The organism is Oleiphilus sp. HI0132 (genome assembly GCF_001635845.1).
The window spans coordinates 1-51478 of the sequence record NZ_LWGJ01000555.1; the positions used below are offsets into that span (position 1 = coordinate 1).

At 44.1% G+C, this 51478-nt stretch carries 52 protein-coding genes, 3 tRNA genes and 1 pseudogene; 17 read left to right on the plus strand and 39 right to left on the minus strand.

Annotated features, from left to right (window positions below):
• From A3766_RS06620 to A3766_RS06675, 12 genes and pseudogenes are all read right to left on the minus strand, one after another.
• Positions 1 to 427, minus strand: a pseudogene (locus tag A3766_RS06620) (alpha/beta hydrolase); the annotation flags it as partial.
• 114 nt (positions 428 to 541) lie between these two features.
• Positions 542 to 1870, minus strand: a complete 1329-nt coding sequence (locus tag A3766_RS06625; protein ID WP_068507864.1) for a sodium ion-translocating decarboxylase subunit beta — start codon at positions 1868 to 1870, stop codon at positions 542 to 544.
• 13 nt (positions 1871 to 1883) lie between these two features.
• Complete coding sequence (gene oadA, locus A3766_RS06630; RefSeq protein ID WP_068507867.1) at positions 1884 to 3671, minus strand: sodium-extruding oxaloacetate decarboxylase subunit alpha; 1788 nt, start codon at positions 3669 to 3671, stop codon at positions 1884 to 1886.
• A 43-nt stretch (positions 3672 to 3714) separates the two neighbouring features.
• Positions 3715 to 3957 carry an OadG family protein gene (locus A3766_RS06635; RefSeq protein ID WP_068507869.1) on the minus strand — a complete coding sequence of 81 codons (243 nt, stop codon included), beginning with the start codon at positions 3955 to 3957 and terminating at the stop codon, positions 3715 to 3717.
• A gap of 204 nt (positions 3958 to 4161) precedes the next feature.
• Positions 4162 to 4238, minus strand: a tRNA-Arg gene (locus tag A3766_RS06640).
• 29 nt (positions 4239 to 4267) lie between these two features.
• Positions 4268 to 4344: transfer RNA gene (locus A3766_RS06645), tRNA-Arg, on the minus strand.
• 30 nt (positions 4345 to 4374) lie between these two features.
• Positions 4375 to 4464, minus strand: a tRNA-Ser gene (locus tag A3766_RS06650).
• Between the two features lie 98 nt (positions 4465 to 4562).
• Positions 4563 to 4754 carry a carbon storage regulator CsrA gene (csrA, locus tag A3766_RS06655; protein WP_068507871.1) on the minus strand — a complete coding sequence of 64 codons (192 nt, stop codon included), beginning with the start codon at positions 4752 to 4754 and terminating at the stop codon, positions 4563 to 4565.
• Positions 4755 to 4934: 180 nt separating this feature from the next.
• Positions 4935 to 6158: an aspartate kinase gene (locus A3766_RS06660; RefSeq protein WP_068507874.1), complete on the minus strand. Its 1224-nt coding sequence runs from the start codon at positions 6156 to 6158 to the stop codon at positions 4935 to 4937.
• 55 nt (positions 6159 to 6213) lie between these two features.
• Positions 6214 to 8811: an alanine--tRNA ligase gene (gene alaS, locus A3766_RS06665; protein WP_068507877.1), complete on the minus strand. Its 2598-nt coding sequence runs from the start codon at positions 8809 to 8811 to the stop codon at positions 6214 to 6216.
• Positions 8812 to 9072: 261 nt separating this feature from the next.
• Positions 9073 to 9534: a PilZ domain-containing protein gene (locus A3766_RS06670; RefSeq protein ID WP_068507878.1), complete on the minus strand. Its 462-nt coding sequence runs from the start codon at positions 9532 to 9534 to the stop codon at positions 9073 to 9075.
• Between the two features lie 57 nt (positions 9535 to 9591).
• Positions 9592 to 11943, minus strand: a complete 2352-nt coding sequence (locus A3766_RS06675) for a response regulator (protein ID WP_068507880.1) — start codon at positions 11941 to 11943, stop codon at positions 9592 to 9594.
• Positions 11944 to 12118: 175 nt separating this feature from the next.
• Between A3766_RS06675 and A3766_RS06680 the strand changes: the two genes are divergently transcribed.
• The gene (locus A3766_RS06680; RefSeq protein WP_068637670.1) at positions 12119 to 13126 is read left to right on the plus strand and encodes a DUF3187 family protein; all 1008 of its coding nucleotides are present in this window, start codon (positions 12119 to 12121) and stop codon (positions 13124 to 13126) included.
• Between the two features lie 77 nt (positions 13127 to 13203).
• Positions 13204 to 13806 (plus strand): YfaZ family outer membrane protein, encoded by a 603-nt coding sequence (locus A3766_RS06685; protein ID WP_082865048.1) that lies wholly within the window; start codon positions 13204 to 13206, stop codon positions 13804 to 13806.
• A gap of 3 nt (positions 13807 to 13809) precedes the next feature.
• Here A3766_RS06685 and acpS read toward each other — a convergent pair whose 3' ends face one another.
• The 13 genes from acpS to A3766_RS06750 form a co-directional block, all read right to left on the minus strand.
• On the minus strand, positions 13810 to 14187 hold the full coding sequence (acpS, locus tag A3766_RS06690; protein WP_068507884.1) for a holo-ACP synthase: 378 nt from the start codon (positions 14185 to 14187) through the stop codon (positions 13810 to 13812).
• A gap of 9 nt (positions 14188 to 14196) precedes the next feature.
• Positions 14197 to 14937 (minus strand): pyridoxine 5'-phosphate synthase, encoded by a 741-nt coding sequence (gene pdxJ / locus A3766_RS06695; protein WP_068507886.1) that lies wholly within the window; start codon positions 14935 to 14937, stop codon positions 14197 to 14199.
• Positions 14938 to 14942: 5 nt separating this feature from the next.
• Complete coding sequence (gene recO, locus A3766_RS06700; protein WP_082880395.1) at positions 14943 to 15683, minus strand: DNA repair protein RecO; 741 nt, start codon at positions 15681 to 15683, stop codon at positions 14943 to 14945.
• A 29-nt stretch (positions 15684 to 15712) separates the two neighbouring features.
• Positions 15713 to 16636 (minus strand): GTPase Era, encoded by a 924-nt coding sequence (gene era / locus A3766_RS06705; RefSeq protein WP_068507888.1) that lies wholly within the window; start codon positions 16634 to 16636, stop codon positions 15713 to 15715.
• Between the two features lie 15 nt (positions 16637 to 16651).
• The gene (gene rnc / locus A3766_RS06710; RefSeq protein ID WP_068552847.1) at positions 16652 to 17335 is read right to left on the minus strand and encodes a ribonuclease III; all 684 of its coding nucleotides are present in this window, start codon (positions 17333 to 17335) and stop codon (positions 16652 to 16654) included.
• 66 nt (positions 17336 to 17401) lie between these two features.
• The gene (locus A3766_RS06715; RefSeq protein ID WP_068507892.1) at positions 17402 to 17776 is read right to left on the minus strand and encodes a DUF4845 domain-containing protein; all 375 of its coding nucleotides are present in this window, start codon (positions 17774 to 17776) and stop codon (positions 17402 to 17404) included.
• Between the two features lie 115 nt (positions 17777 to 17891).
• Entirely contained in the window at positions 17892 to 18677 is a 786-nt protein-coding gene (lepB, locus tag A3766_RS06720) for a signal peptidase I (protein WP_068507894.1), read from the minus strand.
• A gap of 52 nt (positions 18678 to 18729) precedes the next feature.
• A complete protein-coding gene (gene lepA / locus A3766_RS06725) occupies positions 18730 to 20529 on the minus strand; it encodes a translation elongation factor 4 (RefSeq protein WP_068507897.1) in 1800 nt (599 codons plus the stop codon).
• A 152-nt stretch (positions 20530 to 20681) separates the two neighbouring features.
• Positions 20682 to 22094: an AarF/ABC1/UbiB kinase family protein gene (locus A3766_RS06730; protein ID WP_068506914.1), complete on the minus strand. Its 1413-nt coding sequence runs from the start codon at positions 22092 to 22094 to the stop codon at positions 20682 to 20684.
• A 3-nt stretch (positions 22095 to 22097) separates the two neighbouring features.
• Positions 22098 to 23108 (minus strand): lipoyl synthase, encoded by a 1011-nt coding sequence (lipA, locus tag A3766_RS06735; RefSeq protein ID WP_068507899.1) that lies wholly within the window; start codon positions 23106 to 23108, stop codon positions 22098 to 22100.
• 32 nt (positions 23109 to 23140) lie between these two features.
• Entirely contained in the window at positions 23141 to 23764 is a 624-nt protein-coding gene (gene lipB / locus A3766_RS06740; RefSeq protein ID WP_231872205.1) for a lipoyl(octanoyl) transferase LipB, read from the minus strand.
• An 89-nt stretch (positions 23765 to 23853) separates the two neighbouring features.
• The gene (locus A3766_RS06745) at positions 23854 to 24177 is read right to left on the minus strand and encodes a YbeD family protein (protein WP_082865051.1); all 324 of its coding nucleotides are present in this window, start codon (positions 24175 to 24177) and stop codon (positions 23854 to 23856) included.
• Between the two features lie 31 nt (positions 24178 to 24208).
• Positions 24209 to 25381, minus strand: coding sequence for a D-alanyl-D-alanine carboxypeptidase family protein (locus tag A3766_RS06750; RefSeq protein ID WP_068507904.1), 1173 nt, complete (start codon positions 25379 to 25381; stop codon positions 24209 to 24211).
• Positions 25382 to 25553: 172 nt separating this feature from the next.
• Here A3766_RS06750 and A3766_RS06755 point away from each other — a divergent pair, with 172 nt between their 5' ends.
• A complete protein-coding gene (locus A3766_RS06755) occupies positions 25554 to 25736 on the plus strand; it encodes a hypothetical protein (RefSeq protein ID WP_068507906.1) in 183 nt (60 codons plus the stop codon).
• On the opposite strand, the gene A3766_RS06760 is transcribed toward A3766_RS06755, so the two are convergent.
• The 8 genes from A3766_RS06760 to A3766_RS06795 form a co-directional block, all read right to left on the minus strand.
• Positions 25705 to 26454: a septal ring lytic transglycosylase RlpA family protein gene (locus A3766_RS06760; protein ID WP_082865052.1), complete on the minus strand. Its 750-nt coding sequence runs from the start codon at positions 26452 to 26454 to the stop codon at positions 25705 to 25707. The genes A3766_RS06755 and A3766_RS06760 overlap by 32 nt on opposite strands.
• Before the next feature lie 79 nt (positions 26455 to 26533).
• Positions 26534 to 27529 (minus strand): lytic murein transglycosylase B, encoded by a 996-nt coding sequence (gene mltB, locus A3766_RS06765; protein ID WP_068507908.1) that lies wholly within the window; start codon positions 27527 to 27529, stop codon positions 26534 to 26536.
• 29 nt (positions 27530 to 27558) lie between these two features.
• A complete protein-coding gene (gene rodA / locus A3766_RS06770; RefSeq protein WP_197469920.1) occupies positions 27559 to 28704 on the minus strand; it encodes a rod shape-determining protein RodA in 1146 nt (381 codons plus the stop codon).
• Positions 28705 to 28732: 28 nt separating this feature from the next.
• Complete coding sequence (gene mrdA, locus A3766_RS06775; RefSeq protein ID WP_068641973.1) at positions 28733 to 30625, minus strand: penicillin-binding protein 2; 1893 nt, start codon at positions 30623 to 30625, stop codon at positions 28733 to 28735.
• A gap of 49 nt (positions 30626 to 30674) precedes the next feature.
• Positions 30675 to 31145 carry a 23S rRNA (pseudouridine(1915)-N(3))-methyltransferase RlmH gene (gene rlmH, locus A3766_RS06780; RefSeq protein WP_068507911.1) on the minus strand — a complete coding sequence of 157 codons (471 nt, stop codon included), beginning with the start codon at positions 31143 to 31145 and terminating at the stop codon, positions 30675 to 30677.
• A gap of 83 nt (positions 31146 to 31228) precedes the next feature.
• The gene (gene rsfS, locus A3766_RS06785; protein WP_068507913.1) at positions 31229 to 31582 is read right to left on the minus strand and encodes a ribosome silencing factor; all 354 of its coding nucleotides are present in this window, start codon (positions 31580 to 31582) and stop codon (positions 31229 to 31231) included.
• Between the two features lie 65 nt (positions 31583 to 31647).
• A complete protein-coding gene (nadD, locus tag A3766_RS06790; protein WP_197475473.1) occupies positions 31648 to 32277 on the minus strand; it encodes a nicotinate-nucleotide adenylyltransferase in 630 nt (209 codons plus the stop codon).
• 40 nt (positions 32278 to 32317) lie between these two features.
• Positions 32318 to 33586 carry a glutamate-5-semialdehyde dehydrogenase gene (locus A3766_RS06795; protein ID WP_068507915.1) on the minus strand — a complete coding sequence of 423 codons (1269 nt, stop codon included), beginning with the start codon at positions 33584 to 33586 and terminating at the stop codon, positions 32318 to 32320.
• 369 nt (positions 33587 to 33955) lie between these two features.
• Between A3766_RS06795 and cysD the strand changes: the two genes are divergently transcribed.
• The 6 genes from cysD (at position 33956) to A3766_RS06825 (ending at position 39668) form a co-directional block, all read left to right on the plus strand.
• Positions 33956 to 34864: a sulfate adenylyltransferase subunit CysD gene (cysD, locus tag A3766_RS06800; protein ID WP_068507917.1), complete on the plus strand. Its 909-nt coding sequence runs from the start codon at positions 33956 to 33958 to the stop codon at positions 34862 to 34864.
• A gap of 94 nt (positions 34865 to 34958) precedes the next feature.
• Positions 34959 to 36596: a sulfate adenylyltransferase subunit CysN gene (gene cysN, locus A3766_RS06805; protein ID WP_068507920.1), complete on the plus strand. Its 1638-nt coding sequence runs from the start codon at positions 34959 to 34961 to the stop codon at positions 36594 to 36596.
• A 105-nt stretch (positions 36597 to 36701) separates the two neighbouring features.
• Complete coding sequence (locus A3766_RS06810) at positions 36702 to 37724, plus strand: nucleoid-associated protein (protein WP_068507922.1); 1023 nt, start codon at positions 36702 to 36704, stop codon at positions 37722 to 37724.
• 59 nt (positions 37725 to 37783) lie between these two features.
• Positions 37784 to 38788 (plus strand): rhodanese-related sulfurtransferase, encoded by a 1005-nt coding sequence (locus A3766_RS06815; RefSeq protein ID WP_068507924.1) that lies wholly within the window; start codon positions 37784 to 37786, stop codon positions 38786 to 38788.
• Between the two features lie 158 nt (positions 38789 to 38946).
• Positions 38947 to 39261 carry a Bor family protein gene (locus tag A3766_RS06820; RefSeq protein WP_068507927.1) on the plus strand — a complete coding sequence of 105 codons (315 nt, stop codon included), beginning with the start codon at positions 38947 to 38949 and terminating at the stop codon, positions 39259 to 39261.
• The gene (locus A3766_RS06825) at positions 39258 to 39668 is read left to right on the plus strand and encodes a hypothetical protein (RefSeq protein WP_068507930.1); all 411 of its coding nucleotides are present in this window, start codon (positions 39258 to 39260) and stop codon (positions 39666 to 39668) included. Before A3766_RS06820 ends, A3766_RS06825 begins: the two co-directional genes overlap by 4 nt.
• 15 nt (positions 39669 to 39683) lie before the next feature.
• On the opposite strand, the gene A3766_RS06830 is transcribed toward A3766_RS06825, so the two are convergent.
• From A3766_RS06830 to A3766_RS06850, 5 genes are all read right to left on the minus strand, one after another.
• On the minus strand, positions 39684 to 41030 hold the full coding sequence (locus A3766_RS06830) for an MATE family efflux transporter (RefSeq protein WP_068507932.1): 1347 nt from the start codon (positions 41028 to 41030) through the stop codon (positions 39684 to 39686).
• A 41-nt stretch (positions 41031 to 41071) separates the two neighbouring features.
• A complete protein-coding gene (gene trmH, locus A3766_RS06835; protein ID WP_068507934.1) occupies positions 41072 to 41773 on the minus strand; it encodes a tRNA (guanosine(18)-2'-O)-methyltransferase TrmH in 702 nt (233 codons plus the stop codon).
• Positions 41774 to 41776: 3 nt separating this feature from the next.
• The gene (locus A3766_RS06840) at positions 41777 to 42169 is read right to left on the minus strand and encodes an MAPEG family protein (protein ID WP_068507986.1); all 393 of its coding nucleotides are present in this window, start codon (positions 42167 to 42169) and stop codon (positions 41777 to 41779) included.
• A gap of 52 nt (positions 42170 to 42221) precedes the next feature.
• Positions 42222 to 42542: a DUF1820 family protein gene (locus A3766_RS06845; RefSeq protein WP_068507936.1), complete on the minus strand. Its 321-nt coding sequence runs from the start codon at positions 42540 to 42542 to the stop codon at positions 42222 to 42224.
• Between the two features lie 162 nt (positions 42543 to 42704).
• Positions 42705 to 42977 (minus strand): late competence development ComFB family protein, encoded by a 273-nt coding sequence (locus A3766_RS06850; RefSeq protein WP_068507938.1) that lies wholly within the window; start codon positions 42975 to 42977, stop codon positions 42705 to 42707.
• 298 nt (positions 42978 to 43275) lie between these two features.
• Here A3766_RS06850 and A3766_RS06855 point away from each other — a divergent pair, with 298 nt between their 5' ends.
• The 5 genes from A3766_RS06855 (at position 43276) to A3766_RS06875 (ending at position 48776) form a co-directional block, all read left to right on the plus strand.
• Positions 43276 to 45387 carry a carboxy terminal-processing peptidase gene (locus A3766_RS06855; RefSeq protein ID WP_068507940.1) on the plus strand — a complete coding sequence of 704 codons (2112 nt, stop codon included), beginning with the start codon at positions 43276 to 43278 and terminating at the stop codon, positions 45385 to 45387.
• A gap of 52 nt (positions 45388 to 45439) precedes the next feature.
• Positions 45440 to 46261, plus strand: coding sequence for a RodZ family helix-turn-helix domain-containing protein (locus A3766_RS06860; RefSeq protein WP_068507942.1), 822 nt, complete (start codon positions 45440 to 45442; stop codon positions 46259 to 46261).
• A 109-nt stretch (positions 46262 to 46370) separates the two neighbouring features.
• Positions 46371 to 47747 carry an MATE family efflux transporter gene (locus A3766_RS06865; RefSeq protein WP_082870300.1) on the plus strand — a complete coding sequence of 459 codons (1377 nt, stop codon included), beginning with the start codon at positions 46371 to 46373 and terminating at the stop codon, positions 47745 to 47747.
• Complete coding sequence (locus A3766_RS06870) at positions 47740 to 48090, plus strand: translation initiation factor Sui1 (protein WP_068507944.1); 351 nt, start codon at positions 47740 to 47742, stop codon at positions 48088 to 48090. The genes A3766_RS06865 and A3766_RS06870 overlap by 8 nt, the downstream gene beginning before the upstream one ends.
• Before the next feature lie 23 nt (positions 48091 to 48113).
• On the plus strand, positions 48114 to 48776 hold the full coding sequence (locus tag A3766_RS06875; protein WP_068507945.1) for a glutathione S-transferase family protein: 663 nt from the start codon (positions 48114 to 48116) through the stop codon (positions 48774 to 48776).
• Here A3766_RS06875 and A3766_RS06880 read toward each other — a convergent pair.
• Positions 48773 to 49438, minus strand: coding sequence for a DsbA family protein (locus A3766_RS06880; protein WP_068507947.1), 666 nt, complete (start codon positions 49436 to 49438; stop codon positions 48773 to 48775). The genes A3766_RS06875 and A3766_RS06880 overlap by 4 nt on opposite strands.
• 156 nt (positions 49439 to 49594) lie before the next feature.
• Here A3766_RS06880 and A3766_RS06885 point away from each other — a divergent pair, with 156 nt between their 5' ends.
• From A3766_RS06885 to A3766_RS06895, 3 genes are all read left to right on the plus strand, one after another.
• The gene (locus A3766_RS06885) at positions 49595 to 50437 is read left to right on the plus strand and encodes a S1 RNA-binding domain-containing protein (RefSeq protein ID WP_068507950.1); all 843 of its coding nucleotides are present in this window, start codon (positions 49595 to 49597) and stop codon (positions 50435 to 50437) included.
• Between the two features lie 18 nt (positions 50438 to 50455).
• Complete coding sequence (locus tag A3766_RS06890; RefSeq protein ID WP_082865102.1) at positions 50456 to 50689, plus strand: VF530 family DNA-binding protein; 234 nt, start codon at positions 50456 to 50458, stop codon at positions 50687 to 50689.
• A 130-nt stretch (positions 50690 to 50819) separates the two neighbouring features.
• A partial coding sequence (locus A3766_RS06895) for a GTP-binding protein (protein ID WP_156508743.1) occupies positions 50820 to 51478 on the plus strand: 659 nt, incomplete at its 3' end.

Consider the following 51478-nt stretch of genomic DNA (forward strand, 5'->3'; position numbering starts at 1 on the left):
TAATGACAGCATCCATGATCATTGGCATCCACTCTAGCACATAGCTTTCCAGCGACAGGTTTTTATGATCTGCGGTTACATCTCCCCAATCAACCAAGTAAACATCATAACCATTCGCTAAAAAATAACGAACAACACTTCTATGCGGCATCAAATCAAATATCATTGATGTTGCGGCTAAAGGCGGCACCAAGATAACGGGCGTTTTGTGTCGCTTTTTCTCTACCTTGATTTTCTCACCCGCGATCTCAATCTCATCATCCTCTAATGGGTGATAATGACGAACTGACATGATGCCATCTTGAAAGATTTCATCGAATGAACTCAAGTTTGAGATATTAAAGTTCTCCGAAAAAGCAAACTGCTCCACACCATTAAGAACAGATAAAAAAACTTTATCTAGCAATCTTAGCTTTTTCTCAACCATCTATAGCTACAACCCTGTTAACAATAAAAAGATATCTCACAGTTATTATCTTAGCCCCACAAATAAAAAAACCCCAGCACAAGCCGGGGTTTCTATAGTAGTACTACTGGCTTCCTAGCCTAAGAACTTGATCATAACGCCCGCAGCAACTGCAGAACCGATAACACCTGCTACGTTTGGCCCCATCGCATGCATCAACAAGAAATTCTGAGGATTATTATCCAGACCAACCTTATTCGATACACGAGCAGCCATTGGAACAGCTGATACACCAGCAGATCCAATCAGAGGGTTAACTTTGTTAGTACTAAATACGTTCATCAACTTAGCCATGATTACACCAGTACCGGTACCTACTGCAAATGCAGCCATACCCAAGAACAAAATACCCAGCGTTTGAAAATCAAGGAATTTGTCTGCACTTAATTTAGAACCAACAGAAAGGCCTAAGAAAATAGTTACGATGTTAATCAAAGCATTCTGGGCTGTATCAGAAAGACGGTCCACAACGCCCGACTCTTTCATCAAGTTACCAAGACAGAACATACCCAAAAGAGGCGCAGCATCAGGAAGACAAAGTGCAACCAGAATCAATACAATAATCGGGAAAAGAATTTTTTCCAATTGATTAACTGTACGAAGCTGAACCATCTCAATCTTACGCTCTTCAGGAGTAGTCAAAGCATTCATAATAGGAGGCTGAATAACAGGAACAAGCGCCATATACGAATAAGCTGCGACAGCAATCGCGCCCAATAGGTGCGGTGCTAGTACACTTGATACGAAGATAGAAGTAGGTCCATCTGCACCACCGATAATACCGATCGTAGCAGCTTCTTCAATCGTAAATGAAACACCACCAATTTGCATACTTGTGAGGAAAGCAGCACCTAGAACGGTACCGAAAATACCAAACTGCGCAGCAGCACCTAGCAAAATAGTTTTAGGGTTAGCCAGCATTGGACCAAAGTCCGTCATTGCACCAACACCCATAAAGATAAGCAAAGGACCAACCATTGAGCCAATTACTACGTTATAGAAGTTTGTCAACATGCCATTAGCGTAACCCGCATCACTAGCAACGTTATGAGCTGCAGCGGCAGTAGCACTATCTGCCATTTTATAAGCGTCTTTAAACGCATATAAGGTCTCTTGCGTCATTTCCTGACCGGCTTCAAAAGGAACTTTCAAAACCTCTGCCAAAGCCATCATTACTTCAGGCTTGTGAAAATGTATCGCATTTTCAGCGGCCGATAAAGCAAGTCCAGCCTCTGGAATATTAGCCAATATCCCGCCCATACCAATAGGCAATAGCAACAAAGGCTCAAAGCCTTTTTTAATAGCCATATATAGAAGACCGAGACAAATAACGATCATCGAGAACTGGCCGATAGAGATATTATAAAGACCACTACCGGTCCATAAATTAAGTATATTTTCCATTGTCAGACTACCCTTATAAGGTCATCAAAGTATCGCCAACGGCAACTGAGTCGCCAACAGAGACACTAATCGTTCCAACAGTACCCGCTCGTGGTGCACGTACTTCTGTTTCCATCTTCATTGCTTCAAGAATCAACAGCAAGTCACCCTCTTGAACAACTTGACCAGGCGTTGCAACAACCTTAAAGATGTTACCTGCTAACGGAGCTGGAACCGGATCACCACCACCCGCAGGAGCAGCCGCTGCTGGCGCACCACCAGAAGCCTGTAAAGGAGCACCACCAGTAACTGGAACCATACCTGTGATATCACCGCCTTCCTCAACTTCAACAACGTAAGACTGACCGCTAACGTTAATGGTATAAACTTCCTTACCACCCTTAGCTGCCGCTTTTACGTCATCTTCACTTGGAACCGGCTCAAATGCATCTGCATTGTCACGATTCTCTAGGAACTTAAGACCAATCTGAGGGAACAGAGCATAAGTCAGAACATCATCGACCGTCTCATCAGCAAGCTTGATACCTTTTTCGCCAGCAAGTTTCTTAACTTCCTCAGTCAACTTGTCCATTTCTGGCTCAAGCAAGTCTCCTGGTCGGCAAGTAATTGCTTCACCACCATCTAAAACGCGATCCTGTAGCTCTTTATTATAAGGAGCTGGAGCCGCACCGTATTCACCTTTAAGAATACCCGCAGTCTCTTTAGAGATTGATTTATAGCGCTCGCCAGTCAATACGTTCAGAACCGCTTGGGTTCCAACAATCTGAGAAGTAGGTGTTACAAGAGGAATATGACCAAGATCTTCACGAACACGTGGAATTTCTTCTAGCACTGCATCAAATTTGTCTGCAGCACCCTGCTCTTTCAACTGGTTTTCCATGTTGGTCAACATGCCACCAGGAACCTGGGCAATCAGAATTCGCGAATCAGTACCACGCAATGAACCTTCGAACTTAGCGTACTTCTTACGAACCTTACGGAAGTAAGCAGCAATCTCTTCAAGAAGCTTCATGTCCAAGCCAGTATCACGACCAGTACCTGCCAATGCCGCAACCACACTTTCAGTCGCAGTATGGCCGTATGTCATTGCCATTGAAGAAATAGCCGTGTCAACACGGTCAATACCTGCTTCAACCGCTTTAAGAATTGTCATATCTGACAAGCCAGAAGTCGCGTGTGCATGTAATTGAACTTCTAGATCAGTCTGAGCTTTCAAACGCCCAACCAACTCAGAAGCAGCATAAGGCGTTAATGTACCGGCCATATCTTTAATAGCGATAGAATCTGCACCCAAGTCTTCAATCTGCTTCGCTAAGCTAACCCAGCTTTCCAAAGTATGTACAGGACTTGTTGTATAGGAAAGCGTTGCCTGAGCATGACCGCCGTTTGCTTTAACAGCTTTAAGCGCACGATCCAGGTTGCGAGGGTCGTTCATCGCGTCAAAAACACGGAATACCTCAACACCATTTTTTACAGCACGCTCTACGAACTTATCAACAACGTCATCAGCATAATGTCTATAACCTAACAGATTTTGACCTCGCAACAACATTTGCTGCGGAGTATTAGGCATGACTTTCTTCAATTCTCTGATACGATCCCATGGATCTTCACCAATAAATCGAATACAGGAGTCAAATGTAGCGCCACCCCAAGATTCAAGTGACCAATAGCCTACCTGATCTAGCTTTTCAGCAATTGGCAGCATATCGTCAATTCGCATACGCGTTGCTAATAAAGATTGATGTGCATCACGAAGTACGACATCAGTGATTCCGAGTTTTTTGTTCGAATCCGTCATTTTCTATCAAGCCTTCTGTTAAAGGTTCAAATTTTATTCACGCTCACTTCTTGTGGTCTGAGCGATATTTGTCTACTGCAGCAGAGAGTACTGCTAACAGTTGCGCATCATTAGATGCTTGAGTTACTGGCGATGCAGCTGGAGCTTTAGGCTCAGGTGCTGGCGCATATTTCAAAATCATTTTTGACATGAACGATGTAGCAAAAACTAAGATCGTCAAAAATACAAAAACGAATCCCATACCCACCAACATCAAGTTTATTGCTTCAGACATTAAATCAGTCATATTCTGACTACCTAATCAATTTGTTGTTGATAACAAGGAAATTATCCTAAAAACCACCCAAATGTAACACATGTTACTAGGCGAGCGTAATGTACCTTTTCTAGCGTTTGTAGGCAATACGATTTAATACAATTTTTAACTGTATAGTAGGGATATTAAATTAACAGAAGCGTTAAATAAGATAGGTTTAAAGGAGAAATAATATGGCACGGCTGGCAGGATTCGAACCTGCGACCAACTGGTTCGAAGCCAGTTACTCTATCCAGCTGAGCTACAGCCGCATTAGATGCTGATCAAGAATGTTTTAAAGTGGCGCGGCTGGGAGGATTCGAACCTCCGACCGCCTGGTTCGTAGCCAGGTACTCTATCCAGCTGAGCTACAGCCGCTAAACTTTAAAACTGCCATCCTAATTTAAATGGCGGAGAGAGAGGGATTCGAACCCTCGATGAGTGTTACCCCATACGCCCTTAGCAGGGGCGCGCCTTCAGCCTCTCGGCCATCTCTCCTCAAGACGCGGCGTATATTAACACATTTATTTTAAATGCCAACACCGCATTGAATTATTTTTTAAAAAACATCAACTTGTGTATTTTTTAACCACAAATTAGTCGTCAGACTGCTGCGCTTCAGACTTTTCTTTCTGTATACGCTGATAGATCTCTTCACGATGAACAGAGACATCTCTAGGCGCGTTCACACCAATACGCACTTGATTACCCTTTACACCTAATACGGTAACAGTAACGTCATCACCAACCATTAAAGTCTCACCTACTCGACGAGTCAATATAAGCATTCTTAGCTCCTTTTATTATGCAATATTCATCCAAAAAAGCTTCTTACTGCCACCTCAAAAGAGATAACAACGAGCACTTAAAGAGTATTATCGAAATTTCTCAAAAAGATAGTTTTAAGTGGATTAATCTTGCACATTTTCTATTTAGTTATAAATTGTGAAAATACTGTTCGCCTTGAATTAATGTTCCTGCGCCAGATCAAAAGCACCATGAAGCGTCCTTACGGCCAACTCTAGATACTTCTCATCGATCACAACAGAAATCTTAATCTCCGAAGTCGAAATCATCTGAATATTTATACCTTCATCAGACAAAGCTTCAAACATCTTGGTAGCTACCCCTGCATGAGACCGCATCCCTACACCGACGATAGATACTTTTGCAATATCGTTATCACCTGCAGTCCTCTCAGCACCAAGCTTCTCACATACTTCTTCTAATACCGCTTTCGCCTTTTTATAGTCATTTCTATGAACCGTAAAGGTAAAGTCAGTTTTTTTATCCAAGCCAACATTCTGTACAATCATGTCAACTTCAATATTCTTGTCACTAATAGGGCGCAATATCTTCGAGGCAACGCCTGGAATATCCGGCACACCTACCAAGGTCAATTTTGCCTCATCACGATTAAAGGCAATCCCCGAAACGGCAGCCTGCTCCATATTTTCCTCACTATCAATCGTAATCAAGGTACCTGGCCCATCCTCAAACGAAGATAGCACTCTTAAAGGCACACTATATTTCCCGGCAAATTCAACCGCCCTAATCTGCAAAACCTTAGAGCCCAAACTCGCCATTTCTATCATTTCTTCAAATGTCACTTTTTCCATACGGCGCGCACTATCAACAACCCTTGGGTCCGTTGTATACACTCCGTCGACATCTGTATAAATCTGACATTCATCCGCTTTGAGCGCAGCCGCTAGAGCAACAGCAGTGGTATCTGACCCGCCACGACCAAGCGTCGTAATATTATGATCCTCATCAACTCCCTGAAAACCAGCAACAACCACAACTTTACCCGCAGACAAGGCCTCGCGCATTCGCGACTCATCAATATCCTGTATTCTTGCCTTCATATGAGACTGATCAGTCAAAATACGAACCTGACCACCTGTCATAGACATTGCATCACAATCAATCTGCTGCAAAGCCATACTCAACAAAGCAATCGTCACCTGCTCACCGGTCGACACCAGCACATCCATTTCACGAGGTACAGGATCCTTAGATATTGCATCGGCCAATGATATTAACCTGTTAGTCTCTCCACTCATTGCAGAGACAACCACTACAACATCATCACCTGAATCTCGAAACTTTTTTACTTTCTCTGCCACAGCTTGGATACGCTCAGTCGTACCGACTGAAGTACCGCCATATTTTTGAACAATCAGGGCCATTGACCTATTTAAAACCTCTTAATTGTAGACTTAGAACCTAACACTAAATAAGCAACTACTGCTGGGACTCAACCCATCCAGCTACCGACGCCAAGGTTTCTTCTAGAGCAGTAACATCTGTACCACCGCCCTTCGCAAAATCAGGCCGGCCACCACCTTTACCACCAACACCTGCCGCAACGACTTTCATCAAATCTCCAGCTTTGTACTGCTTGGAAATTGATTTCGTCACACCAGCAACCAAGGCAATTTTATCTCCGTCTACAGAAGCCAATAAAACCACCGCATTCTCAAACTGGTTCTTAAGCTTGTCTACAGCGTCTTCCAGACCTTTACGATCTACACCCGATAACTGAGCCGCAACTACTTTAACCCCAGCAACGTCCACTGCCTTGTCAGCCAATTGAGAACCTGCGTCAGCTGCAGCTTTCTGCTTAAATACCTCTAACTCTTTCTCAAGCGCACGACACTTTTCTACCCACTGATTTGCTTTTTCAAGAACATCTTCTCTACCCGCCTTGAAAACACTTGCGACATTTTTCAACTGCGCTTGCGACTCTCGATTCCAAGCTTCAGCCTCTGCACCAGATAAAGCCTCTATACGGCGAACACCTGAGGAAATTCCACCTTCAGACACTATCACTAGCGAGCCAATATCACCCGTACGCTGGGCATGTGTTCCACCGCATAACTCCACAGAAAAGTTATCATCCCCCATCGAGAGAACTCGAACATTCTCACCATACTTCTCTCCAAACAGCGCCATAGCGCCCATTTGTTTGGCCGTTTTTATATCTGTTAAAGTCGTTGTTACTAAAGAGTTCTCTCGAATTCTCGCGTTGACCATAGACTCTATTTCTAACAACTGCTCAGGCGTAACAGCTTCATAATGCGCAAAATCAAAACGCAGACGCTCACCATTACACAAAGAACCTTTCTGAACGACGTGCTCTCCTAGAATCTGCCTAAGCGCTGCATGCAACAAGTGAGTTGCCGAGTGATTTAGAGCGGTCGCATCACGCTGAACACTATCAATGGATGCCTTAACAGAAACACCTGATGACAACTCACCACTTTCAATCTGGCAAATATGTAAAAAATGATTTTCTTGTTTCTGGGTATCTTTTACCAGTGCTTTACCACCATCCCACTCGAGGACACCAGTATCGCCAGCCTGACCACCCGACTCTGCATAGAAAGGTGTCGACGCCAATACCACGATACACTGCTCGCCAGCTCCAGCCTTGGCATTCTCACCATCAACCGTAACCGACAGTACCTCTGACTCATGATCAAAACTTTCATAGCCAACAAACTCGGTACTCCCCGAAATATCCAAAGAGTCGTTGTAATCAACACCAAATTTGCTCGACGCGCGCGCTCTTTCTCGCTGCGTTTCCATTGCAGCTTCATAACCCTCGTGATCTAGCGTTAACCCTCGCTCACGAGCGATATCATTAGTCAAATCAACCGGGAAGCCGTAAGTATCATATAAAGTAAAGACCGTCGCACCAGAAATAACGGTACTATCCAGAGACGCAATATCTGACTCCAGAACCTTCATTCCCTTATCAAGCGTTTTGGAGAACTGCTCTTCTTCCTGAAGCAAGATTTGCTCTACTTGCTTCCGGGAAACCTTGAGCTCAGGGTAAGCTTCACCCATCGCGTCAATCAAAACCTCGACAAGGCGATAGAAAAACGGCTCAGAAGCACCAAGTTTATTTCCATGCCGAATAGCGCGGCGAATAATTCTGCGAAGTGTATAACCACGCCCCTCATTCGAAGGCATTACACCATCAGAAATCAAGAAGGCACTGGCACGAATATGATCAGCAATAACCCGCAGAGATTTTTCTTCAATAGAAACGCCACCCAATATTTTGGATGCGCCATTTAGAATGGTCTGAAAAAGATCAATTTCGTAGTTTGTATGCACATCCTGCATCACGGCAGCAATACGCTCCAAACCCATACCGGTATCTACAGAAGGCTTTGGTAGGTCATGCATCACTCCGTCAGCAGTACGATTAAACTGCATGAAAACGAGGTTCCAAATTTCAATATAACGATCACCGTCGTCATTTGGACCACCAGGAGGATCACCAGCAATATCCTCACCATGATCATAAAAAATTTCGGTACACGGCCCACAAGGCCCGGTATCTCCCATAGACCAAAAGTTATCTTTCTCTCCTAGCCTTGAAAAACGTGACTGGTCGATACCGATTTCATTAAACCAGATATCTTCAGCTTCTTTATCATCTTTATAGACAGTCACCCACAGTTTTTCTTGCGGTATATTTAACTCTTCAGTTAAAAATTGCCATGCAAACCGAATTGCATCCTGTTTAAAATAGTCGCCAAAACTGAAGTTACCTAGCATTTCAAAAAAGGTGTGATGGCGAGCTGTATAACCTACGTTTTCAAGATCGTTATGTTTACCGCCAGCACGGACGCATTTTTGCGAGGTGGTCGCTCGATTATAAGCTCGTGACTCTTTTCCCAAAAACGTATCTTTAAACTGATTCATTCCCGCATTTGTAAACAACAAGGTCGGATCATCTGCCGGAACCAAAGAACTACTATCGACAATCTCGTGTTTATTACGATTAAAAAAGCTCAAAAATGCGTGACGGATCTCTGCCGTTTTCATAACAAAACTCACCTGTTATTGTACTTTCCTGAAAAATCAGTTTTTTTAAACCAAAAGAGCGCGATACTCTATCACAAACATCCCCACCCAAACACTGGATTCCTCGCGCTATTTACAACTTTTTTACATAGTCGCTACCGGAAGCAAAAAGCGCCCGACAAAAAACTCGGTTAAGCCGAAGGAAGCACCCTAAAGTTAGCTGGTTAACGAAAAGCTATAGAAAAGGAAAGAAAAAAGAAGGGACCTTAAATAACTAAAATCTTAGGTAATATCTGGAAAATCGTGTGCAAACTTGCCTATCCACTCTTCAGCAGCATGTTCACCATCTATCGTGCGGCCTTCAACCTCTTGAACCCACATTCGATAATGTTCGATATGGCAAACTTGCTCTACCATACGCGCAGTAAAGGCATCCTCTCTACTCGTAAACTCTATGCCCGCTTCAAAACGATCCGGGCGTGACAAACACCAAATAACCTTAGCCTGAGCTTCAAATGGAGGATCGACAATCGGAATCTTAATATTTACTACTGACCCGACTTTTAAACGCTGTTTCGAACTAAAACTCAAACCACCCAAGCTAACGTCTTGGGCTACTGACTTTTCAAGAGCAACATGGCCACCTTCAGCACCAAGCGATTCCGCACCATTTTCAGGTGAGAGTTCATCAACTGCCGTAAACTCTATTGGTACGTCTGCCGGGTGGCGTATATAGGCTCTCATAACTCTTGTTAATCTCACTTATTATTCACTAAGAATTTATTGTAGGCAAAGTACAGTTTAGTTGATATGCCTTTCTAACACCATTTCCAATTGCGCTATTTTGAATGGCTTCGTCATAAACTCATCCATACCGACCTGGAAGCATCCCTCAGCTTCTTCTTCAAAAGCATTTGCTGTTAAAGCCACAATTGGCGTACGACCACGTTCAGGCTTGGATCGTTCGATCTCACGTATTATTTGCGTGGTTTCATAGCCATCCATTTCAGGCATTAAACAATCCATAAAAATTAAAGCATATTTATTCTTCTTAAATAGCTCAATTGCCTCAAACCCATTTACCGCCAGGTCTACCTGGCAGCCATTACGCTCCAGCATACGCATAACAAGCTGCTGGTTAACAATGTTATCTTCGACAATTAATATATTGGACTTGGTTTGGTCCTGTAGATCTATAACTTCGGGGTCCGAACTTTCTTCAGCATCACTCACGGTATATCGCGTCACCAAGCGACGCTCACTTCCCTGACGGAATCGCTCAGCATAGGCCTGACACATAACTCCCCTCAAAAACGGGTCACGGAACTGCTTACTCAAAAAGCCACTAGCTCCTGCCAAAAAGAAGCCTTCCGCATCACCCAACTGTGGATTTGAACATAAAACAACGATCTGCACAGGATCAACGATAGACTGGCGAATCATCTGACAAGCTTCTACACCCGACAAATCCTGTAAGATGTCATCACACAAGATCATGTTGAACTGCTCTTCACTTCCAGCATAAGAATGCAAGGCTTTTATCGCTTCTGCAGCAGTCCCCACCGCCTCGAACTGAATCCCCCACTCGCTTAAGAGTTCAAGTGTAATTTTACGACTAAGCTCATACGAATCGATCACCAGTACTTTGAGCGTTTTCAGCAAGGACAAATCCAACAACTCTCTGGAGTTATCGCCACGAACTACCGGCAAGTTCAACTCGAACCAATAAGTAGACCCATCATCTTCTTTTGATTCGTTCAGCAATGTACTACCCATGAGATCAACTAACTGGTAGCAAATATCCAGGCCCAAGCTACGCTTTTCCCTCAGTTCCGAAGAAAAACCTATATCAGCAACATCAACCCGCTTATTAAGCCTCTGTATAGGCTTACTACCACTATCTTCAATTGACAAACGAATGGCCGCTCGAGAATTCTTTTGAGACAAAAGATCAACATTAATAAAAACGTGACCCTTCTCAGTGTGCTGGATCGCGTTAGCAACTAGGTTCATCAATACTTGTCGTATTCGTACAGGGTCTCCTCGTAAAGTCTGTGGAATATCGGGGCTAATTCGGCTCTCGAACACAAGGCCCTTTGACTCAGCCCTGTTTTTCAAAAGAATAGTAACACCGGATAACACCCCTCTTAAATTGAACGGTATCGTCGTAATCATAAGATCGCCCGACTCGATTCTGGAAAGGTCCAAGACATCATTTACAACGTACAACAATGACTCTAAAGACACCTGAATAGTTTGAGCATACTCACGCTGTTCATCTTCCAACTTCGATTCCAGCAATAACGAAGTGAAACCTAGCAACCCGTTCATTGGCGTTCGCAACTCATGGCTCATTTTTGCTAGAAACAAGCTTTTCGTCTCGCTGTTCTTGCGTGCTGCTTCTAACTCCTTCTGCGACAACGTTAAACGAGCCTCAGACTTATACAGACGCTCTTCCATCTCCTGCTTATACTCTAGAATCGATAACCACAGTTCAGAGACCTCAGTATCCTCTAATGAAGAAAGCCTCTTCATAGACTCATCTACATTCTGGTTTTTCAGGTCAATCATAAACTGACGCAAGCGCCTAACAACAATCTGATATCCAAGCAAAACACTCGTTAGCGAGCAACAAGCGACAACCAGCACATACAATAAAAAGCTAGTCAGTCCTTCCCTAGAAACCTCTTCAATGACCCCATCTAAACTCTGGACGACAGCCAGCTCTCCTAACCAGTAGGCTTGAGCCTCCCCTCCCTTCCAATAACTAATTGGATAGACAGATTGCTCGATGCGGGCAGAGGCCCCAATACTTCCAACCGTTATAGTACGACCGTCATCATAGCTGAGCGTATACTTTCTGGTTTCTTTCCCAGAAATATGCAAATGACAATCATCCAGCATCGCAATTAGTATCGCTTCGACCTTTTGATCGTTTGCGCGCCAAACAGCTTCACTTATCGGGTCAAGATTAGAAGACAGTAAATGATCTAAACACTCATTGATTGAATCAACTTGCATTTGGTAAGAGTAAACCCCTTTCGTAAAAACAATACCAAGCGATAACAATATGCTAAACAAAAAGCTATATAAGCAAATACGCTTAAGCAAGGGGGCTTTCTTTAGCTGTTTTAGCGTATTAGTTAAGCGCAAATGAAATCTCCTGAAGGGGATGTGAAAACTTGTGCAACACTAGCAAAATTCTTACGTGGCGTGTAGTACTGTTCAATGGCAAATGTAAAACGAGAATTCTTAATCAAAGGTAATTCGTGGCAAATTGCTTACCGTGGTAGCCTAGAACTCTAATTTAACTAATTTTCATAAGCTAATGCGCTCTATACTTACTACCCTTTGCTACATCGTGCTTTTTAGCTCTCAATTACAAGCTGCACAAACCTATAATAGCGAGACAATAGACGCTCGAAACAACAGCCCTATTGCTATGCTTTTCTCTCTCCCAAGAGCTAGCTTTTACCCAAATGAGCAAATCGGATCGATTCATTTACAATCAGACGCTTCGCTCACCAATTACATCAGCACTACAGATAAAAATGGCGACTATTTTCGCATAGACGGAGAAACCTGGAGATTTAGAAACACAGTTTCATACCAATATTCTCAACAGCTTCGCATTCTGGTAGACGCGTCCTGGATAAAACATGGCGGCGGTTTAGGTGATCGATTTATTTTCCACTTCCATGATGCATTAGCACTTCCACAAAATGGCCGCTCCGATAAGCAACACGATAGGTTCAACTGGACACTCTATTCTGAAAATCAGCAGGTATTATCTTTTCAGCGGGAAGCGTCTTCATGGGGTGACACCGAGGTTTCATTCGCATGGAAAATGAAAGAAATCTCCGATACTCAATACAACGCTACACTTAAAATTCCCACTGGCAACTACACGAATCAAACAGGCAGTGAAGCCTTCGACATAAATTTTAGCATCACCCAGCAGAACCCTGAGTGGTTCAAAAGGCGCAATTTTTTTGAACAAACAAAGCTTTCTTTATGGTACGGTACTGGTCTTGGCTATATAGGAAAGTCAGAGCAACTTAAGATTCTTGAGCAGCATCCTGTAAACCTTTCTTTTCGCGCAGGGTTCGCGTGGCTAATTAGTCCTAATTGGCAGTTAAAAAGTCAGATTGATACTCACTCCCCCTTGTTCAAAACAGAGCTACGTGAACTTGGCTGGGTACCGCTGCAAATATCCTTTGAAAGCGCACACCGTTTCAGTCAGGATATATCAATAAATCTGATGATTGCTGAAGACATTAGGCCACGATCCGTACCAGATGTGATCCTTAAGACAAGCCTAAGAATTAGACTTTAAAACTCACCTTAGAAACTTTCGGTGTTAAGAACTTAATTACCAAGTAAAGAATTGACTAACAAGGAACTTGAAAACCAATGCAATGCTTTAAAAAAGGAAAGTTAAACCCTGGCTTATTATCATTTATCGGGTTGATCGGATATACACTTGTACTATCTACACCCACAGCCCATGCTGATGAGATTGATCTCAGACTCAGCAATGACGCGGTTCACGGAAACTATACTAAAGATAATAGCCGGTCTAAGGCAAGGTTTGGCATGGGGTACTTCTATAAAGATGACGATTACACAACCAATATTCTAAACGTTGACCTACATGCAAAAGGACAAACCGTTATCGGTAATATGCCAGCAACAGTTGCTATTGGATTTGAAAGTAACTTTTTTAAAATCGAGGATTTCAAAGGTACTGCTGTTGGAATTGGCGGTTCACTAAGGCTAAACCTACCAAGCGCACCTGGCTTATCATTTGAAACAGATCTACATTATGCGCCCAAGGTACTATCTTTTGGAGACTCTGACGAGTTCAGTCGTTTTAGAACCCAAGTCAATTACCGAATTATTGAAAATGCCGATATCGCATTCGGCTTCCGCTATATGAATGTTGGCAGCGAATTAGATGGCAAGAATGAAACCCTTGAAAGCGGCGTATACCTTGGTCTTCAGTTAGCACTATAAGACTCAGGAGAGCACTGCAAACGCAGAGACTAAGCCGGATTCATCAGATAAACTAATGTGTATAGTCTCTGCACCCATTTCTTCCATTTTTAATTTTGCTTTTTGGTGCAAGACAGCAACAGGTTGCCCGCTCACCGAATGCGCGAGCTCTATATCATGCCAGGTAATACCCTGAGAGACCCCAGTACCCAAAGCCTTTGATACAGCTTCTTTGACAGCAAAACGCTTAGCTAAGAAGTTGTCTGGACGATTCGATTCAAGAAAGGAGTCAAACTCGTTGGGGGATAATATCCGCTTTGCAAAGCGCTCTCCATAACGCTCGAGGGATCTGGCAATTCTCTGGATTTCAACCAGGTCATTGCCAATACCTTTAACAGTCATAATTCACTATTAGCTCGTAGATTGTATTAAGGCATTCATTTCACGAACCGCATCCTTTATGCCAACAAACAAAGCCCTAGCAATGATACTATGCCCTATATTGAGTTCGTTAATACCGGGTATGGCCGCTATCGCATGCGTATTATGATAGTGCAAACCGTGCCCTGCATTAACAATCAGGCCATGAGACAAGGCCAAGTTCAAACCACTACGAATCCTTCCTAACTCTGCTTGCAATTCAAGCGGATCCTTACACTCGGCATAATGCCCTGTGTGAATCTCAATGGCTTGAGCACCGCAACGAACAGCCGCTTCAATTTGCGCAGGCTCAGGATCGATAAACAGAGAAACTTCTGAACCAATCTCACTCAAGCGAGCGCAGGCATCCTTAATACGATCTTCCTGCGCAATGACATCCAAGCCACCCTCAGTAGTCAGTTCCTCTCTTTTCTCAGGCACCAAACAACAATGTTCAGGCTTAACCTTCTCGGCAAGCCCTAGCATATTTTCGGTTACTGCCATTTCAAGATTCATTCGAGTTTGCAAGGTTTCCTTCATCACCAGTACATCTCGCTCTTGAATATGGCGTCGATCTTCACGCGGATGAATTGTAATACCATCTGCTCCAGCCTCTTCAGCCAGTAAAGCAGCTTGAACAGGGTCAGGGTAACGTGTGCCACGAGCCTCTCTCAAGGTTGCCACGTGATCAACGTTCACGCCTAATAAAACTCTGCCATTAGGATTTTCCATCAAATTTACCCCTTAAACTTTATCGGACGAAATAACTCTCGACTTTTTATCACCTGACCACCCAAAGCATCATCAACCAGATAGCGCATCAACTGCTTGGCCTTTAAGTACTCTTCCTTTTGCCAGGTAGAGCCATTAACAATATCTAAAGTACTGATAAGCGATATTGCTTTTCCACTTATAATAAACACACTTCCTAAGTTAGAGCTGGCCTTACCAACTCCTTCAAAACCTTGCTGTGAAAGAAACTTATATCCCTGATCCTTCTGAATCTTGTGACCATAAATATCATGTTCAAAATCAGGCAGTAATCCTAGCTCACTCAGTAAAAGGTATTCAAATTTTCGCAAACAGCGCTGCAAGTCTTGCCCTTCAGCTAGCTGATCCAAACAATCTACATAGTTTGAGAACACTCCCAGGCTTGGCTCATTGTCCGGTACTAGCTTCAGAACCAATTCATTAAGGTAGTAAGCACTAAAAAGATAGTTTGCGCGAAGCTTATAGGGCTGGCTTGGAACATCGACGGATCGAAGTGTTTTGATTGAAGAGCGGCCACTCCAAGAGAGCAAAAGAGCCTGAAAGGGTTGAAGCAAGGCTGACCAAGCACTTCCTTTTCGCAAGGCCCCTTTTGCGATCAAAGTAAGCCGTCCGAAATTAAGTGAAAACACATCAACTAAAAGACTGGACTCCTGATAAGGGCGCCGGTTCAAAACATAAACCGCTTGCTGCTCCTCAATCATACTCATGCACTGACCGCCCCCTATTTAAAGGAGCCTTACTCGTCTCGATAACCCAAACTCTTTAAAGCCCTTTCATCATCAGACCAACCACTTTTGACCTTAACCCATAGGTTTAACATCACCTTGGTATCAAACAAGCGCTCCATTTCTTTACGAGCATCACGGCCAATGATTTTTATTTGTTCACCCTTGTCACCAATAACGATTTTCTTTTGACCACTGCGCTCTACAAGTATTAGCGCGCTAATATGCAGCACGTGCTTAACCTGTTTAAACTCTTCAATCTCTACAGTCACCGCATAAGGTAGCTCTTCCCCCAGCTGTCGCATGATCTTCTCACGCACAAGCTCAGCAGCCAGAAAGCGCTGACTTCTGTCAGTCACTTGATCTTCAGGATAGTAATGAATACTGTTTGGAAGGAAGCTATCAATTAGTTTTTCAAGAGAATCAACATTATGTCCATGCTTGGCAGAAACTGGAATAATTTCGTTGAACGAATGCTTCTCAGCCAAAACTTGAATGTGCGGTAACAAAGCACCTTTTTCTTTTGCCTGATCAACTTTATTTAACACGAGAATTACAGGCGCTTTTGCAGCTTGGATTTTTTCAAGCACGAAGCTATCTTCCTCTGTCCACTTGGTTCGATCAACCAAAAAGACAATAACATCAACATGCTTAAGCGAATCTGACGCCGCTTTATTCATATATCGATTAATCGCTTTATGTTCTTTCAGGTGCAAACCAGGTGTATCAACATAAACGACTTGCGCTTCGCCTTCGGTTTTGATCCCTAAAATCTGGTGACGCGTGGTCTGAGGCTTCTTTGAGGTAATACTAATCTTTTGACCCAATATACGATTTAGCAACGTTGATTTGCCGACATTAGGGCGCCCAACAATGGCGACATAGCCACAACGGGTATTCGGGTTATTAAAACTTTCCAAGTCGAATTCAGTCATGATAATACTCCAGGGTTATGACTTTTCTTCCAGAATAGCCAGCGCTTGCTTTGCTGATTTTTGCTCAGCTATTCGTCGACTAGGGCCTTCACTATTTGTTCTGATACTCATTGATGCAACCTCACACTCGACAAAGAAAGTCTGATCATGAGCTTCACCTGTGACCTTAATAACTTCATATTTCGGGAGGTCTTTCTTTATAGATTGCAGATATTCTTGTAGGCGGGTTTTAGGGTCTTTTTCGGTATTATCTAAAGACAAGTTAGCGAAACGCGGCTCATACCACGATAAAACAACTTCTCGGCAAGTTGAATGATCGCTGTCTAAATAGATAGCACCAATGACGGCTTCCAGAGCATCAGCAATAATCGACTCCCGCCTAAAGCCACCACTCTTCAGCTCACCGCCCCCTAAGTTCAAATAGTCGCCTAGCTTAAATTCTTTACCAATCTCTGCCAGCGTTACCCCTTTTACCAACAAAGAGCGCAAACGGCTTAGCTGACCTTCTTTTGCAGACGAGAAGTGTTGAAACAGATATTCAGCAATAACAAAGCTAAGTATGGCATCCCCTAAATACTCCAGGCGTTCATTGTTCGCACCTTTAAAGCTACGATGCGTTAACGCTAAATCTAGCAGGCTTTGATCTTTGAACGCATAACCAATTTTTCGTTCAAGCGCACTCAAGCGATTTTGTTTCATAGGGACTAATTTTTCCAAACTTTGCTCAAGCCTTTTCCAAAAAAGACGGTGATAAATAACTCTAAACTAAAACTTTTTCTCTATAGACTCTTCGAAGGAGACCACTGCATCTATGTTGCTATAAATCGGAATGCGAACTTCATACTCTACCGAGATATAAACACTTTCATCTGTAACTTCAGCATAGAAGCCTTCCTTAACATCAAAGGTACGGACATTGTTAGTTAACAAGCGGGTTTGGAAGTTTGTTTCCAGCTCACCAGCAGACATCCCTTCTAAATCAACTTCTTTATCATAAGATTCGAGTACAGATGCAATTTGCCAATGCTCATAAAACGCGGGGTAAAGCTTGAAAGCAATTGTTAAAATAATCGCAGCCATACCCAAAAAAAGCAGGACCACTGGCATCGAAGCACCCTTTTGCCGAGAATCAGTACGCATGTATAACCTCATCGTTAATCTATTTGAATCGTTGCGCTGCCAAGAAGCAGGACATTTATAATAGTATTGTTCAATATACGGATATTGCCTACTCGCTAAACAAAAGTCTTAAACTTTATTCGATAGCACCAACACGCGAAAAACTAGGTATGGAGAAGAACTTTGGCCAATGCATCCATATCGCAAAGGCTTTTCCGACAACCAGGTGGTCAGGAACAACGCCCCAAAAGCGGCTATCATTACTGTTATCCCGGTTATCTCCAACCATAAAATACGAGCCCTCAGGAATCTCCCAGTAACCTTCAGCACCTCTATTTAGCTGCGCTTTATGCTCATACAGCTTATGCTTAACCGAGCCTAAAGTCTCTTCAAACAGTTTGCGCCCAGGTAAATTCGCTAACAGTTTCTCTTCGACAAGCTCACCGTTGATCCATAACTGCTTGTCTTTATATTCAATTTTGTCACCAGGGACACCGATAACTCGCTTAATATAATTGGTCTTTCCATCTTTAGGGTATTTAAAGACCATTACATCACCGCGCTGCGGATCATCCATTTCAATGACTTTAGTTCCCACCACGGGAAGGCGAAAACCATAGGCATACTTATTTACCAGAATAAAGTCGCCAACTTCCAGGCTTGGTAACATTGAACCAGAAGGAATTTGGAAAGGCTCAACAAGAAAGGAACGCAAAACTAAAACGATTGCCAGTACCGGAAAAAAAGACCTAGAAACTTCTACTAACCAAGGGCCTTCAGAAATTTCTTCTTCGCTAGCTGCACTAGATGAATTATCTTTAGCCGCATCTCTTTTTGGTTTCCAGAGTATTGCATCGGCAAGGTATATCAAACCCGTCGCGAAAGTCAGTACAACCAATATCAGGGGAAAATCTATATCCATACTCTTCTCTTATCTACTTGATGCTCAAGCCAACGACGTCGAAAGCAATGTATTAATTATCAATCTTCAAAACTGCCATGAAAGCTTCTTGCGGGATCTCTACACTCCCAACCTGCTTCATTCGTTTTTTACCTTCTTTCTGCTTCTGTAGAAGCTTCTTCTTACGACTTACGTCACCACCGTAGCATTTTGCTGTTACGTTTTTACGTAAGGCTTTTACAGTTTGCCGAGCAACAATTTGACCACCAATCGCGGCTTGAATAGCAACATCAAACATTTGACGAGGAATTAGCTCCTTCATCTTCTCGGTAAGTAAACGTCCCTTTGAGTGGGCATTATCTTTATGAATAATTAGCGCCAATGCGTCAACTTTGTCACCGTTTATTAGAACGTCCAGTTTGGTCAAATTAGACGTTTCAAACCGTACAAAGTGATAATCTAGCGACGCGAAGCCCCGACTGACTGATTTGATACGGTCAAAGAAGTCGAGTACCACTTCATTCATTGGTAAATCATATTTGAGAGAGACCTGCCCTCCCAGAAATTGCATATCCTTCTGAATGCCTCGTTTCTCAACACAAAGACTAATTACATTCCCCAAATGCTCTTGTGGTACGAGAATATTTGCCTCTACGATTGGCTCTCTCATCTCCTCTACTGCACCGGGGTCTGGTAGACGAGACGGGTTATCTACTTTAATAACCTCACCATTACGCATCACTAGTTCGTAAATAACTGTTGGCGCAGTGGTCAATAAATCTAAGTTATATTCTCGTTCGAGTCTCTCCTGGATAATCTCCATATGGAGCATACCCAAGAAACCACAGCGGAACCCGAAGCCAAGCGCATCGGAGGTCTCAGGTTCATAATGTAAAGAAGCGTCATTTAAGGTGAGTTTTTCCAAGGCATCGCGAAACGACTCATAGTCATCAGAACTAACTGGAAACAAAGCGGCATAGACCTGTGGCTGGACTTTCTTAAAGCCTGGCAACTGCTCTACTTCAGGAGTTTTAGCATGGGTGATGGTATCACCAACTGGCGCGCCATGAATGTCTTTAATACCCGCAACAACAAAACCAACTTCACCTGCTCTAAGAATGCCGGTCTCATGACGCTTCGGTGTAAACACTCCCGCAGCATCAATTTGGTGGGTTTTGCCCGTTGACTTGATTAAGATTTTATCGCCTTTACGCAAGGTGCCTTCTTTAACTCGTACGAGAGATACAACACCCAAGTAATTATCAAACCAGGAATCAATAATAAGCGCCTGAAGGTCAGCATCAACATCACCCTCTGGAGGTGGAACCACTTCGATTAGAGCTTCAAGAACATCTTCAACTCCCATGCCACTTTTAGCACTACAGGGAACCGCTCCCGACGCATCGATTCCGATAATATCCTCAATCTCTTGGGTTACTCGCTCAGGATCGGCCTGTGGCAAATCCATTTTATTTAGTACAGGAAGTACCTCCAAGCCCATTTCGATGGAGGTATAACAATTTGCCACCGACTGAGCCTCGACCCCCTGACCAGCATCGACAACCAATAACGCACCCTCACAGGCAGCGAGAGAACGTGACACTTCATACGAAAAGTCTACGTGCCCCGGAGTATCGATGAAGTTTAGCTGATAGGTTTCGCCATCTTTTGCCTTATAATCGAGTGTGACACTCTGGGCCTTGATCGTAATACCACGTTCTCGCTCGATATCCATGGAATCGAGTACCTGAGCTTCCATCTCACGGGACGACAGCCCGCCACAATCCTGAATAAAACGATCAGCCAAGGTCGACTTACCGTGGTCAATATGGGCAATTATTGAGAAATTACGAATATGTTTAAGACTACTCACTGGATTATTTTACTCTAAGGTTGATATCTAAATTGAGCACTCGGAATAAGTGGCAACCAAACCGCGCATTCTAAAGGATTTCAGCTAACTTGGCGATATTTGTTTGATAAGTTGCGGGCTTCTTGAAATGTTTAAAGGAAAACGGAGAATGGCTACCGGACGTTAAAGGCTTCAACATAAGGTGCCAATAGGTCCTGCCCCTTAAACTGACCATTAAGTACCGAAATAAAGGTATAGACGCCTACCAGCTTTCGATTCAGGAACACAAATTCTTTTGGCGGAATTTTAAAGTAACGACTAATTGCCGAAACAGCAGCTCGCTTGGCAATACGTGAAGGCAAATCACTATCGCGCCAACGATACTCTCCCTGCTCATTAAAAGATTCAGAACCCGCAGCAGACTGGTCTTTCGCTAAAGGCTCCAGCACTGCAATACAAACCCCGGCAAACTCTTCCAGGATTTTTCGCGGCCAGTCTGCTTGCATAAACTTTAACGCAATCCCACCACGAATAACACCTTCCAGGTCAGCTTCATAAGCAGCTGAAATCATTTGACATACAGGGTTAATAAATTGCTGTGGATACTTTTGCACAGCGCCAAAATCCAGTAACACTATTCTATCTTTGCCACTCTCTTCACCAATTCGTATTCGATAATTACCGAAATTTGGATCAGTTTGAATCTCGTGCCAGACGAACAACTCTTGCAGAAACAGCGCCAAAGATGATTTAGCCAGATTATTACGACGCGCCTGAGACAACTCAGCAACACGCTCGCTAGAAACATTTTCACCCTCTTCGTAGCTTGTAGCCATAACATTTTCGCAGGAGAACTGAAAATACACTTTTGGAACAATGAATCGAGGATCATCTTGAAGCATTTGAGAGAAGCGGGCTGTCGTTTCAGCTTCTAGGTGGTAATCTACCTCCCGATGCATCATCACTCTAACCTCTTCCAACCAATCGTTAAACGCTGGTCCTGCAGTAACCACCCTCGCCAAGCGAAGTATTTGTGCGACAGCATCCAGATCGGCATCAATTGCCTGAGCAACTCCCGGGTACTGAACCTTCAAGCAAATGACTTCACCTGTTTCGATTATTTTTGCACGATGAACCTGTCCTAGCGAAGCTGTGCCTATTGGCTCTTCTTCAACTTCAAGCTTATCCATATTCGCTGCGCCAAGGTGCTCGAACAAAACACCTCGAATGACAGGCCATTCCAGCGCAGTAGTATTTTCTTCAAGAGTATGGAGAGCTTCGGTAACTTCAGGTGGCAGAAAGTGTTCGCCATAAAGCGCCATGACCTGCCCGATTTTAACCACACTCCCCTTCAGCATTCCTAACTCACGAACAAGAAAGTGAGCTTGATCCGAAAGTGCCTTTTTGCGCTTTTCAGCTCTAGCCTCTTTGCCGGAAAATAAAGAGGTAGTCATATGACCAGCCATCCGCGTACCGGCCAGTAAGCCTGCTTTAGTCAGACTCAAACGACGCTCAAAGCTACCCGTTTTGATAGCTGAAACTGTTTTATTACTTTGAGTATTAGAGTCTTTCTTGGACTTTGACATAAGCTACACTTTTGGCAGAGATTCGCCCTTCGCTTGTTTATCTGCATGATAAGAAGAGCGGACCATTGGGCCACTAGCAACATGTTTGAATCCAAGCTCTTTGGCAAGCACCGCTAAATCATCAAACTCTTGTGGCGTGACAAAACGCTCTAAAGCCAGGTGATCTTTACTCGGCTGCAAATACTGCCCCAGGGTTAACATATCAACATCATGCGCACGAAGGTCACGCATCACTTGCTCGACCTCCTCAATCGTTTCACCAATTCCTAACATCAAACCCGACTTGGTTAGTACATTGGGAGCCAAAGCCTTATAAGACTTGAGCAAATCCAAAGACCATTGATAATCAGAACCAGGACGAACCTTTTTATAAAGAGAAGGAACTGTTTCAAGGTTATGGTTGAACACATCTGGCGGTGTTTGCTTTAGGATATCGAGCGCAACTTCCATACGGCCACGAAAGTCTGGCACTAATATCTCAATTTCAATATCGCTGCTACGTTCTCTGATTTCGTTTACACAATCAGCAAAGTGCTGAGCACCACCATCACGCAAATCGTCACGATCTACGGAGGTAATCACAACATAACGCAAAGCCATATCTGCAATTGCAATCGCTAACTCACGAGGTTCGTTTTCAGCAAGTGGCTTGGGACGACCGTGAGCAACATCGCAAAACGGACATCGTCGAGTACATATATCCCCCATTATCATGAAGGTAGCGGTGCCGCCGCCGAAGCACTCTCCCAAATTCGGGCAAGAAGCCTCTTCACAAACACTATGTAGTTTATGCTTACGTAGCTTACCCTTTATCTCATCAATCTTTGGGGTTGCCGGAACCCGAACGCGAATCCAGTCTGGCTTTCGTGGCATTTTTTCAGTAGGAATGACTTTAACGGGTATTCTGGCGACCTTCTCGGCGCCACGAAGCTTTTCACCCTGCACAGCTCGCTTAATCGTCTTAGCACTACTGCCTGTCTTCGCGTCGGCACTACCCTTGGGAGAATCTGTCATAACTACCTTCTACTAAATTTAATTTTGAGCAATTAACTGTCTTTATATTCCATAACAATATCGTCATAGGAAAAAGACTTTCGCAGCTCATTAACCAAGCAACCTGCCGCTCTCTCAACAGCAACATCTTCTTGGAAATCACACAGCTGAACCATTTTGAGATCTTGATAGCCACAAGGGTTAATACGCCCAAAAGGCTCAAGGTTCATATCGATATTGAGACTCAAACCATGAAACGAACGCCCATGCCTGATACGCAAGCCCAGTGAAGCAATTTTATCTTCTCCCACATAAACACCGGGAGCATCTTTTTTAGGTGCAGCCTGAATACCGTATAAGGCCAACATATTGACCAAAGCCTGCTCTATTCTAGAAACAAGGTCTCGAGCACCAATTCCCATACGGTTTATATCGAGCATAAGATAAATTACAAGTTGTCCCGGGCCATGATAGGTAACCTGACCACCCCGGTCGACAGGTACAACAGGAATATCTCCTGGCGCTAGAATATGCTCTTCTTTTCCGGCCTGCCCTTGCGTGAAAACAGGCTCATGCTGCAGCACCCATATTTCATCTTCGGTCTGCTCGTCGCGCTGGTCGGTAAATTCCTGCATTGCTCGCCAGACTTTTTCATAAGGCTGGAGACCGTGTAACATTTTTACTTGTAAATGCTGGCCAAACGCTGGGCCATTTGAGTTTTGAGCTTTCTCTGTCATCGCTATCGCCCTCAGATCAACATGCCAGACTAGATAACCATTTTTATATGGCCAGTCGCCATCAAGGCTTCATGTATCGCTTTTAACTGAGCTTCGCCAGTCGCGTATATATGAAAACGCACCGAGACGAAGGTTCCCTTGCTGCTTTCATTCAAGGTAACCCGATTCTCATCCAGGTCTGGAGCATGAACCTTAACGGTTTCAATCACCAAAGCTTTCAAATCAATATTATTAGAACCAATTGCTTTAATCGGATAATCACAAGGAAACTCTATTTTAACTTCATCTTCAGATGAAGAAGCTGATAGACCTTTAGCTGAAGAGTTACTCAGTATCACAGGTTTCTTTATCATCACACTACCTCCAACCAAGAACTAATTTTCATTAAGAAAACAAACCAATGAAAAACAACTTAATCATATCCAACAGGCGTTTAAAGAAGCCACCCTCGGGCACGGGCTCCAAAGCTACTAAAGCTTCATCAACAATTACTTTACCGTCAAGAGACACAAGTAAGCGGCCGTATTCTTGTCCCACGGCAACAGGCGCTTCAATTACATTATCTACTTTAAGCTCTGCTTTAAGGTCATCTTTTTGACCCCGAGGAATCGTTACTATTACGTCTTCGGCTAAGCCCAACTGGAAAGAATCCAAAGCACCCTTCCAAACCTGGCTATCTGTCAGTACTTCACCAGCCTTGTACAGTTCGTGCGTCTGATAATATCTAAAGCCATAGTTTAACAACTTCTGTGTCTCTTTAGCTCTGGCATTTTCACTATTCGTACCCATGACAACACTAATCAAGCGCATACCATTGCGCTTAGCTGACGCGACAAGGCAATAACCTGCTTCTTCAGTATGTCCGGTCTTTAAGCCATCGACTGACTTATCACGCCACAACAAGCGATTGCGGTTTGGCTGCCTTATATTGTTATAGGTGAAGTATTTTTCAGAATACAAAGGGTACTGATCAGGAAAGTCATTAATGATCGCAAGAGCCAGCTTTGCCAAATCAGAGGCTGATGAATAATGCCCTTCAGCAGGCAAGCCTGTAGCGTTCATAAAGTTGGAGTTTGTCATGCCCAGTAGTTGAGCTTGCTGATTCATGATATCGGCAAATGCATCTTCGCTACCAGCAACATACTCAGATAGCGCAATACTTGCGTCATTGCCTGACTGAATAATTACGCCTTTGAGCAGCTCTTCAAGCAAAACTTTTGAGCCTTCCTTGATGAACATTTTTGACCCGCCAGTGCGCCAAGCCTTAACGCTCACTGGAACCTCGTCATATAAATTGATATTACCTTGAGCTACTTCGCTTTCGACGATGTATGCGGTCATCATCTTAGTCAAGCTGGCGGGTGGCAACTGAACGTAGCTTTCATGCTCTACGATTACTTCGCCACTCGTGGCATCCATTAAAATATAAGAGCTAGCTGAAACCTGTGGCGGAGAAGGAATAAGAGCTGGCTTAGCAAATGCGTCGGCAACATGGAATCCGAGAAGTAACAACAAAGAATAAAGTGGTAACACCTTACCTAGTGATCTGAACATCATTAAAAACCCGATTTTGATTTATATGAACGAAGTGACATATATTGAAGAAAGCAAGTCTAACCGAATTCAGCAATCGATTCATCCATAAGCGAAGACCAATAAGCCAATCTGTATTAAAATTAACGCTTCAGCTAATACAGACTTCTAACGAACAAGAAGAGGTATAAACGAAATGAAGGAACTCAAAAACGGCTCTGTTGACAGCGCACAAACAGTTAAAGCAGGCTGTGGAATTCGCTACGACCCTGAACAGCTAGACGGAGATTGCGGCTTCGATTTTTCACAAGCTGAAAACATGAAGCCTGAGAAAGAAGCCCATATACCTAAGAGCCCGGAGCCAACACAGGACGACTAATCACAACAGGTGCACCAACCTCACTGTCGGATAAATGAGCCTTTAACTTTTCTGCAGCGCTCATGTCATCAACTGGTCCAACTCTGACACGATAGATATTAGCCCCTTCAGCCTTCCCTACAAACGCAGAGTGAGCCAAGCCCATTCTCTGTAGACGCTGGAGAAGGTTATTAGCCGAAGCCTGATTAGATAGCGCCGCCACTTGAACAAAATAGGCTAAGCGGTCTTTGCTTTCTTTTACCCCCGAAGCCTCCTCACCACTCACTGTTGGTTTTGGTACAACGATTGATTCTAGTAAAAGCCTGGCAGTTCCTTTGTTGTGGTAATCCAGCTTCTTGGCTGCGGCATAAGATAGATCTAATATTCTACCTTCATGAAATGGCCCACGGTCATTAACTCTAACCACAACCGACCTTTGATTTTCGAGATTTGTCACCTTCAAATAGGCAGGAAGAGGCAAGGTCTTATGCGCTGCCGACATGGCATACATATTATAAATCTCACCATTTGAAGTCAGCTCACCATGAAACTTCAAGCCGTACCAAGAGCCAATCCCCTCCTCGCGATACTCCTTAATCGAATCGAGCAGGTGATACTCCTTTCCTCGCACAGTATAAGGAGAGTAATTGCCTTTTGGGCTGATTGGCTCCCATTTAGGGATTGCATCTGGCACCTTGGATACATCGAACTCTCCAGTAGGCCCGACATCATGCTTCATGCTGTAGCGAGAACTACTACAAGCCAGCAAAAGCAGGGCCAGGCAACACAAGAGAATGCAACGCAAACTACTCAACACCTTAGTTCATTCCTAGCTTTAGAGCCTCGGAAAGCTGGTAAACTGCCATCGCATATAAATGACTATGGTTATAGCGAGTAATCACGTAAAAATTCCTCAAGGTTAACCAATACTCTTCACCGGTAGCCCCTTGAAGTATCTGAAGTTTCGCAGGCATATTCTTATCCAAACCAGCAGGAAGACGCAAACCGTGTGCCTCAAAATCAGCTACCATATGCGACGGCTTGAGCTTCTTATGAACAAGCTCTTGATAACCCTCTCCTAAGTCTGACTTTTCTAGCTGAAAAGCGACTGGCTGCCCCTCGGACCATTTATGCATCTTAAAATAGTTAGCAACACTTCCCACCGCATCGGTAGCGTTATTAAGAATGTCCGCAACCTTATCGCCATCGAAATCAACTGCGTAGTGACGATAGCTACTTGGGATAAACTGGCCGTAACCCATCGCACCCGCATATGAGCCTTTCAAGTCTAAGGCTGCAAAGCCCTGCTCTTTAGACAGAAGAAATACTTGCTCTAACTCTTTTGTGAAAAACTTTGAACGAGGCGGATAGTCAAAAGCTAAAGTTGAAAGTGCATCCACCACACGATAACTCCCCTTGTTACGGCCGTAGCGAGTTTCAACACCTATTATGGCAGCAATAACATGAACCGGAACACCGTACTTTTCCTGAGCCCGGTTTAGGCTCTCTCGGTTTTCTTCAATGAAGGCTAAACCTTTCTTAATTCGATCATCGGTAAGAAATATCTTTCGATAACCCTTCCATTCGAGGCGCTTCTCTGCAGGTCGAGCAATTGCTTTCAGAATACTATCTTTCTTTTCTGCCTGAGAAAATATTTCAGCTAACTTTGCACTTTCAAAGCCGTGCTTACTAACCATCATATCAATAAAGCTTTTAGCTTTTTCGTGCTCAATATAGTTCGCATTTGCCGAAGAAACCGACAACAGCATCAGGCAAGCTGAGATTACAAAAAACAATTTATTTCCTGAACGCATACATAATCCTTTTATTGTTCGCAATTCGCTTAGCGCGACAGCATCTTTCTATGAGTATGAATTGACATCAGTACACCAAATGCCGCCATTAGAGTTACCGCAGAGGTGCCGCCATAACTTACCAACGGAAGTGGCACACCCACAACAGGTAAGATACCACTTACCATACCGATATTTACAAAAACATATACAAAAAATGTCATGACCAGACTGCCCGCCAATAGACGACCATATGAATCCTGAGCCTTAAGCGCTATGAACAGCCCCCTGAATATAATCAGTAAATATAGAAGCAACAACCCCAAGACGCCAACAAAACCAAACTCTTCTGCACAGACTGCAATAATAAAATCGGTATGACTTTCAGGTAAAAAATTCAGTTGAGACTGAGTACCTTCAAGCCACCCCTTCCCCCAGGTGCCGCCAGAGCCAATCGCCGTTTTCGATTGAATAATATTCCAACCTGAGCCTAGCGGATCACTTTCTGGGTCGAGAAAAGTTAGGACACGTTGTTTTTGGTAATCTCGCATCACAAACATCCACATAAGCGGCGCAAAAGATGCGAGTAAAACAGCAAAGCCCCCGACTAGCCTCCAGCTCAAACCCGCAAACATTAATACAAAAACACCCGAGGCGGCAATTAAGATTGAAGTCCCCAAATCCGGCTGCTTAACAATGAGCAATACCGGAATAAAAACGAGCACCAATGATCCCATGACAGCCTTAAAGCTTGGAGGTAAATAACGCGCAGCCAAAAACCATGCAACCATCATCGGCACCACCAACTTCATAAACTCAGAGGGCTGAAAACGCGGTAAACCTGGTAGCTGTAACCATCGCTGTGCACCTTTAGCACCCGTTCCAAAGAAAATAACCCCTATCAACGCTGCGACACCAATAACATATAGCCATGGAGACCAACGCCGGTAGACATTGGGATCTAGCTGAGCAAAAACAAACATCACAACAAATGCAATACCGAAGCGTGTCGCCTGTTTTTCGACATACACCATATCTTGACCACCTGCGCTATATAAAATAGCCAGACCAACGGCACACAACAATAGAAGCAAGCCCAACATGATCGGGTCTAGGTGCAAGCGAAACAGAAGACCACCACTATTGCGCAAGTGACTTTCTGCCCCGGGCATCTGCCTTAGAAACTCTCTACTCATTTGATTCGCGACTCAAATATCAAAACGACTATTCCTTTGGAGTATCTGGATTAGAGGAAGCTATATGCCCGAGAGAAATCAACCACTCATCAAACATGGCCCTAGCAACTGGCGCAGCAGCACTACTTCCTCCTCCCCCATTTTCAACAATCACCGCCACGGCAATTTGGGGCTCATCCAACGGCGCAAAACCAACAAATAAAGCGTGATCTCGATGTCTCTCGATCAAGGCTTCAGCATCATATTTTTCGCCCTGAGCAATACCTACTACCTGAGCTGTTCCGGTTTTTCCCGCCATTTTATAACTAGCATTGCGACCACTACCGCGAGCCGTCCCATGACGGCCATGCATCACATCAGCCATCGACTCAATAATATAATCAAGGTCTTCCGGCCTGCTAAGATCAAGGTCAGGCATTTCAACCTCACGACGGCGAGCAGAATATTCGCTTTCTCCCTTTCTTAGGGAAATCGACCTCAATAGAGTTGGTGCAACCCAGCGTCCCCGGTTTGCCAAAAATGCTGTAGCCGTTGCCAACTGCAATGGCGTTGCAAGCATAAAACCTTGACCAATCCCTAGGTTCAGTGAGTCACCTGGATACCAAGAGCGACCTTTTAGGGCCTTCTTCCACTCACGAGTTGGTAAAATCCCGGATCTTGCTTCAGAAATATCCAAAGCAGTATTACTCCCAAAACCGAAATAGCCTAAATACTTAGACATCTGATCAACACCCATTTTAAACGCGAGATCGTAAAAATAGGTATCGCATGACTGAGCAATAGCAGATCTTAAATTTATACGCCCATGCCCTTCCCGCTTCCAGTCGCGATATATCCGCTCATCATTTTGTAATTGATAACGTCCCTCATCCCAAATGCTAAACTCTCGCGTGGTCGTATTGGTATCAAGACCGCCTAAACCGACCATAGGCTTAATCGTAGAGCCAGGTGGATACTGCCCTTTTAATGCCCTGTTAAATAAAGGAAGATCCAAAGAATCTCTTAGCTCGCCATAAGACTTGTAATCAATCCCCGTAACAAAAGCATTTGGATCAAAGCTCGGCGTACTAACCATTGCCAGTATGCCGCCGGTTTCAGGCTCTATTGCGACCACGGCTCCCCTATTTGAGCCAAGTAGCTCCACTGCCCGGTTTTGCAGCTGTGCATCCAAATGTAGAGTAAGATTTCTACCTGGCACCGGATCACTTCTATCCAACACCCGCAAAACCCTGTTACTGGCGTTTGTTTCTACGGTTTGAAAGCCAACCTGACCATGCAATTCTGACTCATAAAATTTTTCAACTCCAAGCTTGCCGATATAGTTAGTCGCCGAGTAGTTTTGCTCATCGACCTTTTTTAGCTCTTTTTCATTTATTCTTCCGACATAACCGATCGAATGCGCAGTATCTTTCGCCATCGGGTAGTGTCTAGCGAGCTCGGCAAGTACCTTCACTCCCTTCAGTTCATGCCTGCGCACCTCGAGCATCGCAATTTCTTTCTCGGTCAACTTACTTTTTAGAATAACAGGGTGAAATGGTCTTCTGGCCCGTTTTAAACGTTTTTTAAAGCGCCTCACATGATCATCAGAAATTGATATGACTTGGGCAATCGAAGCAATACTTTCATCAATGGAGGCGCTGTCTTCTGGTGTAATCGCGACACTGAAAATTGGCCGATTGTCAGCTAGCAAAATACCGTTTCGGTCATAAATCAAACCACGGTTTGGTGCAATCGATTGCAACTGCATGCGATTCTTATCGGATAAAGTTTGAAAATGCGTATGATTAGTAATCTGCAGGTAGTACATGCGGAAGATCAATCCGCCCGTCAAACTCAAGACAAAGATTGACGCCACAATCGTGCGAAAAGCATAAATTCGCTTCTCTCGATTCGAGTCCTTAAGGCGACGATCAGACTTCAAACCCAACTCCCCTGAAATAGATCGAATACACTGCAAACACTCTTTTTAATCATGAACGGTGATAAGGGTGATTCTGCGTAACCGTCCAAGCCCTATATAGCTGCTCAGCAAGCACAACACGAACAATGGGATGAGGTAATGTTAATGCAGAGAGAGACCACTGCTGATCAGCACGAGCTCGACATTCATTGCTTAAGCCGTCCGGCCCACCAATAAGAATAACTAGATTTTTGCCACTCATTTGCCAGTTTTCAAGGTTAGAGGCTAACTTCTCCGTACTCCAGTTAACACCTTTAACCTCAAGCGCAACAACATGATCCTGACTATTAATTTGAGCGAGTATAGCCGCACTCTCTTTTTGAATAGCGCGCTTGATATCGGCATTCTTACTACGATTCCCCAAGGGAATCTCGATAAACTCTAAAGGAAGGTCTTTAGGAAGGCGCTTAACATATTCGTTTGCGCCTTCCGTCACCCACTTCGGCATTTTAGTACCAACAGCAAGTATTTTTATTTTCATCGCTATCGCAATTCACAAACAGTGCAGAGATTGAATTATGCTTATTACATAAGCCAAAGGAAAAACTAAAGAAAAGGCTATAGTTAATGCTCAGTCATTGAGGCACTGGCATCCGGGCCATCACGCCAAAAGCCTTCCAGGTCATAAAATGTGCGTGAAGCGGGAAGCATCACATGAACGACAACCTCGCCCAGATCAACCAAAACCCAGTCACTGCCATCAGCACCTTCAATACCTAAAGGCCGTCCGCCTTTATCTTTTACTTCGGAAACCAAATTTTCTGCAAGAGACTTAACGTGTCTGCTCGAAGTCCCTGAAGCGATCACCATATAGTCTGTGACGCTAGTTTTATCTTTAACATCCAGCACACAGATATTATCAGCTTTAAGATCCTCTAAAGCCTCGACCACTACAGTTTTCAATTCTTCAGTTTGCATACGTTCTTTGTGTTCCCCATTTGGTTAATTTTGCCTGCTCTGAAACAGCGTTTCAAAACAGCAACTCACTCTCGATAAAGCGCATTATCACAGATATAGTCTTCAACCGCACCTATCACAAGGTAACGAATGCTTTTATTTTTCCTGACCGCTTCACGAATGGCAGTGCTAGAGATATCTAACTGCGTCAAATCAAGCATCAAAGCTAAGCCGCCCGGCTGCTCATGCAAGTAATTGGCAGACATAACCCATTCAAAGCCAAGTTGCTCCAGACATTGCTTTATATCGCCTTCAAGTTCACCCGGGCGCTTTACAACAACAATATGCGTCTGCTTTGATAGCTGCTCTGCCTGACGCCAGGTTCTTAAACCTCGCGCAGCATCAGTCCCCATGACGATACTCAAGGCCTGATCACCAAGCTCTTGACGCATCTCGCGAACTGATTCAATGGTATAACTTGGACAACCCCGCCGAATCTCTCGCTCATCAACATTCAAACACGAGTCATGAGCTGTCGCCAGCTTCAACATTTCAAGGCGAGAGTCAGCACTTGCCGACACACTATCCTTATGCACAGCCTGGTAACAAGGCATCAAGTCGACACTGTTGACACCCAGTTCCGAGACAAGCTCGGTGGCCATGCGCAAATGACCAACATGAACCGGGTCGAAAGTACCACCGAAAACAACTTTCACGAAGTTAGACTTCTCATAAGGAATCTAATTAATGCAGGCCTCACTGACGGATATGCCCATCGCCCAGCACCACAAATTTTTCCGAAGTTAAGCCATGCAGACCAACCGGCCCACGCGCGTGAATCTTATCGGTTGAAATGCCGATTTCTGCACCCAAACCATATTCAAAGCCATCAGCAAATCGCGTTGAGGCATTGATCATTACCGAGCTGGAATCGACACTCGCTAGGAATTGACGACCTTTTGTATAGTTCTCGGTAACAATTGAGTCAGTATGGTGCGAACCGAACTCATTGATGTGCGCAATGGCTTCCTGCATACCCTCTACCACCTTAATAGATAATACCGGCGCAAGATATTCTGTCTGCCAATCTTCCAGCGTCGCATCCTTCGCAGCAAAACCCGCATTATTCAAGATTGTGCAAGTTTGCTCACAGCCACGTAGCTCAACCTCTTTTTCTGCATATAAAACTGCTAACTGGGGCAGAACCTCTTCAGCGACAGGCGCATCAACCAAAAGCGTTTCCATCGTATTGCAAGTGCCATAACGATGCGTTTTTGCATTCAATGAAATTGCCTTCGCCTTTTCAATATCCGCATCACGGTCGATAAACACGTGACATATACCGTCCAAGTGCTTAATTACTGTCACCTTAGCGTCTCGACTGATTCTCTCGATCAGACCTTTTCCGCCACGAGGCACGATCACATCGACATATTCTGGCATGGTGATCATTTCACCCACTGCCGCGCGATCTGTCGTTTCAATCACCTGAACAGCCGTTTCAGGCAAGCCAGCTTCAGACAAACCTATTGCGATACAGCTCGCGATGGCCTTGTTTGAATGAATAGCTTCTGAACCGCCACGAAGAATCGTTGCATTACCCGATTTAATACACAGGCTCGCCGCTTCAACCGTTACATTTGGTCTAGACTCATAGATAATCCCAATCACACCAAGCGGCACACGCATCTTGCCAACCTGAATACCGGAAGGCATATACTTGAGATCGTTAATAATTCCAACAGGATCATCAAGCCCTGCTACTTGCTGCAAGCCTTCAATCATGCCATCTATACGCGCTGGCGTAAGCTCCAAACGATCAAGCATCGCATCATCCAAACCATTTTCACGCCCAGCCTCAAGATCCTTTTTATTCTCTTGAATCAACATATCACGCTTGGCATTCAAAGCATCAGCGGTTGCTAATAGAGCTTTGTTTTTTAATCCGGTACTGACTGAAGTCATCTGGCTAGCAGCTTGACGAGCTGCCTCACCCACTTTGACCATATAGGCTTTAACGTCCATCTTCTTCTCTTGGCTTAATTATCAAAAACGCGATTATAGCGTGTTCCTACTGCCGCTCCTAGTACTAGCAATGTAGCACCCCAAAAAGAGCCGCCAAACAGCGATAAACTAAACACAAGACATCCGTATTTCTTACTGATATCGAGACATCTTAAATAGAACATTATATTCTAAACATCTGATCTTTTAGCATAAGTGAGAATATAAGCGCACTCCACCACCACTCACTAAAGCACCACATCCCTTATTATTTAGCGACAAGCCTGTTATAATTCCGCACCCTTTTGTTAGGTAGCAGCCTATAGAAATAGCAGCTATCCACTTAAACACGATTTTTTCGTTTATTGACCTCTGGTAAGAGTTACATATATGTCGCAATACAATTTGACTCATTTAAAGCAATTGGAAGCTGAAAGCATCCACATCATTCGAGAAGTAGCCGCTGAATTTGATAATCCGGTAATGCTCTATTCTGTCGGTAAAGATTCCGCTGTTATGCTGCACTTGGCTCGCAAAGCTTTTGCACCAGGTAAGCCACCTTTCCCTCTAATGCATGTTGACACTACCTGGAAATTCCAGGAAATGATCAAGTTTCGTGACGAGACCGTTAAAAAGTATGGCTTCGATCTGATCGTGCATATCAACCAGGAAGGCGTTGATCAAGGCATCGGACCTTTTACTCACGGTAGTGCCAAGCACACCGACGTAATGAAAACCCAAGGTCTTAAACAAGCACTGGACAAATATCAGTTTGACGCAGCCTTCGGTGGCGCACGACGTGACGAAGAAAAGTCTCGCGCTAAAGAACGTGTTTACTCTTTCCGTGATGAAAACCACCGCTGGGACCCAAAGAATCAGCGCCCTGAATTATGGAATACTTATAACGGTAAGATTAATAAAGGTGAAAGCATTCGTGTATTCCCTTTATCTAACTGGACAGAACTTGATATCTGGCAGTACATCCACCTGGAAAACATCGATATCGTTCCACTTTATTTCTCAGCGAAGCGACCTGTTGTTGAACGTGACGGCGTCATGATCATGGTTGATGATGAACGTATGCCGATTGAAGAAGGTGAAAAGGTAGAGATGAAGTCGGTACGCTTCCGTACGCTTGGTTGCTACCCGCTAACGGGTGCAGTTGAGTCTGAAGCGACAACCTTGCCCGAAATAATTCAGGAAATGCTACTAACCACCTCCTCTGAAAGACAAGGCCGCGTCATTGATCACGACCAGGCAGGCTCAATGGAGCAGAAGAAGCGCGAAGGTTATTTCTAGGCCAGCATATACGTACAAAGCTGATACATAGCAACCAAGATTATTGCCTCACGCTAAGACCCAGCGCGAGGCAGCAAATAAAGAGATAGTTTACATGTCACACCAGTCAGATCTTATCAGTGAAGATATTAACGAATATCTGAAGCAACACGAACAAAAAGAACTACTACGTCTTCTTACTTGTGGTAGCGTTGACGACGGCAAGAGCACACTTATTGGCCGACTACTTCATGACTCTCAAATGATTTATGAAGATCAACTTGAAGCAATTAAGAAAGACAGCGTTAAGTCCGGCACCAACGAAGGTGAAATCGACCTTGCACTATTAGTTGACGGCCTACAGGCTGAGCGCGAGCAAGGCATCACCATTGATGTTGCTTATCGTTATTTCTCAACTGCTAAACGCAAGTTCATCATCGCCGACACTCCCGGACACGAGCAATATACTCGTAACATGGCAACTGGTGCGTCAACTGCTGACCTGGCAATCATCCTGATCGATGCACGTCACGGTGTATTAACGCAAACCAAACGTCACTCATTTATTGCTTCTTTACTGGGTATTAAGCACGTCATCGTTGCCATCAATAAGATGGATCTGGTTGACTACAGCGAAGAGCGCTTTAATGAAATCAAGAGCGATTACCTTTCATTCTCTGACCAGTTAGATTTGGGCGATATCCAGTTTGCACCACTTTCTGCACTGAAAGGTGTTAACACAATCAGCAATAGCGACAAGACACCTTGGTACAAAGGCAAGCCTCTAATGGAGATGCTTGAGTCAGTCGAAATAGCTAAAGACAAGAATCTGGAAGACTTCCGCCTACCAGTACAATACGTTAACCGCCCTAACCTTAACTTCCGTGGTTTCTGTGGAACGATTGCTTCGGGTATCGTTAAGCCTGGCGATAAAATTACTGCACTTCCTTCGGGTAAAAGCAGTACCGTAAAAGAAGTCGTGACCTTTGAAGGTTCACTGGATGAAGGTTTCGCAGGTCAAGCGGTTACGCTTACCTTGAATGATGAAATCGATATCAGTCGTGGCGATATGATTGTTCAGTCTGACAATCACCCAACGGTAAGTTCTGCGGTAAAAGCACATATCGTTTGGATGTCTGAAGACAAAATTCAGCCAGGCAAGCTTATTGATATTAAACTTGGTTCCAAGCAGGCTTCAGCGTCAATTCAGTCAATTGAGCATTTAATTGACGTTAATACGCTTGAGAAAAAGGATGCCAGCGAACTAGAGCTTAACAGTATTGCATTGTGTACGATCCATGCAAACCAGACACTTGCGTTTGACCCATATGGTGAAAACAAAGCAACGGGCGCCTTCATTATTATCGACCGTCTAACCAACGTAACGGTTGGCGCAGGCATGATCGTTGAAGCCGCTGAAGATACTAGCGCACAGTGGGAACCTGTTAGCGAAGCAGAGCGTGCAGCGCGTTTAGATCACCAGGTAGCCTCGATTATTGCTTGCTCAGGTGAAGCGGGTGATGTACTCGCTCAAGCCGCTGAGCGTAAGCTGTTCAATCAGGGTCGAACTTGCCTGTTGATCACCTCTCACATGGCCGACAACGATGCAGATAAACTCTTGATTGCTAAGGCAGCTAAAGAAGCAGGCTTAATTGCAATTACCTCATTGGAAGGCAGTTCAGATATTGCAGATACCGTACTATCAGCAACATCTGACGTAGATATTCCTGAACAGGTAAAAGGGCTTAGCTAAATTTGATTCACTGAGATACTCATCTCAGTAAGCCTAACCCAAAGACAGGGGCTACGATTTACTTCGTAGCCCCTTATTTCATTGGACACAGAGAGAACTCAATCCATGGCTATTACTTCGCTAGTTTTTCATAAGATTACTCGCTGGCAAGAAGATCAACCTTCAGAAATTCAACTCTGTGAGCAGGCACCTGACGTCACTGCAGATCATGAAGGACTCTTCAGTCAACTTAAAAAAGTCTTTCAATTCAAAGCAGGTAAATTCCACGGTCAATTTGATGAAGACTATAGTAGTGCCCCCTATCAAAACTGGTTGAAAGAGCAACTGGATGGAAAAATCAGCTTCGAGAAGCTAAGCCTTCTCTACATGAATCAACTCAAAGACCTAGTGGATAAAACCAGCGAGAGCTTTGAAGCCACTATCCTTACGGTTCATGAGGAACGTGCAGATGGCCCTCGAGTCTATATCTTTGCGCTGGAAACAAATTCCGGCCTACTCCTAGACTCTGGGCTTAATCTCGATACCGTGGACTACCTCAACACAAATAAAATGGATCTTGCCCTGCGCATCGACCTTGATGACTGGCTTTCAGAAAGCGAAAGTACTGACCCATACCTTTGCTTGGTCCGCGCACGCTCAAAAGCCAAAATAGGTGAAGCATTCACTCAGTCAATCGGTTTCAAGAGCTCTATCGACAGCGCAAAAGAAACTGAAACGCTAATGGAAGTATTAGCAGGCTACACCAAAGAAACCGAACCCAAGCAAGCTGCTCAGCTTCATCAAAAAGCCTATGACTTTTGCGTTGAACAGCAGCAGCTAGGTGAAGCAGTGCCGATTAATGAGCTATCGGGCTTCCTTGATGAAAATGAACCCACCCGCTTTGCTCAATTCGCAGAACAAGAAGCGCAACTAGACACCAGCCAAACCCTGCGCCCAGACACTCGTAAGCTAAAGCATTTGGTCAGAATCTCTGGCAAGGGCAATGGTTTAAGCCTGTCCTTTTCATCAGACCTTATGCAGCAAACAATCTTGTTTGATGAGCAGTCAAATACGCTCACTATTACAGAAATCCCCAAGAGCCTGAAAAAACAGATTCTTGAACACATTAAGGACAAGCAAGAAAACTAGTTCTTAACACTAAACCAAGGCGCCGGATTTACGTTCCGGTCATGCTGATAGGAAATAACATGTCTACCACACCAAACGAGCAAACTTACGTTGTTTGCGCATTATATAAATTTGTCACACTCGAAAATTACAAAGAGATTCAAACCCCTCTTCTTGAATTGATGAAGAGCATCGACGTACGAGGCACCCTACTACTTGCAGAAGAAGGCATCAACGGCACCGTTGCTGGCTCTAGAGCGGGCATAGACAAACTTCTTGAGTGGTTAAAGTCAGACCCACGTTTGAGCGATCTTAGCTATAAGGAGTCTTTCACCCAAGAAGCTCCGTTTGCCCGAACCAAGGTAAAACTGAAAAAAGAAATCGTCACCATGGGCGTTGAAGGCATAAACCCTAAGGAAGTAGTTGGCACCTATGTAAAGCCAAAGGACTGGAACGCACTCATCTCTGACCCTGAAGTTCTACTAGTCGATACGCGAAATGATTATGAGGTCGAAATTGGCACCTTCCAACATGCCTTGAACCCTCGAACCGAAAGCTTTAGAGAGTTCCCTCAGTACGTTGCAGAAAACCTGGATAAGGCAAAGCACAAAAAAGTCGCGATGTTTTGTACGGGCGGTATTCGTTGTGAAAAATCGACAGCTTACCTGAAAGAACAAGGTTTTGAAGACGTTTATCACCTTGAAGGCGGCATCCTTAAATACTTAGAAGAAGTTCCAGCTGAAGAGACCATGTGGGAAGGCGAATGCTTTGTCTTTGATGAACGCGTAGCAGTCAATCACCAACTGGAGAAAGGTCGTTACGATCAATGTAATGCATGTCGTCTTCCAATTACAGAAGAAGATAAATCTAGCGAGCTTTATGTTGAGGGCGTTAGCTGCCCAAGGTGTCACGACATGCACACCGAAGCACAAAAAGCCCGCTTCGCTGAACGACAGAAGCAAATAGAACTCGCTAAGCTGCGCCATGAGAAACACATTGGTGGCGATGTCAGCGAGACGATTGCTCGACGTAAACTTGAAAAGCAAGCAGCAATCAAAGCGCAGCAAGAGAAGTTAAGCAAGTAATACAGTTGGCCTCATTAGCTTATACGGGCGCCTCTTAGCAGGCCTCGTATAACTTTTATCGCAGGTACTTCATTTTTTTGCATACTGGTTCGCCTGAAGTCTCGCAAAACTCGCTATAATTCCCCAGAATAATAGACTGTTTGATACATGGATGCGCAATGAGCAAAATTTCTACCCTCTTTGTCTTATTTCTTGCAATTAGCTTGGGAGGCTGCGCTGCGGTCACCATTACCGAAAGCGGCCCCTCTGACTTCAGATACCGCCCTCATTATGAAGAATCCAAACATTTCTTTTTATGGGGCTTTATCGGCGAGCATCACATTGACGTCACCAAAATTTGTCGCCAACAACCCGTAAAACAAATGCAAAGCAAATACTCGGCAACAGATGTGCTATTTGCCACCTTATCTCTAGGCTTATACCTCCCCAGAACTGCGAAAGTCTGGTGTGAACTGGAGAATGACGATTCATGAAACAGCTAAATAAATTACTAAGTGCCACCCTGCTAGCGACGACAATAGCGATGAGCCAAGGCTGCGCAGTGATCCATTTTGAAAATGGCGAAGTCGTGCCTGACCCCGTACCGTCTCTATTTGACTTCTCATCAGATGTATCCGAAGACGATTTGGATGCCAGCTCAGGCAAGCGCTACCGCAGGTGGTATCACCACAGCATTTATCAGTTCGCTGAATTAAGCAATGCCCTTGAAACAAGTCAGGTTTGTGTCGGCCTTGACTGGAACCAGGTTACTACTGAGGTTACACCAGTAGATGTGGTGGTCGGCTTGCTGGATAACGCATTATTCTACAACGCCTCGGCTATGGGAATTGACCTCTGGTCTCATTGGAGCATTGAATACTCCTGCCGAACGCCTCAATAGTCAGCGAAACAGAAACTAGTGCGACTGCATAGACTTATGTCGTCGCACCTCGCGAAACAGCAAAGCTGAAAGCACGAGCGCACTGACTGCCAGCCCTACTCCCATACCTCCCCACACGCCTACCGCACCATAGGGCTCCAGCAAGAAGTAAGAAATAGGCATACCGACACACCAATAGCTAATAATCGCTGCCAATGTCGGCGAAGCTCCAAGCTTAAAGCCCCTAAGGGCGCCCATACTAATCACCTGCCAAGCGTCAACCACCTGAAAGATTGCAGCAACTAGAAGAATTGAAGCCACTAACTGAACAAATTCCTGGTAATTCTCCGCTAGAAGCTGTTCCTTTTGTACAAACAGCTGCACCAAAGTTTCAGGTGCAAAGATAAATATTATTGCAGCAAAACAAGCGCTTACAAGTGCCAGTACAAAACCTGAACCCACAGCTTGTGGAACCTGCCCAACAGCATTCTGCCCGTATAACTCCCCCACCTTAACTGAAACCGCTTGGGAGATCCCCAGTGGCACCATAAAACTTAAGGTAGCTGCCTGAAGCGCAACATGATGAGCAGCCAGAGCTGTCGCCCCCAACCACCCAATCATGATTGCTGCAGCCGAAAACATTCCCACCTCCATTGCATGGGCCAAAGCGATAGGTAATCCAAGCCTTAGCGTTTCAAGAAATTGCGAAAGAGAAAAGTTTTGCCAGCCCTTCCAAAAAGGAAATCCCTTAAATTCATCGCGTCGATAACTCAAAAACACCAATCCCAGAAACATCGCCCAGGAAATAATACAGGTTCCTAAGGCTATGCCTTCCAGGCCCATTTTTGGAAAACCCAAATAGCCTTCCATCAACACCAGACTAACCGGGTAATTTGAAACGGCTGCTATTAGGCTAATAGGAAGAATAAGCCTTGAATTACCTAAGCCAACAACCAAACTGCGCATCAAGATAAAACCAAATGCTGGCAACAATGCCCATAAAACAAGATCTAAATATGATTGAGCAAAAAAAACCAGCTCAGACAGCTGGCCAAAGAAAAGTAAGACAGGCGAGATATTAACCAAGCCAAAAGCAAAGACGACAAAAAGAATCACCACCAATAAGCTACCAGACAAGACTGCACGGTGGATTTCACTTTGATTACCACTGCCCTTAGCAAAAGCAACCATATTAGCCGTAGCGACTAAAGCACCAATACCAACGATGTAAAAGAATTGATATACAACTGCGCCCAAACCACCACCAGCAAGCACATCAACCCCTAAACGCCCCATCAATAGCGTATCGATCAAACCCATTAAAGCAAATGAGATTTGCCCTATTACCAATGGGCCAGCAAGGCTAAAGATAGCTTTCAACATAGGAGAGAGTCTTGTTCTAGTGAGCTTTTATCGCTCAAAGTTTATTCTGAAGCAGAATCACGCTTAGCTCTGATACTCGCATACCATTGTGAGGGGTTTATTATCTCACCGTCCTCTTCACTAACTTCGGGATATGGAAGTTTGTTCTGGTGGCAATAGCTAGCGACTTTAGGGTGCGCCCAGCGAAAGAAAGTTTCCTGATAGGTTTTACCATCTAAACGAACCTGATCATAAGACCCAGCCAAGGACCGCTGCCTTTGCGCTTCAGCGAGAATAATGGCTGCGGCAACCGATACGTTAAATGACTCCACCATACCAAGCATCGGAATCACAATATGCTGATCCACCTTGGCCGCTGCGATATCACTGACGCCCTTCTTTTCATTACCTAATAGAATCGCGCAAGGCTTAGTATAGTCAACATCCCTATAATCAATTGCGCTATCAGACAGATGCGCAGCATAAACCTTATAGTCCTTTTCATGCAGGGTATCAATCGCCTCTGGCATTGACTCATGTCGAACAATATCCACCCAACGATCACTGCCCATTGCCGTACCACTATAAGGGCGATGCTTATCCCAGGGCCATACCATATTTAGTTCTTGGATACCGACCGCATCGCTGGTTCGAACCAGTGCAGCAATGTTTCTCGGCTTATGAATCTGTTCTGTCAGTAGCGTTAAATCTGGCTGTCTGAGGTCTAACGTGCGCTTTAGTTTTTGGTAACGTTCTGGTGTCATGTCTTATCGAGTGACTAAAATTAGAATATTAACAACGGCCATTGCCAGCAAGCACAACCATGTAAACAAAGTACCGTAAAAACGACCTTTAGTCGGACCATTCTTCTTCGATAAGCCATAAGCATGTGCAATACGAGACAATAGTAGCGTCAGTCCGAACACATGTATAAGCCAGGGTGTTAAGTGGTTTAACTCGAGCATTAGCAGTAAAGCAATCCCTACAGGTATATTCTCTACTGCATTAGCATGCGCTCGCACAGCGCTCTTCATTGCTTTTGAGCCAGTATCATCACCAATGGATATTCCCTCATCTCTACGAAAGGTTGTCACCCGATAAGCTAGAAACACGATAAGGATCACTAACAATGAAGCATATAATGGACTAATAAATAACATGGTCATTCTCCTGGCTTTTTATTCTGATAATAAGTAACGCGGGCAGAAGGATCTACGACTTGTCTGGTCGCCCACCCGAAGGAAAACTGGCAACAGAACTGCGGCTTCCAGAGATCTTGGGCGTGCCTTCTTGCTCAACCTCATCAATTCTGACGATCGCATTCATTGGAATATAAGTTCGTTTAACACCAGTAAACTCGTTCTTCAAACGCTCCTCACTAGGATCTACAAGCAATTGACTCTTTTCACCAAAAAGAAGCTGCTCCACCTCAATGAAGCCGTATAGTTCCGAGGGATATACATGAGAAGCGTAAATCTCGTAGATATCTTCATTATTATAAAAAATAACTTTGTAGGTTTTTTTAAGGCTCATAAGGACAAGTAGTACCGAAGCGTTTTAAGGACGCGCTATCATAACAGAGAGCAGTAAAGTGACAAACCAAGAACTTGTCTCAAGCCATAAATTAAAAAACCAGCTAACTAATATAGAAAGCTGGCTTCATCACGATGAGATTGTAACGTTTATTCTAAACGGCTACTTTTCGTATCGATCACTTTTCTTCACATATTCCAAAGCGTCGATTACCGCTTTGCGTGCCTTGTCTTCAACCTCATGACTTTCAGTGGGTGAGGTGTAGAAAAACATATCCACTTCATGGCGAATGTATCGTGGTGGCAAATGGTTTAAGGCTATACAAAGCACATCGGTGAGAACATCCTCATCAAAATCCTGCCCTTCTACCTCTTTAGCCAGTGTTTCAATTACCAAGGATTCGTAGTAATTCTGAATATTATCAAGAAGTGACATTAATATACCTCGTACTATCAGCAACAATTTTTATGTTTAGATCGATTTACACTCATGTAGATCGTCCCAGCCATTAAAGCATCTAAAGATAGAGTCTAGCATCTAAAACAATTAACAACAGAGCCAGTTTCAAAATGGCGATCAAAAAGCGGTAGAAAGCCTGTTTTCATTTAGTTACCCAATCACAACCCAATTAACAATAATTAATCGCATCTTGGCTGGCTAGGCCTGCGCTGATCACATACAATCGGAAGTAACCGTATATTTTATATGCTCATTTATTGGCAAAATTATTCTTATGATGATAACGAAGCGAAATATTTACACCCTTCTACTTAGCGTTCTAATCAGCTCGCTTTCCCTTTCTGTTTACGCTAAAGAAAGCAAAGCAGAATTTACTGAAGAACTCGCTCCAACAAGAGCCCAACAAGAAGCAAGCCTGTATGTTGCTCGCTCATTATCGCTAAATCATTACCGCAAGCAGCACATCGATAAAACACTTTCTGAGAAGGTTTACGAAAACTACCTTGATTCACTCGATCCCTCTCGAATTTATTTTCTTAGCGAAGATATTACAGAGTTCGAGATTTACCGCTTTCGCTTAGATAGTGCCTTAAAAACTGGTCAGTTAGACCCTGCATTCAGAATTTATAACCGCTACCAGACGCGAGTAATCACTCGCCTCAATAAACAAATTGAATTTCTCAATACCAAGCTGAACACCTTAGACTTTACTAAAGACGAATATATTTTAACTGACCGTTCAGAAGTAGACTGGGCAACAAGTGAAACAGAGCTGGATAATATCTGGCGCAAGCGAACTAAAAATACGGCCCTGTCTCAAAAACTAGACGGTAAAACCAACGAAGAAATTAAAGAGTCCTTACTAAAGCGTTATCAAAACCAGCTAAAGCGAACTCTACAAGTAAGAAGTGAAGATGCATTTTCTGCCTACATGAATGCCTTCACTACCCTATACGATCCTCATACCACCTATTTTTCACCACGCTCTTCAGAAAATTTCAACATTAATATGAGCTTATCCTTAGAAGGTATCGGCGCCGTACTACAAGCAGATAATGAATTTACTAAAGTGGTCCGTCTAGTTGCTGGCGGGCCAGCACAGAAACAAGGCAAACTTCACTCTGCTGACCGTATTGTTGGTGTTGCCCAAGGAGAGAAAGGCGATATGGTTGAGGTAATTGGCTGGCGACTTGATGAAGTCGTTGAGCTCATTAGAGGCCCCAAGCATTCTAAAGTCAGACTCAAAGTCATACCGCATACTGCCAAACTAGATACTGACACAATAGAAATTAAAATCGTTCGCGACAAAGTTAAGCTCGAGGAACAAGCGGCTGCCAGTTCAGTACTTGATATAGAGCGCGACGGAAAAAATCATCGAATTGGCGTTATTGATATCCCAACTTTCTACGCTGACTTCAAAGCCATGCAAGAAGGTGACCCAAACTATAAGAGCACGACACGAGACACGCTCAAATTACTAAAAGAAATGCAGGCAGAACAAGCTTTAGACGGACTTGTGATTGATTTACGCGGGAACGGTGGCGGCTCTCTCGATGAGGCTAATCAACTAACCGGACTATTTATACATGAAGGCCCTACCGTGCAAATCAGAGGAGCCAATCACCGCATTGAGGTATTGGATGATCCCGATCCTAAACTGATGTACGACGGTCCGCTCATTGTCTTGGTAGATAGACTAAGCGCCTCTGCCTCTGAAATCTTTGCTGGCGCAATTCAGGATTATGGTCGCGGTATCGTAATGGGTACACCAACATTCGGCAAAGGGACTGTACAAGCAGTTCGCCCACTTAACCATGGCCAGTTAAAAATAACACAAGCCAAGTTTTATAGAATCTCTGGCGCTAGCACCCAGCACAAAGGCGTTGTCCCGGATATTATTTTACCTGACACCATTGATACTTCGAAAGTAGGTGAAGATGCCCTGGATCACGCACTTGAGTGGGACTCCATTGCTTCAGCCAAATTTAGCAAGGTGGGCGCCTTGAGCCCGCTTAGCCAAAAACTAGCCGAGAGCCATATCACACGTATTACACAACATCCTGAATACGTACTTTTGTTAGAAGAAATAGAATTACTAGAATCTCAGCGCGGTATAGAAAAAGTAACGATTAACGAACAAAAACGAAAAACCGAAGACGAAGCCTTCGACAAGGCACGCTTGGACTTACTTAACAAGCGCCGCCGACTTGAACAAAAGCCAGAATTTGAATCTCTTCAGGCCTGGCGTGACAGCGAAGATGAAAAGCCTATTGAAACAGACAAAGCACAAGAACCAGACTTTATCGTTGAGGAAAGTGCTGAAGTCTTATTAGACTTTATTTCTTTACAGCAAGTTAGCGCGAATGCCTTAGCCAATGCTCTTTAGCAATAGAGCTTGATTCGGTAACACTCGACACTGATATAGCGTGGCACGACATATGAGCGAGAAAAACTCTGAAAAGCCCAAGTCAGATGAAAAAAAGTCTGCAAACTCTCGCTCCAAGAGTGAAAAAACTGAACCTTGGGTGTCTGAAGAGTCTATCAGTAACTTTTTAGGGCGTGTTTCAGGTGCAACCACGAGCGCCTTCAAGTTCGCTAAGAAAACTGGCGGCACGTCCTATAAAGTCGGCAAGGCCATCATTCAGTCGCAGGACCAATTAAAACTTATGGTATCTGCCGGTCAGTCCCTTAAAGACCTTCGCGAGGTTGCCGGCCTGACAGTTAGTGAGCTTAGCGAAGCTGTAAACCTGAAAGATAAGTCCGTTATCGAAGCTGTAGAGAATGGCACAGCCACTCTCTCTTTCGAACTAATACTCCGCCTGGCCGCCCTTCTTGCCAGAAACGACCCTATTCCTTTCATTCTCAAATACAGTAGAACCTACGCACCAGACACATGGAAAATCTTGAATGACTGGGGTGCCGGACGCCTTCCTCTTCATTATGAAAGAGAGCGACAGTTCATCAATATTTACCGTTCTCAAGACCAAGCGAGACAGCTATCGGATGAAGGCTACGAACGCGTTCTTGAGTTTACTAAACAAGCATTCAATATGTCTCTTCACTTTATCGCTGAGCAGGAAGATGCTTTACAAGAAATGATTGAGACTCAAGAGGAACAGATGGAAGTGCTCAGATCCAAAATGAGCCAGGTACATAAGCACAAAACGCAAGCACCAAGCGATGATAGTGATGCAAAACAAAACTCCGATGAAACGCCAGCTGAGGGCAAACCCAATGAACAGCAAAAAGACGCGCCCTGATCTCCCCTCCCTTTAAGCACTCTTTTCATCGAAGTTCGTGATATAGTCCCCTAAAGATTCTATTCATCCTCTAGCCTACGACACTGAAGTATAACTATTCGTTAATATTTTGAGAAAACGCAACCTTACCGAAGGCAATATCAGCCAGCAGCTCTACAAAATGACGGTTCCTATGATTGGCGGCATCTTGGCCATCATGTCGATGAACATTGTAGACACCTATTATGTCGGACAACTCGGCACTCGCGAACTCACCGCAATGAGTTTTACCATTCCAATTATCTCTATCCTATTAAGTCTGGCATTTGGCATTGGCATTGGAACTTCTTCCGTTATCGCTCGTGCAATTGGGGCTCAACAACATACCTTAGTGCAAGCATACTGCACACAAGCGATATTAATCGCCCTGATCGTAGCCATCTGCTTTGCCGTACTTGGCTACCATTTTATGGATCCGATCTTCACCCTACTTGGCGCACCGCAGGACTTGTTTGAGCTCATACATGAGTTTATGGATATTTGGTTTCTAGCCAGCTTTGTAGTGGTTATACCGATGGTCGGTAATTCGGCTATTCGCGCTGCCGGCAATACAAAACTACCCAGCATGGTTATGATAAGCGTTGCAATAGTGAATATGATATTAGACCCCATTCTAATTTTCGGCTTGCTTGGTTTCCCTAAACTTGGGCTAGCTGGCGCTGCCATATCAACCGTTTGTGCGTATTCGATTGCCCTGGTAATTGGTTTGTATGTATTGATAAAGAAGTTCGACTTCTTGAGCCTTAAGAGCTGCTATGGCCGGGTATTACAAAGCTGGCAGGCAATCCTCAAAATAGCTGTTCCCGCTGTAGGAACAAATCTAATTGCACCACTTTCAATCGCGATAACAACCTGGCTTGTAGCCCGATTCAGCCCCGAGTCTGTTGCCGGTTTTGGTGTTGCGTCACGTATTGAAGCAATCTTTCTTGTCGTAATTATGGGGCTAACCTCCATTATGGGCCCTTTTGTTGGCCAAAATTGGGGCGCAGAAAAACATGACCGGGTTTTCGAAGCACTTAAGATGAGCTTCAAGTTCGTTGCACTTTGGGGACTGGGGGCAAGCGTTTGTTTATGGCTATTTGCCAAGCCTCTAACCGGGTTGTTTTCGGCAGACGAATCAGTTATTGAGTCCTCCACCCTCTACTTATACTTAGTGCCTATCAGCTATCTATTTCTTGGCATCATTATGCTGAGCTCGTCAGCAGCTAACGGTATCGGCAGACCAATGCCCTCTTTGGTCATGTCACTTCTACGCTTAATCGTAATTTTTATTCCCTTGGCATTAGCGCTTGGTAATTTTTTTGATCTCGCGGGTATATATCTGGCCACAAGCCTTGCTAATATAATAGTTGGCACGGGTGCACTGTATTGGGTGCGCCACCTCAATAAAAGTAATTTAAAACATTCTTCACATATGGAACTCAAAGAGAGCAAAAGCAATGCCTAGAAACAATCGACTTGTCTACTCCACCGAAACAGGGCGAACTTGTCCAGAGTGTGAACAAGCCATTGACGAATGCACTTGCTCTGCAGACCAAACTCCAGAGGGAGACGGCATCGTACGTGTAAGCCTCGACACGAAAGGCCGAAAAGGCAAAGGTGTGACCGTCTTAAGTGGAATACTGCTAAAAAACAACGAGCTAAAAGGTCTCGCCAAAGAGCTCAAAAAGAAATGTGGTGTCGGTGGTGCAGTGAAGGATGGAAATATCGAAATCCAAGGCGATCACCGTGAACTGCTATTGAAGATTCTTACTGAGCAAGGCTACAAAGTAAAACGTTCAGGCGGATAAACACTAAAAATAGGAAGACAGATATGGAACTAGTTATTGGTAATCAGAATTATTCATCATGGTCACTTCGGCCCTGGCTATTACTGACTCACTTTGACATCCCGTTCGACGAAATTAAAGTATTCCTTTTTGAAGAAAATACCCATCAGCGCCTCGCGGATTACTCCCCCACCTTCAAAGTTCCTGTACTGATTGATGACAAGGAAGGTAAGGACCTTACAGTCTGGGACTCATTGGCAATTTGTGAGTATGTTTCCGAGCAATATCTTAAAGGTAAAGGCTGGCCTGAAGACCCAAGTGACAGAGCCACTGCCCGAGCCTACTGCGCTGAAATGCACTCAGGTTTTCCAGCCTTAAGAAGCGCCCTGCCTATGAACTGCCGGGCTACTCGTAAAGTCAACCTCCATGAGGACTGCATTAAGGATATTCAACGCATCGACGGCATGTGGCAAGATGCGCTCAACCGCCATGATGGCGATTGGTTGTTTGGAGAGTTCTCCATTGCCGACTGCATGTTTGCTCCGGTTGCTTCCCGTTTTGCGACTTATCAAATTGAAGTATCGGATACCAGCAGAGCTTATATCGACCGCTTGCTTACCCTACCTTCAATGAAGCATTGGTACGAAGCAGCCCTAAAAGAAAAAGAAGTGATCGGAGAAGATGAAGCCGGCACCGACGTAGACTAGCACCAGCTCGCTTCATAGCCCGGTTTCGACAAGACCTCTTTAATATTGGCTCGTAATATTCGGTAACCAACGTTTCCAAAGAGTTCTTGTCGACCATTATTCATAATCCATGAAGGACTGCCTTTAATATTCAGTTCTGCTGCTTTCTGATAGTCGCTCATCAATAGTGCTGCCGCATCACCTTCATCAATCAAGGTTTTTAATGCATCGCTATCCATACCACTTTGCTTAGCCAGCAAGAGCACATTATCAAGCAAGCCCACATCCAGATTATCGACAAAAAAACTTTTTTGCACTAACAGCATTAAATCAGCAGAGCGCTGAGGGCTATACGCTAGCTCACAAGCCTTGAGGACTAAGTGCGCATTCAAAGAGGATTTTGGCCGCACAGTCTTCCAGATTTCCGGGTTAACCGGCGCATTATCATAAGGAGCCGCAGCATCTTGCACATGACGACCGAAGCCTTCGTAGCCACCGCGCTCCCCCCATTGTTTTGCCATTCGCGTTTTCGTATCGCCGAAGAGGTTAATATAGTGTCGGCGCAGCAAAACCTGCTCCCCCCACTCTTCTTTCATTTCCTCAATTCGTCTTTGGGCAATCCACGCCCAGATACACAGAACATCACTAAAGTAATCGATTACCAAGGGCTCGTTATTGTTCACTTAACCTTCCTCTTTTAGCTCACATCATCAATTAAACCTTAACTATATTAGACAATACTAATATAGTTTTAGGAATATACCTAGTGATTGACGTAAAAGAGATGTACACTCTGCGAAAATTACTCCCTCAAATCTGTCTGAACAGGTACGTATACTTTGGCAAAAATCGGTCGCAATAATTTATTAGAAGTTATCAAATTCGAGCCTCAGGGCGCCTACCTACAAGGCGGCTGGCTTGGTGAAATACTTCTGCCAAAACGCTATGTGCCTGAAGATTGTGAAGTTGGTGATCCGCTTAATGTTTTCGTCTACCTTGACTCCAAAGATCGCTTTATCGCCACGACCCAAACACCACGGGCGCAAGTGGGCGAAGTCGCGTTTTTAGAAGTAACGGATGTAAATAATATCGGCGCTTTTTTAGACTGGGGGCTACCAAAGGATTTGCTGGTACCTTATAACCAACAACATATGACAATGGAAGTTGGAAAGTCTTACCTTGTATACATATACACTGATGAAGAAACTCACCGCATTGCCGCGTCAACAAAACTCAACAAGTATATTGGTCGCCTCCCTAACGATTATAAACAAGGCCAAAAAGTAGACTTAGCAATCTCTGCTACAACGGACTTAGGCTACAGTGCCGTTATTGACAACCAATATTGGGGCCTTTTATTTTTTAGTGATGTCGTCCGCCCCCTCAAGATTGGCCAAAAAGTTAAAGGCTTTATCAAGCAAGTTAGAAATGACGGTAAAGTAGACCTGTCGCTTCATGCTCCCGGATTTAAGAAAATAGAAAATTTAGCCGAGAGAGTGCTCGACAGGTTAGAAAAAAGTGAAGGCTACCTGCCTCTTTCTGACAAGAGTAAGCCAGAGGAAATATACGATGCATTTTCAATCAGTAAAAAAGCATTCAAGACCGCAATAGGCACACTTTATAAACAACGGCAGATCCGTATAGAGAGTGATGGTATCTACCTGATTAAAACCGGCGAATAATATAGCGAGACACACAAGGTGCATGACCAGTCCCACGACCCTCTTCATGGAATGACTTTAGAAAAGATTCTTATAAAGCTTGAATCTCATTTCGGCTGGGAAGAACTAGGCAATAGAATTCCTGTTCGTTGCTTTCAATACGACCCGAGCATTAAGTCCAGCTTAAAATTCCTAAGAAAAACCCCTTGGGCTCGTAGCAAAGTTGAAGCGCTTTATATCGACTTATGTAACAGCCCATGGCAGAAAAAATAGCTGCCTAAATAAATTAAATACGACTATTTTTTGCCCAGGCATAAAATGTTACGTTTTTTTTCAAACTTTCGAAAAAAATCCTGTATACTACCGCAAATTTTTTTCCGCCCTGAACTTATTGAGTAGAATAATGACAGATCTATCCAAATACAGAAATATAGGCATCTTCGCTCACGTTGATGCTGGTAAAACAACCACTACAGAACGTATTCTAAAGCTAACTGGTAAGATCCATAAGACTGGTGAGGTTCACGATGGTGAATCTACAACTGACTTTATGGAGCAGGAAGCTGAGCGTGGTATTACTATCCAGTCTGCAGCGATCACAACCTTCTGGGATGATCACCGCATGAACATCATAGATACTCCTGGACACGTTGACTTCACAGTAGAAGTATATCGTTCTTTGAAAGTTCTTGATGGTGGTATCGGTGTATTCTGTGGTTCTGGTGGTGTTGAACCTCAATCAGAAACAAACTGGCGTTATGCAGATGAGTCTGGCGTTGCTCGTATCATCTTCGTAAACAAGCTTGACCGTCTAGGTGCTGACTTCTTGAAAGTTGTTGACCAGGTAGAGAACGTACTAGGCGCTAAGCCGCTAGTTATGACTCTTCCAATCGGAACCGAAGATGACTTTGTTGGTGTTGTCGATATTCTTTCTAAGAAAGCTTATGTTTGGGATGACACAGGCCTACCTGAAAACTTCAAAGTAGAAGACGTTCCAGCCGATATGGTTGACGATGTAGACATGTATCACGAGCAGTTGATTGAAACAGCTGTTGAGGTTGA

Excerpts from the sequence above, each read along its gene's own strand:
- A3766_RS06755 (WP_068507906.1), top strand. The coding sequence starts at position 25,554 with ATGAAGGAACTCAAAAACGGCTCTGTTGACAGCGCACAAACAGTTAAA.
- rodA (WP_197469920.1), bottom strand. The coding sequence starts at position 28,704 with ATGAGTAGAGAGTTTCTAAGGCAGATGCCCGGGGCAGAAAGTCACTTG.
- rnc (WP_068552847.1), bottom strand. The coding sequence starts at position 17,335 with ATGAAACAAAATCGCTTGAGTGCGCTTGAACGAAAAATTGGTTATGCG.
- mltB (WP_068507908.1), bottom strand. The coding sequence starts at position 27,529 with ATGCGTTCAGGAAATAAATTGTTTTTTGTAATCTCAGCTTGCCTGATG.
- A3766_RS06795 (WP_068507915.1), bottom strand. The coding sequence starts at position 33,586 with ATGGACGTTAAAGCCTATATGGTCAAAGTGGGTGAGGCAGCTCGTCAA.
- A3766_RS06820 (WP_068507927.1), top strand. The coding sequence starts at position 38,947 with ATGAGCAAAATTTCTACCCTCTTTGTCTTATTTCTTGCAATTAGCTTG.
- A3766_RS06635 (WP_068507869.1), bottom strand. The coding sequence starts at position 3,957 with ATGACTGATTTAATGTCTGAAGCAATAAACTTGATGTTGGTGGGTATG.
- A3766_RS06830 (WP_068507932.1), bottom strand. The coding sequence starts at position 41,030 with ATGTTGAAAGCTATCTTTAGCCTTGCTGGCCCATTGGTAATAGGGCAA.
- pdxJ (WP_068507886.1), bottom strand. The coding sequence starts at position 14,937 with ATGGAAAATCCTAATGGCAGAGTTTTATTAGGCGTGAACGTTGATCAC.
- A3766_RS06625 (WP_068507864.1), bottom strand. The coding sequence starts at position 1,870 with ATGGAAAATATACTTAATTTATGGACCGGTAGTGGTCTTTATAATATC.
- oadA (WP_068507867.1), bottom strand. The coding sequence starts at position 3,671 with ATGACGGATTCGAACAAAAAACTCGGAATCACTGATGTCGTACTTCGT.
- A3766_RS06860 (WP_068507942.1), top strand. The coding sequence starts at position 45,440 with ATGAGCGAGAAAAACTCTGAAAAGCCCAAGTCAGATGAAAAAAAGTCT.
- A3766_RS06750 (WP_068507904.1), bottom strand. The coding sequence starts at position 25,381 with ATGATGTTCAGATCACTAGGTAAGGTGTTACCACTTTATTCTTTGTTG.
- A3766_RS06815 (WP_068507924.1), top strand. The coding sequence starts at position 37,784 with ATGTCTACCACACCAAACGAGCAAACTTACGTTGTTTGCGCATTATAT.
- A3766_RS06660 (WP_068507874.1), bottom strand. The coding sequence starts at position 6,158 with ATGGCCCTGATTGTTCAAAAATATGGCGGTACTTCAGTCGGTACGACT.
- rlmH (WP_068507911.1), bottom strand. The coding sequence starts at position 31,145 with ATGAAAATAAAAATACTTGCTGTTGGTACTAAAATGCCGAAGTGGGTG.
- A3766_RS06845 (WP_068507936.1), bottom strand. The coding sequence starts at position 42,542 with ATGAGCCTTAAAAAAACCTACAAAGTTATTTTTTATAATAATGAAGAT.
- A3766_RS06825 (WP_068507930.1), top strand. The coding sequence starts at position 39,258 with ATGAAACAGCTAAATAAATTACTAAGTGCCACCCTGCTAGCGACGACA.
- alaS (WP_068507877.1), bottom strand. The coding sequence starts at position 8,811 with ATGAAAACGGCAGAGATCCGTCACGCATTTTTGAGCTTTTTTAATCGT.
- trmH (WP_068507934.1), bottom strand. The coding sequence starts at position 41,773 with ATGACACCAGAACGTTACCAAAAACTAAAGCGCACGTTAGACCTCAGA.
- A3766_RS06715 (WP_068507892.1), bottom strand. The coding sequence starts at position 17,776 with ATGCGTACTGATTCTCGGCAAAAGGGTGCTTCGATGCCAGTGGTCCTG.
- A3766_RS06870 (WP_068507944.1), top strand. The coding sequence starts at position 47,740 with ATGCCTAGAAACAATCGACTTGTCTACTCCACCGAAACAGGGCGAACT.
- rsfS (WP_068507913.1), bottom strand. The coding sequence starts at position 31,582 with ATGCAAACTGAAGAATTGAAAACTGTAGTGGTCGAGGCTTTAGAGGAT.
- A3766_RS06760 (WP_082865052.1), bottom strand. The coding sequence starts at position 26,454 with ATGAAGCATGATGTCGGGCCTACTGGAGAGTTCGATGTATCCAAGGTG.
- A3766_RS06840 (WP_068507986.1), bottom strand. The coding sequence starts at position 42,169 with ATGTTATTTATTAGTCCATTATATGCTTCATTGTTAGTGATCCTTATC.
- A3766_RS06680 (WP_068637670.1), top strand. The coding sequence starts at position 12,119 with ATGCGCTCTATACTTACTACCCTTTGCTACATCGTGCTTTTTAGCTCT.
- cysD (WP_068507917.1), top strand. The coding sequence starts at position 33,956 with ATGTCGCAATACAATTTGACTCATTTAAAGCAATTGGAAGCTGAAAGC.
- A3766_RS06685 (WP_082865048.1), top strand. The coding sequence starts at position 13,204 with ATGCAATGCTTTAAAAAAGGAAAGTTAAACCCTGGCTTATTATCATTT.
- lipB (WP_231872205.1), bottom strand. The coding sequence starts at position 23,764 with ATGTTACACGGTCTCCAGCCTTATGAAAAAGTCTGGCGAGCAATGCAG.
- cysN (WP_068507920.1), top strand. The coding sequence starts at position 34,959 with ATGTCACACCAGTCAGATCTTATCAGTGAAGATATTAACGAATATCTG.
- era (WP_068507888.1), bottom strand. The coding sequence starts at position 16,636 with ATGACTGAATTCGACTTGGAAAGTTTTAATAACCCGAATACCCGTTGT.
- A3766_RS06730 (WP_068506914.1), bottom strand. The coding sequence starts at position 22,094 with ATGTCAAAGTCCAAGAAAGACTCTAATACTCAAAGTAATAAAACAGTT.
- recO (WP_082880395.1), bottom strand. The coding sequence starts at position 15,683 with ATGAGTATGATTGAGGAGCAGCAAGCGGTTTATGTTTTGAACCGGCGC.
- lepB (WP_068507894.1), bottom strand. The coding sequence starts at position 18,677 with ATGGATATAGATTTTCCCCTGATATTGGTTGTACTGACTTTCGCGACG.
- csrA (WP_068507871.1), bottom strand. The coding sequence starts at position 4,754 with ATGCTTATATTGACTCGTCGAGTAGGTGAGACTTTAATGGTTGGTGAT.
- A3766_RS06745 (WP_082865051.1), bottom strand. The coding sequence starts at position 24,177 with ATGATAAAGAAACCTGTGATACTGAGTAACTCTTCAGCTAAAGGTCTA.
- A3766_RS06850 (WP_068507938.1), bottom strand. The coding sequence starts at position 42,977 with ATGTCACTTCTTGATAATATTCAGAATTACTACGAATCCTTGGTAATT.
- acpS (WP_068507884.1), bottom strand. The coding sequence starts at position 14,187 with ATGACTGTTAAAGGTATTGGCAATGACCTGGTTGAAATCCAGAGAATT.
- A3766_RS06875 (WP_068507945.1), top strand. The coding sequence starts at position 48,114 with ATGGAACTAGTTATTGGTAATCAGAATTATTCATCATGGTCACTTCGG.
- A3766_RS06810 (WP_068507922.1), top strand. The coding sequence starts at position 36,702 with ATGGCTATTACTTCGCTAGTTTTTCATAAGATTACTCGCTGGCAAGAA.
- A3766_RS06855 (WP_068507940.1), top strand. The coding sequence starts at position 43,276 with ATGATGATAACGAAGCGAAATATTTACACCCTTCTACTTAGCGTTCTA.
- A3766_RS06670 (WP_068507878.1), bottom strand. The coding sequence starts at position 9,534 with ATGAGAGCCTATATACGCCACCCGGCAGACGTACCAATAGAGTTTACG.
- lipA (WP_068507899.1), bottom strand. The coding sequence starts at position 23,108 with ATGACAGATTCTCCCAAGGGTAGTGCCGACGCGAAGACAGGCAGTAGT.